Annotated in this window: 42 protein-coding genes, 14 tRNA genes, 3 rRNA genes, 1 pseudogene and 1 riboswitch (2 of these 61 only partly in view); of the genes and pseudogenes, 15 read left to right on the plus strand and 45 right to left on the minus strand. The window is 37.6% G+C overall.

Going from position 1 to position 57,671, the window contains the following annotated elements:
- The 3 genes from ACZ5N5_RS00705 to ACZ5N5_RS00715 all read right to left on the minus strand — a co-directional run.
- A protein-coding gene (locus ACZ5N5_RS00705) for an aminopeptidase (protein ID WP_245902362.1) crosses the window boundary here: on the minus strand, window positions 1–728 show its 5' portion. It extends 523 nt beyond the left edge of the window; 728 of the gene's 1,251 nt are visible here — the first part of the coding sequence; it begins with the start codon at window positions 726–728; the stop codon falls past the left edge of the window.
- Between the two features lie 436 nt (window positions 729–1,164).
- Window positions 1,165–1,512, minus strand: coding sequence for a DUF2178 domain-containing protein (locus ACZ5N5_RS00710; RefSeq protein ID WP_109985189.1), 348 nt, complete (start codon window positions 1,510–1,512; stop codon window positions 1,165–1,167).
- On the minus strand, window positions 1,502–1,741 hold the full coding sequence (locus ACZ5N5_RS00715; RefSeq protein WP_054788350.1) for a helix-turn-helix transcriptional regulator: 240 nt from the start codon (window positions 1,739–1,741) through the stop codon (window positions 1,502–1,504). The genes ACZ5N5_RS00710 and ACZ5N5_RS00715 overlap by 11 nt, the downstream gene beginning before the upstream one ends.
- Before the next feature lie 629 nt (window positions 1,742–2,370).
- Between ACZ5N5_RS00715 and ACZ5N5_RS00720 the strand changes: the two genes are divergently transcribed.
- The 7 genes and pseudogenes from ACZ5N5_RS00720 to ACZ5N5_RS00750 form a co-directional block, all read left to right on the plus strand.
- Window positions 2,371–3,879, plus strand: a complete 1,509-nt coding sequence (locus ACZ5N5_RS00720) for a solute symporter family protein (RefSeq protein ID WP_464373067.1) — start codon at window positions 2,371–2,373, stop codon at window positions 3,877–3,879.
- Window positions 3,872–5,611: a LytS/YhcK type 5TM receptor domain-containing protein gene (locus ACZ5N5_RS00725; protein ID WP_464373068.1), complete on the plus strand. Its 1,740-nt coding sequence runs from the start codon at window positions 3,872–3,874 to the stop codon at window positions 5,609–5,611. The genes ACZ5N5_RS00720 and ACZ5N5_RS00725 overlap by 8 nt, the downstream gene beginning before the upstream one ends.
- Before the next feature lie 25 nt (window positions 5,612–5,636).
- Entirely contained in the window at window positions 5,637–6,374 is a 738-nt protein-coding gene (locus ACZ5N5_RS00730) for a LytR/AlgR family response regulator transcription factor (protein WP_464373069.1), read from the plus strand.
- A gap of 235 nt (window positions 6,375–6,609) precedes the next feature.
- Entirely contained in the window at window positions 6,610–6,906 is a 297-nt protein-coding gene (locus tag ACZ5N5_RS00735) for a DUF4212 domain-containing protein (protein ID WP_425454589.1), read from the plus strand.
- A gap of 3 nt (window positions 6,907–6,909) precedes the next feature.
- Complete coding sequence (locus ACZ5N5_RS00740) at window positions 6,910–8,592, plus strand: sodium:solute symporter family protein (RefSeq protein ID WP_054788353.1); 1,683 nt, start codon at window positions 6,910–6,912, stop codon at window positions 8,590–8,592.
- A 30-nt stretch (window positions 8,593–8,622) separates the two neighbouring features.
- Entirely contained in the window at window positions 8,623–9,087 is a 465-nt protein-coding gene (locus tag ACZ5N5_RS00745; protein ID WP_054788354.1) for a hypothetical protein, read from the plus strand.
- Between the two features lie 845 nt (window positions 9,088–9,932).
- Window positions 9,933–10,151, plus strand: a pseudogene (locus ACZ5N5_RS00750) (IS3 family transposase); the annotation flags it as partial.
- Between the two features lie 153 nt (window positions 10,152–10,304).
- Here ACZ5N5_RS00750 and ACZ5N5_RS00755 read toward each other — a convergent pair.
- The 6 genes from ACZ5N5_RS00755 to ACZ5N5_RS00780 all read right to left on the minus strand — a co-directional run bounded on the left by ACZ5N5_RS00755 (window position 10,305) and on the right by ACZ5N5_RS00780 (window position 23,772).
- A complete protein-coding gene (locus tag ACZ5N5_RS00755; protein WP_464373070.1) occupies window positions 10,305–13,391 on the minus strand; it encodes a type I restriction endonuclease subunit R in 3,087 nt (1,028 codons plus the stop codon).
- A 15-nt stretch (window positions 13,392–13,406) separates the two neighbouring features.
- Window positions 13,407–14,594, minus strand: coding sequence for a restriction endonuclease subunit S (locus ACZ5N5_RS00760; protein ID WP_464373071.1), 1,188 nt, complete (start codon window positions 14,592–14,594; stop codon window positions 13,407–13,409).
- On the minus strand, window positions 14,591–17,152 hold the full coding sequence (locus ACZ5N5_RS00765; RefSeq protein ID WP_464373072.1) for a type I restriction-modification system subunit M: 2,562 nt from the start codon (window positions 17,150–17,152) through the stop codon (window positions 14,591–14,593). The genes ACZ5N5_RS00760 and ACZ5N5_RS00765 overlap by 4 nt, the downstream gene beginning before the upstream one ends.
- A gap of 627 nt (window positions 17,153–17,779) precedes the next feature.
- Window positions 17,780–18,466 (minus strand): nucleotidyltransferase family protein, encoded by a 687-nt coding sequence (locus ACZ5N5_RS00770; RefSeq protein ID WP_061801278.1) that lies wholly within the window; start codon window positions 18,464–18,466, stop codon window positions 17,780–17,782.
- Between the two features lie 13 nt (window positions 18,467–18,479).
- On the minus strand, window positions 18,480–19,883 hold the full coding sequence (locus ACZ5N5_RS00775) for a deoxyguanosinetriphosphate triphosphohydrolase (protein ID WP_061801279.1): 1,404 nt from the start codon (window positions 19,881–19,883) through the stop codon (window positions 18,480–18,482).
- Between the two features lie 82 nt (window positions 19,884–19,965).
- Window positions 19,966–23,772, minus strand: a complete 3,807-nt coding sequence (locus ACZ5N5_RS00780; protein ID WP_464373073.1) for a hypothetical protein — start codon at window positions 23,770–23,772, stop codon at window positions 19,966–19,968.
- Window positions 23,773–24,492: 720 nt separating this feature from the next.
- Between ACZ5N5_RS00780 and ACZ5N5_RS00785 the strand changes: the two genes are divergently transcribed.
- Complete coding sequence (locus ACZ5N5_RS00785) at window positions 24,493–24,696, plus strand: hypothetical protein (RefSeq protein ID WP_054788363.1); 204 nt, start codon at window positions 24,493–24,495, stop codon at window positions 24,694–24,696.
- A 113-nt stretch (window positions 24,697–24,809) separates the two neighbouring features.
- Here the strand turns inward: ACZ5N5_RS00785 and ACZ5N5_RS00790 are convergent, their stop codons facing one another.
- The 6 genes from ACZ5N5_RS00790 to ACZ5N5_RS00815 form a co-directional block, all read right to left on the minus strand.
- Window positions 24,810–25,409: a hypothetical protein gene (locus ACZ5N5_RS00790; RefSeq protein ID WP_464373074.1), complete on the minus strand. Its 600-nt coding sequence runs from the start codon at window positions 25,407–25,409 to the stop codon at window positions 24,810–24,812.
- Window positions 25,410–25,432: 23 nt separating this feature from the next.
- The gene (locus ACZ5N5_RS00795) at window positions 25,433–26,503 is read right to left on the minus strand and encodes a hypothetical protein (protein ID WP_464373075.1); all 1,071 of its coding nucleotides are present in this window, start codon (window positions 26,501–26,503) and stop codon (window positions 25,433–25,435) included.
- Window positions 26,504–26,680: 177 nt separating this feature from the next.
- On the minus strand, window positions 26,681–27,031 hold the full coding sequence (locus tag ACZ5N5_RS00800) for a helix-turn-helix domain-containing protein (protein ID WP_061801284.1): 351 nt from the start codon (window positions 27,029–27,031) through the stop codon (window positions 26,681–26,683).
- A gap of 423 nt (window positions 27,032–27,454) precedes the next feature.
- The gene (locus ACZ5N5_RS00805) at window positions 27,455–27,763 is read right to left on the minus strand and encodes a helix-turn-helix domain-containing protein (protein WP_054788369.1); all 309 of its coding nucleotides are present in this window, start codon (window positions 27,761–27,763) and stop codon (window positions 27,455–27,457) included.
- A 257-nt stretch (window positions 27,764–28,020) separates the two neighbouring features.
- Complete coding sequence (locus ACZ5N5_RS00810) at window positions 28,021–28,794, minus strand: DUF1385 domain-containing protein (protein ID WP_464373076.1); 774 nt, start codon at window positions 28,792–28,794, stop codon at window positions 28,021–28,023.
- A gap of 37 nt (window positions 28,795–28,831) precedes the next feature.
- Window positions 28,832–29,650 carry a MerR family transcriptional regulator gene (locus ACZ5N5_RS00815; RefSeq protein WP_464373077.1) on the minus strand — a complete coding sequence of 273 codons (819 nt, stop codon included), beginning with the start codon at window positions 29,648–29,650 and terminating at the stop codon, window positions 28,832–28,834.
- Window positions 29,651–30,126: 476 nt separating this feature from the next.
- Here ACZ5N5_RS00815 and ACZ5N5_RS00820 point away from each other — a divergent pair, with 476 nt between their 5' ends.
- The gene (locus ACZ5N5_RS00820) at window positions 30,127–30,447 is read left to right on the plus strand and encodes a DUF771 domain-containing protein (protein WP_341182069.1); all 321 of its coding nucleotides are present in this window, start codon (window positions 30,127–30,129) and stop codon (window positions 30,445–30,447) included.
- 99 nt (window positions 30,448–30,546) lie between these two features.
- Window positions 30,547–31,656, plus strand: coding sequence for a tyrosine-type recombinase/integrase (locus ACZ5N5_RS00825; protein ID WP_464373078.1), 1,110 nt, complete (start codon window positions 30,547–30,549; stop codon window positions 31,654–31,656).
- 137 nt (window positions 31,657–31,793) lie between these two features.
- Here the strand turns inward: ACZ5N5_RS00825 and ACZ5N5_RS00830 are convergent.
- The 24 genes from ACZ5N5_RS00830 to ACZ5N5_RS00945 all read right to left on the minus strand — a co-directional run bounded on the left by ACZ5N5_RS00830 (window position 31,794) and on the right by ACZ5N5_RS00945 (window position 45,271).
- Window positions 31,794–31,877, minus strand: a tRNA-Leu gene (locus ACZ5N5_RS00830).
- Between the two features lie 10 nt (window positions 31,878–31,887).
- Window positions 31,888–31,961, minus strand: a tRNA-Cys gene (locus tag ACZ5N5_RS00835).
- Between the two features lie 47 nt (window positions 31,962–32,008).
- Window positions 32,009–32,083, minus strand: a tRNA-Gly gene (locus ACZ5N5_RS00840).
- 4 nt (window positions 32,084–32,087) lie between these two features.
- Window positions 32,088–32,162, minus strand: a tRNA-Gln gene (locus ACZ5N5_RS00845).
- A gap of 15 nt (window positions 32,163–32,177) precedes the next feature.
- A tRNA-His gene (locus ACZ5N5_RS00850) sits at window positions 32,178–32,253 on the minus strand.
- 14 nt (window positions 32,254–32,267) lie between these two features.
- A tRNA-Trp gene (locus ACZ5N5_RS00855) sits at window positions 32,268–32,338 on the minus strand.
- 28 nt (window positions 32,339–32,366) lie between these two features.
- A tRNA-Tyr gene (locus ACZ5N5_RS00860) sits at window positions 32,367–32,452 on the minus strand.
- A 34-nt stretch (window positions 32,453–32,486) separates the two neighbouring features.
- A tRNA-Phe gene (locus tag ACZ5N5_RS00865) sits at window positions 32,487–32,562 on the minus strand.
- Between the two features lie 39 nt (window positions 32,563–32,601).
- A tRNA-Asp gene (locus tag ACZ5N5_RS00870) sits at window positions 32,602–32,678 on the minus strand.
- A gap of 26 nt (window positions 32,679–32,704) precedes the next feature.
- Window positions 32,705–32,781 (minus strand) — tRNA-Met (locus tag ACZ5N5_RS00875).
- Window positions 32,782–32,956: 175 nt separating this feature from the next.
- Window positions 32,957–33,032, minus strand: a tRNA-Val gene (locus ACZ5N5_RS00880).
- 102 nt (window positions 33,033–33,134) lie between these two features.
- Window positions 33,135–33,209, minus strand: a tRNA-Glu gene (locus ACZ5N5_RS00885).
- A gap of 11 nt (window positions 33,210–33,220) precedes the next feature.
- Window positions 33,221–33,312 (minus strand) — tRNA-Ser (locus ACZ5N5_RS00890).
- Between the two features lie 2 nt (window positions 33,313–33,314).
- A tRNA-Asn gene (locus tag ACZ5N5_RS00895) sits at window positions 33,315–33,389 on the minus strand.
- 13 nt (window positions 33,390–33,402) lie between these two features.
- Window positions 33,403–33,519: ribosomal RNA gene (rrf, locus tag ACZ5N5_RS00900) — 5S ribosomal RNA — on the minus strand.
- Between the two features lie 151 nt (window positions 33,520–33,670).
- Window positions 33,671–36,584 (minus strand): 23S ribosomal RNA (locus ACZ5N5_RS00905).
- Window positions 36,585–36,859: 275 nt separating this feature from the next.
- A 16S ribosomal RNA gene (locus ACZ5N5_RS00910) occupies window positions 36,860–38,421 on the minus strand.
- Together the 16S, 23S and 5S rRNA genes with 14 tRNA genes alongside form the textbook arrangement of a ribosomal RNA operon.
- Window positions 38,422–38,920: 499 nt before the next feature.
- Window positions 38,921–39,400, minus strand: coding sequence for a spore coat protein (locus ACZ5N5_RS00915; protein ID WP_109983031.1), 480 nt, complete (start codon window positions 39,398–39,400; stop codon window positions 38,921–38,923).
- A 93-nt stretch (window positions 39,401–39,493) separates the two neighbouring features.
- On the minus strand, window positions 39,494–39,691 hold the full coding sequence (locus ACZ5N5_RS00920; protein WP_054861032.1) for a hypothetical protein: 198 nt from the start codon (window positions 39,689–39,691) through the stop codon (window positions 39,494–39,496).
- Window positions 39,692–40,038: 347 nt separating this feature from the next.
- The gene (locus ACZ5N5_RS00925; protein ID WP_109983032.1) at window positions 40,039–40,908 is read right to left on the minus strand and encodes a nucleotidyltransferase-like protein; all 870 of its coding nucleotides are present in this window, start codon (window positions 40,906–40,908) and stop codon (window positions 40,039–40,041) included.
- 214 nt (window positions 40,909–41,122) lie between these two features.
- On the minus strand, window positions 41,123–41,893 hold the full coding sequence (locus ACZ5N5_RS00930) for a PHP-associated domain-containing protein (RefSeq protein WP_464373079.1): 771 nt from the start codon (window positions 41,891–41,893) through the stop codon (window positions 41,123–41,125).
- Window positions 41,894–41,917: 24 nt separating this feature from the next.
- A complete protein-coding gene (locus ACZ5N5_RS00935) occupies window positions 41,918–42,727 on the minus strand; it encodes an energy-coupling factor transporter transmembrane component T family protein (protein WP_277678940.1) in 810 nt (269 codons plus the stop codon).
- Window positions 42,711–44,399 (minus strand): ABC transporter ATP-binding protein, encoded by a 1,689-nt coding sequence (locus ACZ5N5_RS00940; protein WP_464373080.1) that lies wholly within the window; start codon window positions 44,397–44,399, stop codon window positions 42,711–42,713. Before ACZ5N5_RS00940 ends, ACZ5N5_RS00935 begins: the two co-directional genes overlap by 17 nt.
- Window positions 44,399–45,271: a cell division protein FtsQ gene (locus tag ACZ5N5_RS00945; protein ID WP_109983036.1), complete on the minus strand. Its 873-nt coding sequence runs from the start codon at window positions 45,269–45,271 to the stop codon at window positions 44,399–44,401. Before ACZ5N5_RS00945 ends, ACZ5N5_RS00940 begins: the two co-directional genes overlap by 1 nt.
- A gap of 189 nt (window positions 45,272–45,460) precedes the next feature.
- On the opposite strand from ACZ5N5_RS00945, the gene ACZ5N5_RS00950 reads away from it, so the two are divergent.
- A complete protein-coding gene (locus ACZ5N5_RS00950) occupies window positions 45,461–46,291 on the plus strand; it encodes a MurR/RpiR family transcriptional regulator (protein ID WP_054788564.1) in 831 nt (276 codons plus the stop codon).
- 117 nt (window positions 46,292–46,408) lie between these two features.
- Window positions 46,409–47,893, plus strand: coding sequence for a methyl-accepting chemotaxis protein (locus ACZ5N5_RS00955; RefSeq protein WP_464373081.1), 1,485 nt, complete (start codon window positions 46,409–46,411; stop codon window positions 47,891–47,893).
- A 187-nt stretch (window positions 47,894–48,080) separates the two neighbouring features.
- On the opposite strand, the gene ACZ5N5_RS00960 is transcribed toward ACZ5N5_RS00955, so the two are convergent.
- The gene (locus ACZ5N5_RS00960) at window positions 48,081–49,184 is read right to left on the minus strand and encodes a 5-methyltetrahydropteroyltriglutamate--homocysteine S-methyltransferase (RefSeq protein ID WP_054788560.1); all 1,104 of its coding nucleotides are present in this window, start codon (window positions 49,182–49,184) and stop codon (window positions 48,081–48,083) included.
- 109 nt (window positions 49,185–49,293) lie between these two features.
- Window positions 49,294–49,394: riboswitch (SAM riboswitch) on the minus strand.
- A 166-nt stretch (window positions 49,395–49,560) separates the two neighbouring features.
- Between ACZ5N5_RS00960 and ACZ5N5_RS00965 the strand changes: the two genes are divergently transcribed.
- The 3 genes from ACZ5N5_RS00965 to ACZ5N5_RS00975 all read left to right on the plus strand — a co-directional run bounded on the left by ACZ5N5_RS00965 (window position 49,561) and on the right by ACZ5N5_RS00975 (window position 52,279).
- Entirely contained in the window at window positions 49,561–50,241 is a 681-nt protein-coding gene (locus ACZ5N5_RS00965) for a response regulator transcription factor (RefSeq protein ID WP_277678937.1), read from the plus strand.
- The gene (locus ACZ5N5_RS00970; protein WP_054788559.1) at window positions 50,238–51,593 is read left to right on the plus strand and encodes a HAMP domain-containing sensor histidine kinase; all 1,356 of its coding nucleotides are present in this window, start codon (window positions 50,238–50,240) and stop codon (window positions 51,591–51,593) included. The genes ACZ5N5_RS00965 and ACZ5N5_RS00970 overlap by 4 nt, the downstream gene beginning before the upstream one ends.
- Window positions 51,594–51,694: 101 nt before the next feature.
- Window positions 51,695–52,279, plus strand: a complete 585-nt coding sequence (locus tag ACZ5N5_RS00975; RefSeq protein ID WP_054788558.1) for a PepSY domain-containing protein — start codon at window positions 51,695–51,697, stop codon at window positions 52,277–52,279.
- 54 nt (window positions 52,280–52,333) lie between these two features.
- On the opposite strand, the gene ACZ5N5_RS00980 is transcribed toward ACZ5N5_RS00975, so the two are convergent.
- The 5 genes from ACZ5N5_RS00980 to ACZ5N5_RS01000 all read right to left on the minus strand — a co-directional run.
- Window positions 52,334–54,865, minus strand: a complete 2,532-nt coding sequence (locus ACZ5N5_RS00980; protein WP_464373082.1) for a heavy metal translocating P-type ATPase — start codon at window positions 54,863–54,865, stop codon at window positions 52,334–52,336.
- Window positions 54,865–55,197: an ArsR/SmtB family transcription factor gene (locus ACZ5N5_RS00985; protein WP_054861039.1), complete on the minus strand. Its 333-nt coding sequence runs from the start codon at window positions 55,195–55,197 to the stop codon at window positions 54,865–54,867. Before ACZ5N5_RS00985 ends, ACZ5N5_RS00980 begins: the two co-directional genes overlap by 1 nt.
- Window positions 55,198–55,603: 406 nt before the next feature.
- Window positions 55,604–56,470: a heme o synthase gene (gene cyoE / locus ACZ5N5_RS00990; protein WP_464373083.1), complete on the minus strand. Its 867-nt coding sequence runs from the start codon at window positions 56,468–56,470 to the stop codon at window positions 55,604–55,606.
- A 40-nt stretch (window positions 56,471–56,510) separates the two neighbouring features.
- Entirely contained in the window at window positions 56,511–57,356 is an 846-nt protein-coding gene (locus ACZ5N5_RS00995) for an SAM hydrolase/SAM-dependent halogenase family protein (RefSeq protein ID WP_464373732.1), read from the minus strand.
- A 137-nt stretch (window positions 57,357–57,493) separates the two neighbouring features.
- Window positions 57,494–57,671: the final stretch of a carbohydrate ABC transporter permease gene (locus ACZ5N5_RS01000; RefSeq protein ID WP_109983040.1), read on the minus strand. The gene runs 671 nt beyond the window's last position; only the last 178 of its 849 coding nucleotides appear in the window; the start codon falls outside the window, past its right edge — the gene reads right to left on this strand; the stop codon is at window positions 57,494–57,496.

Genomic DNA, 57,671 nt, shown 5'->3' on the forward strand with positions numbered 1-57,671 from the left:
TTATCTATGACACCTCCACCGAGATAAAGGTGATTTTTCGGTAGACCGATTAATAAATTCGTTCCACGGCTATTTGTAAAATGTAGTGCTTCCAATCGGCTCTCGTTTAAGAATTTTTTTCGGGACTCAAAGGCCCTATTGTGACTCTCCCAATCATTTATAGGATTTCCCCCATCTGCTCGAGATCCTTTTAAAATTAACTTCCATAATGATTGGACAGCTTCTTCTTTACTTAAGTCGGGAAACACTTTAGTTGCCCATGCAGCGTACGGGACAGCTAGAAGGCACCAACGTATCTCGTGGGATCTAATTTTCGCATAATAATCACTCAATTTGGTACGAGAAGCTTTTTGGAAACGACTTATCCTTTCTGCGGGAACCTCCTTAAAGACATCTAAGTTTTCAGAAATAATATGGATGTAAGCAGCACCTGCATCGTCCCATTCCTTAAAACGGGCAGCCTTCCAATCAGGAAAGTGATCGATGGCACTATCAGCTGCATGTAAGTAGAATTCTTTGGTTGATTGTTCATCTGTCCAATCGATAAACACATCGGAAGCTCCTGACTCATAGGCAACAGTTTGGATTAGACGTGCAAACGTAGCATTTTGTATATCACTATGAATAATCAATAATTGATTTTTTTGCAGATTTACACCAGCTCGTACAGCAAGTTCTGCATATTTTTTTAACTGTACTTCACTTATAAATTCATATATTTCTTTCATTATTTAGTATCTCCTCTGTGATGTTTTTGTATAATTTTAAACAGAACTCTAGCCTACTTAAACTTCACCTATACTATCCCTTAGCATTATTTTTTTACCATTTTAACATAATATCCCAATACGCTTTTAATTTTAGACAAAAAAAAGACGATCATTAAAAGATCGTCATGGGTGTAGAGCAAGGTTTGTATCTTAGACGTATCACTATTTCTTACTTAGATAGTACTGAAATAAACGTATTTAAAGCTAAACGGTTATTTAACATACTTGAACAAAGTATTCTTCTCTCCCAAAACCCTTCTAATGTTGAGACTTCTGTGATTCCCCATTTTATTTTCAATCAGAATTTTGAGTGTACCTGAGTTATTCATTTGCGCTATGGAGCCATGTCTCGTCTGTCTTTGTTTCACTTCATCTCCTCGTAGAAGAGCTACAATTAGAAAAAATCCTTTTTGTACCGAACAGCTAAGTAGATTGCTGAGGCAAGGAATGCAAAAGAATATTTATATAAGAAGAAAATTTGCCACATATATTCTTTTGGGAAAATCACATCACACAAAACAATTACACATAAGATTAGGAGGGCACTTTTTAATTTTATTTGATCTGTTCTCTCATCAGCTTTACCCATTTTTTTCTGTAATACGTAGGATAGAATTCCCGCAACAAATAACAACACAAAACCGCTAACAATGAGAATATTCCAATTTCCTTGCGATTGTTCCGCCCAAGACTTTAATGGGTTAAACATTGTGTTAGAGATATCCGAGATATTAATTATCATTTTGATCATTTCCTTTCACATAAGTAAAAATATCGTTTATATCGACTTTAAAATATTCAGCAATTCGATAAGCTAACAGCAGAGTCGGAACATAATTTCCTTTCTCCATGACGAAGATGGTTTGTTTGGAAACCCCGACTTTCTCTGCCAACTCTTGCTGAGACATTCTGGCAAGTACACGATATTCATAAACCCTATTTGATATCGAATCGCCAAAATCTTTCTTCATGAACATCACCTCTTGTCTCAAATTATAAAATATTTCATTATAAAAGTAAAGTATACTTATACAAAAGATTATTCTACTTTACCTTTAAAAAGAAAAAAGCAGATCAGACGCATATTTCGGAAGGGGAATTTTAATTTTCTATAATTATAAAAATGTACAAAATGGTGATCCTTGCAGGTATGTTCCTAAATGTTTAGACAGATAAATCAAATACTTTATTCTACAGAAAGAGGCCTCTTTTCTCTATGAACATCCTTTCATGCATGTCTTTTTACACAAAATATTTTTCACTCTCATTTTTCCAATATTGACCCAATTATAAAAACTCCTATATAATAACCTTACATTTAGTCTCATTAGGAGTGATCGCCATTCAACAGTTAATCAAACAGAAAGTGTTGATCTTACTTATAATCTCCATTCTATTAATTAGTTTCTATATTTTTTTCCCACTTCTATTATCAAGCATGTTGTCCAAGCAGCATTCGATGTACCTGCCCCTTGCCTGGGGGTATGTTTTTTCCATATTTGTTTTGACGTGGAGCATTGGGCTGTTTTATACGTATTACATGAAAGCAGTTGACCGCAAATCCTTAAGTGAACAAGCTAAGGATTAGGAGCGTCTAATTATGAATGTTACCTACCTTGTATTCTTTGCGATTATCTTAATTGGAACATTAGTTATTACACATTGGGCGGCGGCGCGTAGCCGGACTACCCACCAATTCTATGTGGTCTCCGGTAGTTTAACAGGTTTTCAAAATGGTCTAGCAATTGCAGGGGATTACATTAGTTCAGCATCTTTTCTTGGAATTACAGGATTAATTGCCTTTTATGGATATGATGGTTTTTTATATGCAACGGGTTTTCTCATTTCGTATGTGGTGTTGCTTCTTTGGGTGGCAGAGCCTGTTCAGCGTCTTGGAACCTACTCAGTTGCAGATGTAGTGTATGAACGGTTTCCGAAGCGGGGGATTCGGGTAATGGTCGCGATTAGCAGTATTCTCATTTCCATTTTATATATGATTCCACAGCTTGTCGCATCAGGTCTTCTCGTTCGATTATTGTTAGGTGTTGATTATACAGCCTCTGTCTGGATCATCGGTATATTAATGACTTTATACGTCGTTTCAGGCGGGATGGTTGCGACTTCTTGGGTACAGATCATTAAAACAGTGCTGCTTATGGGTGGCACATTACTTGTCGTACTGATCTTACTCTCATGGGTGAATTGGGATATTCCACAGTTGATTCATGATGCCAAAACTCAAAGCCCTCACGGTGAGCCGTTCTTTTATCCTGGGCATTTATTTGATCATTCGATGGAAAAAGCATCCCTTACCTTGTCATTAATTCTAGGCACTTCAGGCTTACCTCATATTTTGCTTCGATTTTTAACCGTAAAAAATGCGAAGGAAGCTCGTATGTCCGCCATGTCAGCCACTTGGGGGATTGGGCTATTCTATTTAATGGCCCTTGTGTTAGGAGTTGGAACCATTGCGATTGTAGGATGGGATTCCTTAGTCAGTTCTGATCCTAGTGGAAATCTAGCGGCACTTTTACTTGCAGAAGTGGTGGGTGGTGACTTTTTAGTAGCATTTGTGATGGCTGTTGCTTTTGCCACGATTATTGCAGTAGTGACGGGACTTATTTTTGCTGCGACATCAGCTTTTTCTTATGATCTTTATCATCACATTTGGAAACGAGAACAGACAGGTGAGAAAGAATTATTACTAGTTGCTCGTAGTGGCGCTGTCGCCATTGGGCTCATTTCTATTATTCTATCGATTGGGATGGAGGGTGTGAATGTTGCTTTTTTAGTCTCTATGACGTTTGCAATTGCGGCATCTAGTATGTTCCCACTACTTATTCTAACGTTTTATTGGAAGCGCTTCAATATAATAGGGGCATATTCAACATTATTAACAGGTTTTGTTGCTGCTATCCTGTTTATTTTCCTCGGTACTGAAGGTGCGGGTATTTTGCCATTAAGTAACCCTGCGATTTTTTCCGTTCCCTTAGGCTTTTTAGGAGGACTTATAGGAACATTATGGGCGAAACAAAAGCCAAGCTACAATGATGAATCCTTTATGTTACGTGTGCATATTGACAAGCAGGAGGTTTCACCACATGATTGAGTTGATGGTGATATTACTTGAACGTATTGGACTTCTATTATTAGTTGCGTTTATGTTAACCCAAATTCCAGGATTCCGGTCATTGTTGGATCGGGACATAGCTTGGGACACCGTATTTTATCATGCACTCATTTTTGGTCTTATGGGCATCTTAGGTGCACACACAGGAGTCATTATGGATCAGGAATCATTAGTCATCGAATCATGGAAGCTAACGGTGGATCATCATGAAATTTTAATAAGTTCTGGAATGGTTATCGTGATGATTGCAGGGCTTCTTGGTGGTCCTTATGTGGGTCTTGGGTCTGGATTAATAGTCAGTTTATATATGGTTTATATTGGCGGAGGTGCGTGGTTTGCTAATAGTCTGATCCATCCATTTGCCGGGTTGATTACGGGATGGACGGGTCAGTTTTTTTCAGATGAAAGGGTCATAGCTCCTGTAAAGGCGTTATTTATTGGGATGTTCCCGCCTGTATTGTACATGGGCTTGATCTTAATGTTTATCCCAGATCAAGAGGCAGGAATTAGAATTGTCAATCATATTGGAATTCCGCTCGTCCTTACAAATGCAATTGCCCTTGCGATTATTACGATGATGATTCGTTCTGCTTTAAAAGAAATGGAACGTGAAGCGGCGCTCGAGACAAACCGGGCGCTATCCATTGCGGAGAAAACTCTTCCACATTTAAAGGATGCGACACTAGACAGTAATGCCAAAGCGATGGCTGATTTACTGTATGAAGAGTTAAATGCTGCGGCAATTGCTATTGCGGATCAACATAAGGTGCTAAGTTTTGTTGGGGAAGGACAGGATCATCACCAAGTTGGAGATCCAATCAAGATGCGGTTGTCACAAGTAGCGTTAAATACAGGAGAAATTCAGGTAGCGTATAATCAAAGTGAACTTCAGTGTTTGCATGAATCATGTCCACTTCAGACGGCCATTATGATACCCCTTTATCGCTCAAGAGAAGTGATTGGCTTAATTAATTTGTATTTTAAACACTCCCAACAAATCCGCGCTGTTGAAGTGGAATTGGCAAAAGGACTTGGAACCATCATTTCTAATCAGCTGAGTGGGTTTGAAGCAGAGAGAATGAAAGAACTATTAAAAGAGACTGAAATTAGAAATCTCCAGGCGCAAATTAATCCACATTTTTTATTTAACACATTTAACTTAATCCATTCACTAATGAGGGTTGATTATGAGGAAGCTCGTCGCATTCTTGTTCGGTTTAGTCAATATATGAGAGCTAATCTAAATACCGCAAGTAAATCACTTATTCCGTTAACAGAGGAAATGGATCATGTCGATGCCTATTTGGATATTGTGAAGGCTCGCTTTCCTGATCGTCTAAAAATCTATCGAAAAATTGATGATAGAATTATGGATGTTCTCATACCTTCAGCAACCTTGCAGCCACTAGTCGAAAACTGTATAGAGCATGGGTTAAAAAATGTGACATATACAGGTGTTATCAACATTCATATTGGACAAAGCTTGGAAGGAATAACGATGGAGGTTTCCGATAATGGGGTTGGCTTTCCTGAATCATTACTCACAACAATCGGGAAGAAGCCTTATTCAAATCGAACTGGAAATGGTACTGCTTTATATAACGTGAACGAACGACTTAAAGGCTTACTTGGAGACGAGGCACAGCTAATGTTCCGTAATTTAAAACAAGGTAGTTCGGTGTCATTTACCATTCCGATTGAGGAATACTAAACGATAGAAAGGAGCGTGAGGTCACTTGAGTATACATGTGTTAATTGCAGAAGATGAACGTTTAGCAAGGGAAGAATTAATCTATCTTTTAGAAAATGAACAGGATGTCGTCCTTTGTCCAAGTGCGAGAAATGGAGATGAGTTAATGAAGCATTACCAAGATCATGTACCTGACGTGTTATTTTTAGATATACACATGCCTGGTATGAACGGTATTGAAATAGCGGAAACTATCCGACGAGCAAATCCGCTCAAGCAGCCCCTGATTGTTTTTACTACGGCATATGACCATTACGCCGTTCAAGCTTTTGAACTTCAAGCCATTGATTATTTACTAAAACCTTTTGATCAAGAGCGATTCAGTGTCACCATGCAAAGAGTGAGGCATGCTCTGAAGGCACGGTCCCCTAAGACTAAAGCAAAAGTGGATAAATTAATTATACAAACTGATGAAAAGATGGTCGTATTAAATCCGAGTGATATTGGCTATGCGGAGCGTATTGATCGTATGATTAAAATTTACACATTAAAAAATGAAGTCATTATAACGAAAATGAGCTTGAAAGAATTAGAAGAGAAGTTAAGTGCATTTCCTTTTTATCGCCCTCATCGTAGTTATCTTGTGAATTTGGATGCCATTGAGGAAATCACTCCTTGGTTTAACGGAGCTTATAATGTCGTCATTCGGGAACCACTCCACTCAAAAATCCCAGTAAGCCGAACCGCTGCGAAAGAGTTTTTTGAAGTACTTGAAAATATATAAAGGTGAGAGAAAAAGGTAATAACGAAAGCTATTTGTAGTAATATTAATATTTTTAATACCAACATTTTAAACCAGCTATTCTACATTTCAAACAAGAATTTCTACAATTTAAGCATGTCTACAATTGAATAAAGGACTCTGTTAATATACTGAATACAAAAGTTAGAGTATTCCGTATTTTTTTCTAATTGATTGAAAGCGTTTTCCATATCGGATACTCTATCAAAGCGAAAGGGTGAGGAAATTGAATCAAAAGAAGCAGCTCAATGAGAGACAAAAGTGGTATTGGAAAAAAAATATTCGATTCATTATAAGTTTATTGGTTGTTTGGGCAGCCGTTGCTTATGGCGGTGGTATTCTATTCGCAAAACCGTTATCTAATATTCAGTTATTCGGTGTCTCCTTTTCCTTTTGGATTGCACACCAAGGTGCGATCATCGTCTTTTTCTTGCTTATTTTAACTTATGCAATCAGAATGGACCGGCTGGACCGAGAATATGCCAAGTTACTTAAAGAGGATAGGGAGGGATAAGGATTGAGTGTTGAAGCGATTACGATTACTTTGGTTGTTATTACGTTCATTATTTATACAGGGATTGGCTGGTGGTCACGGGTTAAGGATACATCAAGCTTCTATGTGGCAGGTCAAAATGTTCCGACCGTCGCAAACGGGGCAGCGATTGCGGCTGACTGGATGTCGGCAGCATCCTTTATTTCGATGGCTGGCCTTGTTGCCTTTTTAGGCTATGATGGAACGATCTACTTAATGGGATGGACAGGTGGTTATGTTTTATTAGCATTACTGCTTGCTCCTTATTTACGTAAGTTTGGGAAGTTTACGGTTCCAGATTTTATTGGTGATCGTTTCTACTCAAGTAGTGCTCGCGCTGTTGCCGCGATTGCGACAATTTTCATTTCATTAACCTATATATCAGGACAGATGCGTGGTGTAGGGATTGTCTTTAGTCGGTACTTACAAGTCGACATCATTGTCGGTGTTCTAATCGGGATGGCGGTTGTTGGTTTCTTCGCACTACTTGGCGGAATGAAAGGTGTTACTTGGACTCAGGCAGTTCAATATTTCGTTATTATTATCGCATTCCTAATCCCGGCTTGTGCGATTTCAGCTCAGTTAACAGGTAATCCTGTACCGCAATTAAGCTTTATTACAAGCGATATTGTAGAGCGACTTAGCCAAATTCAAATTGATCTTGGGATGACGGAATATATGGCACCATTTACGAATTTGTCGATGTTAAATGTATTCATGATGACGTTAGCTCTTATGGCTGGTACAGCAGGTTTACCTCACGTCATCGTCCGTTTTTACACAGTTAAAAGTGTACGTGCTGCTAGATGGTCTGCTGTTTGGGCGATTATCTTTATTGGACTATTATACTTAACAGCTCCTGCAGTTGGGGCATTCGCAAAGTATAATTTAATTGATACGATTGCGGATAAACCAATTGAAGAAGTTCAAGACATCGAATGGGTGAATAAATGGGAGACAACGGGCTTACTTCAGTTTGATGATAAAAACGGCGATGGCAACGTCAATTATACAGCTGGTGATGATAATGAAGTGATGATTGATGGAGATATCATTGTATTATCGACACCAGAAATTGCGAACCTAGCGCCATTTATTATCGCCCTGGTTGCTGCAGGTGGGCTTGCAGCCGCCTTATCAACCGCCTCAGGATTACTGATCACGATGACCAGTGCCGTCTCGCATGATATTTACTATAGGATTTTTAATAAATCAGCAAGCGAGGCGCAGAGATTGCGTGTCGGAAGGATCACGTTATTAATTGCTTTACTCGTTGCGGCCTATGTTGGTATTAACCCACCAGGATTCGCAGGTGAAGTGGTTGCCCTTGCCTTTGGGCTTGGGGCTGCAAGTTTATTCCCAGTCATCTTACTTGGGATTTTTGATAAACGAATGAATAAGGAAGGCGCGATCGCAGGTATTCTAACCGGTTTGGTCTTTACATTGTTTATGATCGGAACTATTCTATCCGAATCCATTTTTGGTACAGAAGGGGCACTCATTGATAGTTTCTTTGGCATTAATGCTCAAGGTGTCGGAGTTGTCGGAATGTTATTAAACTTCATTGTGAGCTTTATTGTGTCAAGAATGACAACAGAGCCACCTCAAGAAATTCAAGAGCTTATTGAAGATGTAAGAGCACCAGAGATTGATGAGGATGTAAGCTAAAAACTTTAGATAAACGAAAGGGGTAGCGTGATGAATTGGACACTCATATTTGGTTGTTTAGCGATACTTGTGTATTTATTAAGTCCTTGGATGAATATAAAAACAGTGCAACGGGTGATTGGCATAACATTATTTCTTGAGATCTTCTATCTCTCCGGCCACTACATTATGGAATGGCCGTTTCCAACACCGATAATATTATTGCAGTTATTAGTCGTGTCTGGCCTAGGTGTGGCGTTAGGAGTCTGTTTTTCAAAAATTTGGCCTTTACCGCTTCATAAAGGGTTTGAGCGGATCTTTCGAACATTTTTAATCATCATTCCATCTTTAGGGCTAGGGATGGGACTGCAAATTCTGCTTCAAGGTGCTTACGCAACACAGGCAATTTATCTACTCTTTGCGTTAGCAGCATGGATTGGATCAGGTCAATTTATTAAGGTAGAAGATAGTGAAGAATCTGTTTCTAATAGTAAAATAGCTAGTGGAGTGTCTTAATAACTATCGCTACCTATTCTATAAAAACAGTCTTAAAGTTAAATGTTTCACTTTAAGGCTGTTTTATTTAGCAATGATTATAATCCAATTTGTATTCTAGTTATCCAAAATCAAAAGTTTATTTTCTAATTTTTCATCTCATTCCCCGTCATAACTAAGTTGCTACATTCTGGCATGTCTTATAACTGTCAATATTCTCTTCTCTAATAGATCCTTAAAGTAAACTGATCGGCCCATTAACCTTTAGCATAATCCCTCTTTCAACTTTGATTTTTCTAAGTACGATTGTCGAAGTTTAGCATTTTTCTTAATTAATTTGATTTCTCGTAAATTAGAAGGACATGTTACCTCTATGAAAATATCGGCCCAGAGTTAAGGCAGTATTTATGTGATAGTAATATGTGAGAATTCCTTGATTATCAAATTTACCAATGGAATCGAATCTTTACAGATTCTAGATGAAAAGTGACATTAAAGGACAAGTTGACCAAGCTGCTCATATAATAGCGTTTCAGTGAAATTTGGTTCTACAATCGCGTGATAAAAATCGATCAGTGAAAAAAAAGAACACAAAAAAGGCGATACGCTCCGTAGAGAATACCGCCATATCGATGTTTCAAATACCGGTGGTCGGGGTCGAAATAGGTCTCTAATCCTTGATAATACTGATTTTCTAAAAGTAATGTGTAAAATTTGTGTAAAAATTTGAAACCTTAAGCGTCCGAATTTGGAACTAGTGAAGAAACCTCTAGATAAAACTCTAGAAGTGGTCAAAGGCTCAAAATCAGAACAACCATTCATTCTTACCAAGGTTGCACTATCAGGAAAGAAAATGGGTAGAAACACTGAAAGTGAATAAGATATTTCAAAGTATGTCTAGAAAAGGAAATTGTTTAGATAATTCACCAATGGAGAATTTCTTTGGTTTACTTTAACAAGAGATGTATCATGGGGAAGTATTGTGTTCTTATGAGAAACTAAAACACAAGATTGAGAAATATATAGTTTACTATAATAATATATGTATCAAGCAAAAATTAGCTGGTATAAGTCCAGTTCAATAGCGCAATCACACCAGCTAACTAGCTGCTTAATATAAAAATCTAACTTTTTGGGGTCATATCAGAAACTTGTCCCACATTGTTATATACAAATTTGTCGAAAAATTCACCTGTCACTGCGTCCCCTTTATGAATTGTGAACAAGAATAGCTCTTTCTATTTATACTTCCTTTTAATTTTCGGTACAATCTCCGGTAGTACTTTCATGAGTTCCATATTATGTTCCAATAAGTTACTAGTTTTTGGGTTATCAATCGAGTTATAATCAACATTACTTGTTAATTCATCGATATAAGGAATTTCCTTTGGGTTGGCTGATGTATAGGTTACTACCGATTTTTCAAAAATTATTTCATCAAGTCCCCACTCTCGGGACACTTTATAAATTTCAGCTTTTAATTTGTTTCGCTTCCATTCTTCATATGCTTCATCAAAGTTCACATCACTTGCTACATTCCCAGGTTCTAATTCCTCTTCAACAAATCGCTTCAATAACTCTGCTTGATCAAAATCACCCATATTACTTAATTCTTCAATATGTTGATAAATAATACGTAATGTTTCTGCATCCACTGTTTGTTTTCCATTTGTTGAAGTGGCTTTATCCCCGATTAATTGAATAATATAATACGCATCAATTTTTTGTGTACCAGCTAGCTTTGCTTCACCTAAAGGTAATACTGGTAAATCTTCAGGAGCATCCTGATTATCATCTCTCGTTACGTTACGATAGGCACCGACATAACGCATCCATTCATGCTCTGATATACCGAATGCTTCATCTACCCAAGCAAATTCATAATATTGTTGAATCGTATTTAATTGACTGTTTGCCTTTTTAAAAGCTTTTATGAAGATGTCCTTTGCCTCTTCATCTCTTTCTAATGCTTGCCATGCCGTTGGATCTTGTAGAATCTCCATCACTTCTTGTGAGTATTTTACAAATTCATCTACTGCTACAGGATAGGGCTCTACAATTGCTTTACTACTCTTTCCGCCACTTCCATATAAAATTAATGCATCATTTACTGTTTCTTCTGTTATTCTTGGGTACTGGAAGTTGACAATTGTGCCAAATTCCTTTTCTTTCCCATAAATTCGGTTTGTGCGTGAATAGGCTTGGATTAATCCTTGTAGTGCCAGTGAACGATCCACATATAACGTGTTAATGAATTTTGAATCATAACCCGTTAGTAACTGATCCGCAACAATAACAAGGTCAATATTTTTCGGATTCCGCCCACTTCCACCGCGTGTTGCTCGTTCAACGACATCTTCATAATATGCATCTTCCCCTCGCCGTTTATCTCCGTGAGCATATTCAATTCCAGTGAATGCCGCATAATCTTTGAACATCGTTTTAATTAAGTCTGGGTCAGTAGGTTCTTTATCTGCATCTGTTCCAAAACTAAATGTCATTGCTACGTTAATAGCAATATCATCTCGTTCAGCTAATTGCTTTTTAAACTCTTCATAATATGCTATTACTCGATGTTTAAATGCCACCGTTAAAATGGCATTGAAAACCTTATGTTGTGACTGTTCTTCCCAATTGTTTAATATTTCCTCTACCACTCTTGGAATATGTGTCTCATCATGATAGAACAATATTTTCCGTTTTTTTGCTTCCTTTTCTACTTCTAACTCAGAAAGTTCATATACTTCTCGTTCGATTTTTCTTTTTGGTGTGTCAGGTTGTTCCGCCAGTTTATATGCCACAATTTGCTCGCGTAATGTATCGTAACTTTCAAATTCTCCGGTATTTATGTAGTCAACATGAAATCCTAATACGTTTTTATCTGCAATTGCTTCATCTATCGTATATTGATGCAATAGTGGTCCGAACAGCTTTTCTGTTGTATCGATGAGTTCACTCTTCTCATTGATCATTCCTTTAATCTTATTCTCATCAAATAAGGGTGTACCAGTAAAACCATAGAACAGACCATTTTTTCGGAAGTAATTTTTAATGGTTACCATCATGTCACCCATTGTCGTTCGGTGAGCTTCATCAATAATAAAGACGATTTTCTTATTTGCTAAACTTTCATCCTTCGCCTCAACTAAATCTTTTACAAGATTATTTAACTTAAACGTGGTCGTTACAACGATACCAGTACTAGCAGATGATAAAAGTTTACGTAGTTGAAAAGTGTGCGCTGTATCATCAACGGTTACTGACTCATATTGTGCATACGCTTTGAAATTATCACTCGTACGACTGTCGAGTTCCCTCCGGTCTACTAAGAATACAACGTTATCAAATCCTGCTCTAGTTGATAAAAATAAAGCTGTTTTAAAACTCGTAATCGTTTTACCAGAACCTGTTGTATGCCAAACAAATCCCCCATGAGGAATTTTATCATCATTATCCCACCCTAGGGCAGCACCTTCGACAGCTTGCAAGGCATGTACTTGATAAGACCGTAATAACATATGTTTACGATTTTCCTCTTCTCTTGCTTCATCAATGACTAAATAATCGCCAACCATTTGGTGTGCCATCGGAATCATTAAGAAATGACCAATGACATCTTCCCAATGATTAATCGGTTTATTATATTTGTCTGCCCAATGAAAAACAAAACTTGAATTAAAGGCTTTAATGGACTTTGGTGTTGCAAAGTAACGTGTAGCTACTTCCGAAGTCATCACCATCATTTGAGAAAACGCCATGAAATTGTTCACATATTCACCATCAGCATAATACCGTTTAAACTGATTAAATGCTTCGTCTAACGATTTATCTGTACGCTTTTGTTCAATGTTAATGAGTGGTAGACCATTAATGAGTAAAACAATATCAAAACGATTTCCATTCGGTGTTTCTACTTCTCTTGCAATAGTATAGCTTGAATCTCCACCACGCACTTGTGCCTTTTTAAAGATAGTCAATGTAATTTGTTCGCGTGTAATGTCTGGATGAGAATCTCGATAAATGCCATCAATTTTCCCAGTCGATTGTTCCATTGCTAATAACTTTGCTGCTTCATAACTGTTTTCAATTTGCGATACTTTTGCCATCACTTGTGCAAATTCATTATCCGTTAAAGGAACACTTTCCAAGACATCCGCATTCATTCGGTTTAGTTCCTTGCGCCAATGATTGACTAAATCTTGTACAGTAACCTTTTGTTTATTTCCATTAAGAAAATCTGGTGCTTTCCATTTATATTGTTGTAGTTTTGCAACGAACTTATCTTGAAAAGCTTTCTCTGCCGCGTTTTTTCGCCCATTACTCATTGAATAGCTTCCTCTCTACACAAACATTTCTTCTAAATAAGCCTCTTTCATTTTCTTTAGTTTTTCTAGCCTTTTTTCTTCTGTTTTAATTTGATCATCTAAGTTTGTAAAGAACAACGATAACATTTCTAGCTCTTTTATATTGTTTGAAATAAGTATTTCTATGTTTGACATTACATTATTCATAAGCTTTGGATTTCCAACCTTAGAAACATGTTTCCATGCCTCTAAATCAAGTATTTCAGCGACAGCTTTACAAGCATATCCTTCTTTAGAAATAAGGACACCATTAACATTTGTACTATAGAATTTACCTTCTCTGTAATTAACTGTACCCGCATTAGCTCCATCAGTAGTCCAGGTAATAGCTGTGTCAAATAAATAATCAGAATAATAACCTAATAGACCATTATTTTGGGTTTGTGAGGAATATACCGGATAATGTGAAATCTTACTTTGTTTTTTTTCGATTTTTGTTGTTGAAAGTACATTACCTCTTGTCACTTGAAATATATCCCCTACTCTTCGTCTTACCCATTTCTCTTCAAATCCCTCAAATCTTCTTTTCGGTAGGGTTTCGCCTTCTTGTGGGAACATTTCGGTTAAATAAGCAGACTTTAATGCTTTTACTTTCTCAAGCTTCCGTTCTTGTTTTGAAATTCTTTCATCTAAAACCTTAAAAAACTCACCGATTTTTTGTTGTTCTTCAACTTCCGGAAAATTAAACTCCATTTTTTTAAACATACCAGTAGTGATTTGGTTAATTGTAGCACCCAAGTTTTCAGCCACTTGCCTTTTAAATAACTTAGTATTTAATAAGGTGTTATTAAAATCATAATATTTAGATCTTATACCAGTCATAAAAGCACCAATTACAGTATCTGGCATATTTTTTCTCACAACTGCATTTTTCCCTATTAAGTCTCTTGATCCATTCCTTACAACAACAATTATATCTCCAAATTTAACTTGTTCAGAGTTAACAATTTTTTTATCTACAAAAACATTGTCAGCATCTATTATTTGATTGTTTTTTATGTTCGAAGACCTTATAACAAGCGTTCCACCCTTTGAAACAACATTGTTTGGTGAATATGTTAATCCAGAAAAAAACTCTACCTTTTCACCAAGATTATATGTTCTCCATTCTCCTTCAAACCCCTTAAACCTTCTCTTCGGCACTAACTTCTTTTCTTTCATCATTCCATCACCACCAGTTCTGAAAGCATTGCTTCAAATTGCGCTTCTAGTGAATTACTTTCTGCTTCAATAGTTTTTAACGTATCAGCATATCTTTCCTTTAATTCTTTTAATATATCCAGTTCATTTTTCAAAGGTACTTCTACAAGTTTTGTGATGTCTCCTGTTAATTGACCAAACCACTTTTGATACATGAGTTGATCGATTTCTTCATTCGTTAAATTTACAATTCTTTCTTCAACTTGTTCAGTTAATGCTTTTTCTTTTTCTCTAATCGCTTTGTTTAAAGATGATCTTTCATCCAATAGTTTTCTAACCTTATCTAATAAAACATATTCTTCTGTATCTTTTGCAACCTTCTTTAATTCTGCTTTTACCGCTGATAAAGTAAAGTCGTCTTCTCTAGCATTTAAAGCATCTCCTAAGATTTGCGCTTCTTCACTTTCTTCTACTTTTGCCGCTTCAACGAGTTCATTTATTTCTTCATTAATAGCTGCTAAAGCTTCTTTTTGTGTTTCCACATCACGTAGTTCTTCTGTATAGAGTTCCTTTAATATAAGTTCATTCGGTACAATTGCTCCAACCCAACCATCTTGTTCTGTTCGCTTTGTTTTACCAGAACCTTTTGTAACCATATTCGCTTCGCGTGTTTTTCCGACTGTGTAAAAGTCACTAATAGCAATTTTCTCTGTATCTTGGGATAGTATATTTTCCCATAACTCCGCAATAATTTGATAACCATCATACGTATTAACGTGATTAAATTGTTTTAATAGCTCTTTAATTTCCGATAACATTTCTTCTTTTAACGGTTCAATATCGTTCACATCAGCCACTGTTTTTAACTTTTCCCAATATGTATCTATATAGGACTCTGTTACTTCTTTTATTGCCTTAATTTTATTTTGTACGTTTACATGTGTTAGCACTTCTTCTCTTAAATCTTTTACTGATTGTGTTAATTCCACATAGCCTGGACGTACTTCAGTAAGCGCATTATATAAAACATCTTTCGTCATCTCGTTTAGCACAGTTAGTTTTTTAATCTGGCTTAACGGAATACCGCCATACAAATGTGCATCTACATCATGGGCAATATCTTCTTCGACCACTTCAATATAACGTGGGATATTTAAGTTATATTCATTTTCTATGATGTCTTTTTTTGTTGCAAGATAACTATACCCTGGTTCACTCGTCCGTTCGATATAAGTATCAACAATTTTAGCGATATCCTTCTCTTGTAAGACGTGTTGCTTTCCTTCTTTTACAAACGATTTAGAAGCATCAATCATAAGAACAGGGTCATCTAACTTTCGGTTCTTTTTCAAAATCAACACCGTTACAGGAATGCCTGTATTGGTAAACAGTTTATCTGGCAAGCCAATGACTGTATCAATATAGTTTTTCTCTAATAGTCGTTTACGAATTTCCCCTTCTGCCCCTCCACGGAATAATACACCATGTGGAAGTACAATTGCCATCGTACCTTCTTGACCTAAATGGAATAAACCGTGTAATAAAAAGGCATAATCACCTTTAGAATCTGGTGGTAACACTCCTGCAACTTCAAATCGCGGGTCTGTTACTTTTAAGTCTTCTTGATTCCAATTTTTAACTGAGTATGGTGGGTTCATCACGACCGCATCAAACTGAACACCTTCATTTGGGCGTTCTGGATCTTCAGGCCAATCTTGCCCTAGTGTATCGCCATTTTTCACCGTCATTTTTTCTGGTCGAACTCCATGTAATAATAGATTCATTCGTGTTAAGTTATATGTAGCCGTATTTTTTTCTTGCCCATAATAATGGAGATCTTTTCGGTTATCTTCTGTTAAATATCGACTAACCGTTAAAAGTAATGAACCCGAACCAACAGTAGGATCATAAATCGATTTTACTTCCGTCGTTTTGGCAACAATTTGTGCCATGACTTCACTTACTTGACGTGGCGTATAGAACTCTCCAGCTTTTTTTCCCGATTCCATCGCAAACTGACCGATTAAATATTCGTAAGCATCTCCTAACACATCACCTTTTTGAAGTGCAACCATATCTAAATCGGCGAATAACTCAATTAATTTTCGAATGTTTTTACTTCGAGCGTTCAAGTTACTTCCTAAAGCAGTGTCTGTTAAATCAATCGTAGAACTAGAAAAAAGTCCTTTAAAATCATCGATATCTCCAGTTGTAGCAACTGTTCGTTCGAAACTTTGTAAGCTCTCTGTTACCTTCTCTAATTCAAATGTGCCTTCACGAATATCTTTTAACCATGTCTGGTATAAGTGTTTAGGTAAAACATAATATCCAAGGACGTTTTGTATCATATTGATAAGATTGTCGCCATAACTTTCATAAGCCTCTTCATAAGCTTGGACGATTTCTTCTTCATTCCCTTTAGCACCACTTGTTTTTACAAATGTTTCAAGTGTTTTATCACTAAGGAACTTATAGAACATTAATCCCAACATATAATCTTTATATCGACTGGCATCCATTGAACCTCTAAGATCATTAGCACCATCCCATAATCTTCTTTTAATATCATCTGATGTAATCATTTCTTTTCCTCCCTGTTTGTACATACATCCTTATTCAAGTGTCTAAAATATCATTAATGAGAATCTACCATGTAAAATAAAGTCCTTCTCCCCATTTTAATCGTTACTTCAAGAAATAGTAAATACCTTGTTCCTAGAATCTGCTTCGAAAATACAAACGATTTATCGAAGTAGCTAATGTCCCATATATCCCATTTTACAAATTACACCATACACATGCAAAAATACTTATGCGTCTGGATGAAAATCCAAAAGTCGTCAGTGGGACATGCACAAGTAGGTATCATTTTAGATATCTAATCACATACCAAAGAGGAAAGTGCAAAGGAATCGGAGGGCATAATTGAAAAAAATTCTGAATTAAGTATTGCGGACAGTTTGAGCCTACTGTGCATTATTAACTGCCTATAACAATATATAATGGCAAACGGGAACCGTCCCTGTTGGTATTCATGATAACTTTTACTTGTTATTTTTCAAAACAAGCACAAGTTTATTAAATATAATAAATTAATAAGTTCTTATACTGTAGAAAATTATTGTACATGTTTGATTATATTTCCTGCTAAAATGTTAAAAAAAAGGCAGATCCTGAGGATTGCCTTTGTTAAAGATACTAATAATTTTTTATATAAACTGTAATTCTTTCTTAATTTCCGACTCAGAAATTTTCTCAGTTTTATAATGTGTGATTTGCACTTCTAACAAATTACTAATTAAATTTTCTTCCTTTAATGAATCTAAATAAAACCTAAAAACTCTCTTTAATTTATTTGACATATTCATGTTATATTTCTTTTTAAAAACTAAAGCTCGTAACAAATTAAGCTCTACATGCGGATTTTTTTCTAAGCTAATATCTAATTCTGCCTTTATTAGAGAATCCCGTAACAAATCTGCATACAAGCTATTAGAATTAAAGTTATATACTACACCATCTATATTTAGATAAACAGATTTTGCTAAGTTTTCTTCACTTGGTTTTAATTCAGTATTTTTAAATGCCCAAGTATTATTTAAGTCCCAAATATCAAAATCTATTCCAGAAACTTTAATTTTATATCCACCAAATCTATTTCTTTTATATTCATAATTTTTTATGAGTTTGTTAAATTCTAATTCATCTTTAAACTTTACAGCAATATCAAAATCTCTGGGATACTGTTCATTTTTGATAAAAATATCACGAATAGCTCCTCCAAAAAATAATAGTTCTCCTGTTTCAGATAACCTTTCAACGAATTCTAGAGTTTCTGAGTATTTTCCAAGCAAACTTAATAAATCATTTTTTATATTGTTTTCAAGTTTACTCATCTCCAACTCTCCTTTACGGTAGCTTTATTCCTAATAGTTCTTGGTGTAAATTAACAGCATAACCATCAGTCATACCAGAAATAAAGTCAGTAACTAATAAAAGTCTATTGTATAATGTTAATTCTGAAAAGTCCACTTCAAGTTTTCCTTCATTAGAAAACCGCTGAATGTGTCTGAAATTTTCTGATATAATATGAATTAATTTTTCATGCTTGCTTTTTGATCTTTCTAATTTGTTAACATTAGTAACCGCTTCTACAAATAACGATAATAGATCAGATAATACTCTATCCCCAACTAATTCTAATGTTAAAACTTCCTTATTTGGATATACATATTTAAAAGCTAAATTTCTTAATTCATCAGCTAACTCTTTTGCAGATGAATTAGTTAATAAATCTCCTTTAAAACTACCACTCATTATTTGATCATAATTGGATTTAAAACACTCTACTACTGCAAAAATCATAATTCCTTGAATAGAAACTTTAAAATTTTGAACATCTATAAGGCTTTTATTAGGAACTTTATTGTTAATTGCTTCTTGCCTGTACTCCTCTAGATTTTTAAATGCAGACTCATATGTATCGCTAAATTTTTCCTTTATTTTTAAATATTCTTCCTCCCAATTAAAAACACCTTTTTTTACTGCATCTTCTATATCTGCAGTTAAATAAGCTATATCATCTGCAGCCTCTAATATGAAGGTAGCAGGATGTCTACATTCTCCAATTCCCACCTTCTCAGATATTTTTTCAAATAAATCATTCTCAGCATAGAAATAGCCGAATTTTTTCTTTCCTTTTTTAATTACATTTTCATCATTTGATGCCCATGGATATTTCATTAATGTTGCTAAAGTTCCGTATGTAAAATTAGCACCAAATGGGTCATTTAAAAATTGTAACTTAGATAAAATCCTTATTGCCTGTGAATTTCCCTCAAAATACATAAAGTCATTTTTTTGTTGCTCATTAAGTTCTCCAAAACTTTCTTGTGCAATTTTGAAAGAATCTTTATCAAACCAATCTTCAAACCACTTTCTAATAATATCTTCACCATAATGGCCAAAAGGTGGGTTTCCTAAGTCATGTACCAAGCATGATACCTCAACTAGAGAAGCTAATTCTTTTGCTCTATAAAAGTTTTCGAATATTCCTTCTTCTATTAGCCAACTACCTATATTCCAAGCTAAAGATCGTCCTAAAGAGGCTACTTCAAGTGAATGAGTGAGTCTAGTACGAATAAAATCATTATTTTGTAATGGAAATACTTGAGCTTTATCCTGAAGTCTTCTTAGTGAAGAGGAATATATAATTCTTTCATAATCTTTATCAAACTCATTTCTATGTGGTAAGCTTTTTCCTAACGATTCCCTTTGTCTATCTGTGTTTAAAAGTTGATCCCACTCTAGCAAATTAATCGCTCCTTCCTTTTTAACTTTATTTTATATTAATTCCCTTATATTTGAAACCTCATATTATATGAACCACTGGACACTATTCAAACCGCTCATTTCTCCTTCTTTCTTCGGCTAACTCTTTCTCACGCTCTTGTATAATTGCACCCTCTAATATTACTTGTTGTCTGGTTGCCCAATTTGCCACAGACATATCCTGATGTTCCTTTAACTCATAAATTAAAGGTAAACGCCTTTCCATTTCTGCTGCTAGAGACCCACTCCAGGAGCTTGGTAAAAAAGAATACCTAAAAATATCCAATATTTTGATAGGTTCATTGGACCTATCAATGATCTTCAGTGCTAAAGGCGTCCATTGTAAATTATTATCACTTTTACAAGTGCAGTAAGGCATAATTATTCTCGCCAATGATAAGTATCTTGTTTTAGGATTAGCTTCACACCATTCAATAATAACTTGCTCATTAATCTTAGAAATTGGATTCGACCTGGTACGTATCTCATCAAGAAATGGAATATCTATTTCTCTATTATTTTCATTACTTTCTAGAAATGTCTCAAGAAAAGCTTGCGGTTGGGTGGAAGCCAATGCTTCTAATACTCTACTATAATCCCAAGGGTAAATATCATAACTCATAAAACCCTGTAATAACTTATCACCTAGGATTTTTGCATTCTCTTTAGCAGAATTAGTAACATAACTAGTTTTAATAATCTCTGAAAGTTCATAATCACTTCTGTCGTTTCTTGAAGTCTTTCTTTGAAATTGAAACATAGTAAGCAACTCTTGACCTAATCCAATTATTGTTTTATTATGTTGTTCATTCTTTTTTTGTCCATGAAGTCTCATATGAAGTATTTTAATTGCTACTTCTAAGCCATTGGGTTGGGAAGAGATTAATTTTATCAATTTATAAAAGTCGCCATCATTAATAGTTTCGTGCACTCTTCCATATGCTAAATTACTATATTGCCAGATTGGTGAGGAACCACTTTCAAGAGATTCAATTAACCTTTTCACACCTCTTTCATCAATTTCAATACTTGTCTGTAACAAAGGAAATACTCTCGCTGTAGTTTTGTTCTTCAAAGCATCATCTAAAATTTTATTACAAAAACTTGGATTATTCTTTGAAAGCGTATTTAAAAAACCACGAATTACTTGATAATTTACGTTTGATTTTTCTGTATCATTTAATTTGCTTACAAATTCCTCCCAGATTATTTCAGAGTTTAATGTCCCCTCTGCCAATCCTTGTCCAAAATTAAACATCAACCAATTATTACAACTTAAGATATCAGGCAATAATTCATTTAAAATTTCATTATTGGAACCAACTTCATTACCTAAAGATTTAGCAGTATCCTCAATTTGGATAAATTCATCACTGTTAGTTTCGTCAAAGGTATCGACTAAAGAAAAAGAGTCTTCGTATAAAACATAAAGTCTTACATGTTCAACTAAACTTGTTGGTTTTAGAAGCTTATCTAATTCGTCTAAGCGAGATAAAATACCAGTTTCCAAATCTTCTTTGTTATGTTTCTTAATAGACTTAACAGCTACCCATGCTTCACCCCAAAATCCTTTCGCGGAAATTGTTTTTGCACAATGTTCGAGTTCATCATACAAACCTGTTTTAAGCCATAAGCCACTAAATTTTTCCCCGAGAATAACTTTTACTTTATTTGCAACTGGTCCATCATTCATAATATGTTTTAGAGAAAATTGAATAAAAATCTTATACCAATGCTGAATTTCCCTAATATTTTTAGGATAAAATCCATAATCTCTAGAGTGAGCTCCAAACTCAAAATAATGATCGGATATAAAACTATCAGTTTTAAGTGCAACTTCTAACAATAAAAGACCTAGTTCCCTCTCGTTGTGAATATTTGATACCACTAATTTATCAATTATATTTAGTCTTTGTTCGGGAGTAGCTTTTGTACCAGATAAATATAACTGGAACAGTGTCTTCAACATTTTTCTAATTGAATTATAATTTTCGTCTGGCCTTTCAGACAGTGCAAATAGGCAAAGTAAATTTGAAGACCGCTCAAAGTAATCTTGTTCATAAGCAATAGAGCAAAGAAGCCTAGTAAATTCATTGTAATTAGGGTTATCACGAGAAAAAAAGGTATTTGCTTCTTCTAAAAGTAAAACCTTTTCAATAGAAGCAAGAACTAATTCTTGATTTACAGGAGCAATGTTTTTGAGAAGACTAATACCAAACTCATTTAAATTACTAACACTACCTAAAAGTCCTCCTTCATTCAGCCATCTATTTGAAATTTCTTTTGCTTCCTCTGAATCGTGTAGAAAACTTAACCTTCTTGAGAAAGATTTTAATAATCTATCATTTTCTCCTTTTTCAAACGTGTTACAGATAATATTAATAGGTATATTTTCCAGAGCCCTTTGTGCAAGCTTATTTGCTATTGCATGAGGTAAAACTGCTCTCCATATACTTCTTTTTTGCACAAGATCTCGTCGTATAAGTTCACTGACATTTTCATATATTTCCCGTGTTGACATTTCAACTAATGACCCTAATATACTTAGCTCATTATTACCTGTATCATCTATTGAACTATCAAATGAATAAACCAATGAACAAACTTCTGCAGCTTGTAATAAACGGTGATTGGGTTCATTTCTTTGTTCAAACAACCTATTGAAAAGAACATTATCTCTTAACCCTGTTAGATTTTCTCCTCTTTTAACAGTATTGGCTAAAGCTATAGCAATACGTGCATTTCCTCCTGAGAATTCTGCTATAGTCCGGGCATTTACTTCACTTATATGAGAAAAGCGCAACATCAAGATATGGCCAATTAACTCTTTAGATGCTGGCTCTAAGCGAAAGACTTCGGTTTCCTCAGGTTGATCCTCCCGAACATCATATTCAACGGTAATTATACTTAATAAACTATTTGGTTTTCCACCAACTGCTACTAAACGATTATGTAATTCTGGTGGACAATTATCGACAATAAGTGTAGCGCGGCTATTTTGATTTACTAAACGTTCAGCAAGAGTACATGGATCAGGATTAGGACCATCACTTATATCAGTATAGAAAACAGTAGAAGGATTTAACGGGCTATTTCCAATTCTATCATCAAATAAGGCTTGTACTAATCTAGTTTTTCCAACACCCGAGAGGCCGACTAAACGAATATTCGACTTTGGCCGTTCTAGTATTGCTCTTAGTTTATTTAACCCTTCTAAAGCAGATACCCCATCGAAGTTGGAATTACCACTACTATATAGCCGTATTTGTTCATCTAAAAGGTATTCTTCTTTAAGTCCCCCAGGAGACCGAGCCCAATTCCCAAAAGTCCTCCATCCCTGGATAGGCCTTCCGACTTTTTCCCTTACCCAGATACCTAGAGCTGGAAAGCTTCGTACCCACCCGGCTATTCGTTCACGATCATAAAAATCAACTTTTAAATTAGACGTATTTGAAAAATCTTCAACCACTTCCTGCATTGCATCTTTTCTATCTTTTAGAGCAGAGTCAGCAGTTGATCCTTGACTACTAACAATAATATATGCACCATTTAAAGCTATTAAATCCTTAATAACTTGTTTCAGCTCACCATTTACCGTCATCTCTTTATAAATAGCACTACGAGGCATATCTGGCTTTTTGACCTGATAACCTGTATTAGACCTAGGAATAAACCCGTCACTATGAACTGAGGATGTTAATTCAACGCGTACATCAATCCCTCCGTCTTTCGCATTTTGGTGACCACCCCATGTAACGCCTGCTGTTGGTAAATTCATAGAACGAAGTTCGGCCTCACAAAGAAGTCCTATAAGTGACCTTAAATCACTGTCACTCAATTCACTAATATCTCTGCCCTCAATTTCAAACATTTGTATTTGCCCCCCTTTTCTAAATGTGTATATTCTATTCTCTTATACTTTATTATCTTTTATTTAGAGCCCTCTTACATTTATTCTACTAAACTACACATTTTCTTCCAACAAGTAACAAATTTGTAGTACGTATCTTCTATCAGTATACCCTTAAGTAGTCTATCCATATGTTTAATACATTTTTAAAAACCCCATATAGAAAGGCAAAATAATAAAAATTTTTCTGCCCCTACTAGGTATTAGTTATTATTCTGTCTGTAAAAATTCGTGCCCCGGGTATGTCAATCTTGAAAGGTTTACATTGTAGCTATGTGAGACTAAATCCCTTCGGGGTAAACGAAGACGTCCTCCGAACACCAATTCCAGAAAGATCTCTTTACCTTTGATTAGAAAAGGCTTTTTAAAACCTCAAAACCTTCCCCTCATACTTTCTATTGAGATGAGTTAAATTTACTTATTACATTTTTCTAACTTTGTTCTACCTCATTACGAAAGGAGACAGGAGCTATTCCATACTCATTTCAATATCTATAACATTATTGCAACTAAAACCATTGAAAGGATGAATGATTCATGCACACTTGTCACTTCTGTCACTCTAGCATTATTGAAGCCTTTGTAGGTTCAAACAACGAAGGAAAGGTCTACTCTTGCTTTAAATGCTTCATACAAACTCTGAAGCCTTTTAAGTTTGATGAGGAGCTTGTTTACTACCCTATGTTTGGCATACGTGAGATTCAACCTGACGACTCTGTCGTCTTTTATGACAAAGAAGGGAACGAACTTGCTACGGTCTATTTAAAGTCATATGACGAAGGGTTTTTAAGCTATTTGAAAGAAGAACTAGCTCAAGATACAGAGATAGCAACTGAGGATTTTATATTACTTATTGAACCTTTTGATATTCGATTAACAGAATAAAGACAAAACGGGCACTAAATGCCCGTTCTAAGTCCATTTATTTACTGATACATTATAAAATTGTGGGAATATTATTCCCAATTTAATTTTAGGTTCTTTTCACAATGAGCAAGTTACTCCAATAATCCTTGAAGCTCTTCTTGATCATAAGTTTGTTTCTCCAATAGATAAGGGATCAGAATAGCAGCTTGGTACTTATTAATTTCCTCGATATTTATACTAAGTACTTGCTTTTTATTTTTTAGCTTATTCTCAATAAGTTTTATCTGTTTAACAGAAGGCATCTCACTAATCCATTTTGTCTTATGGTTAAGTACCATGCCCTTTTGAGCCTCTTGTATTAATGATATAGCTTTACGATTATTCGATTTAAAGTGAAATGGCATCTCTTCAAGTAATTGCTTATCAATTTGATAGTCAAGTGTTCCAAATTGTTTATGACTATATATAAATGGCGTACGAAGATCGATATACATGGCGATATCTTTAACCAGTTTCGTCTTATCAACTTGCAAAATAGAATCGTTCAGTTCTTTAGTAAGTACCATATACTCGTAACAACTCTCGGCTGCTTTTTTGCGATCAAATCCTTTTAAATATGCTTCTGGTAGTGTACGTTGCAGTAGAGTTGGTTCTACTATGTATGCCTTCAACCATCGGCTCACAATCCTTTTCGTATTCGCCTGATGCTTCTCAATTAAATATTCAAACATTGTATTAATCCTTTCTTCGCTCATTATTTAACCTCAGTCATCTCACTAATATCTATTGATTTTATTGGATTAGGGATATAGTCGATCCCCCAGTCTTTTGGAATTGTTACAGGATTCATTCTTATTTCTTTACAAGCATTTTCATAGTTTCTAAAGGTATTCCTATTTCCTTGGACAACTGTTTGTGTGCTAGTAAGTATTGCTCCTTCTACAAACTGCTTCTTCGCATTTGTCATACCCTTAACCTGAGCTATCAGCTTAAGCCAACTTTTAATATTTTCCTTTTTCCTCCGAATCCACTGAGTCTCCTCCACTTTCTTTAAAGCCTCGGCTAATGAATAGTAATCCCCTCTGCCAATAACTCTGTCGTAGTAAGAGAAAAAAGCCCATTCTGCAATATCTGGTCTTAGATAATCATATAAATTACTCTTGTCAGGCAAATAAAACTTTTTTCGTATATGCTTTAATTTGTTATGATTTAAGCACTGTACTTCGATACGATAAATGTTCAGAGCTTCTTCTAACAGATGTTTATCAAAAAAGTAGTTATCTATCTTTTTTGTAATATGATCTAACTTGTCATAATAATTTAATACAACAGTCTTAGACTCCCTGTAAGAGCTGCCGGGCTTGTTAATAGTGTCTTTATAGCGATATGGATCTTTTCCTTTCTTAGCTAGCGACACACACTCTTTTACATACTCAGAAGTTAGGTTCTTGGTAAAGTCTATACGTGATACAAACCATCTGTCAGATTGAGGAAGTGTACTTGATAAACCTTCTATAGCATCATCCAATACATTTCTCAACTTTTCAACCGAACCAAATGAACAATCAAACACATCTATTGTTCTTCTGCCAATTATAAGAGCCTGTGGCTCAACTCTAAGGTAGAATCTGAAGTATTCATTCCCAATATAAGAAATGGATGCAATGATCAGTCCAGGTATGCTCAAAGGTATTTCTAGTGTATCCTTTTTCATTTTTGACTTAACAAGCAATTCTGGTATTTCATGCAGCTCATAGTGGTCTGTAAGCACCTTAATGACCTTTTTTTCATTGGTTATGTGGGTCAATTCAAATGTATGGACCATATAATCACTCCTATTAGTATATATATCCAGATAAGAGTATTATCGCTGTAACACTTGATACAATAGCAATAATACCCTATAAAGTAGTCGTTAATTTGTGCAACCTACTGTGATTCTTTTTTCTTTACCTCATTTTCTTTGCTTTATTCAGTGCTTAATAATAATTTTTTTCATTTTTTAAAAGCTTATGGAATGTAACTCTTGTTCCATTTTCAGTACACTTTGCTCCCAATCCTTGATGATTCCTGGATGAGCTATTAGGAAATCATACATTATCTGCAGTCTATCAGGTATGCACTCCACCTCTACCTTAATGGAACGAATAGAATTGTTTGATTCAAAGAAATAAGCATATGGTCGATCAAAGATCTCCATGAACATGACTAATTGCTCTGCTTTCACCTTGGTTTTTCCTGTTTCTAACCGCCAGTAAGCTGAAAGATCCATATCCATAGATTTAGCCATTTCTTCAAGCGTTAGTTTCTTTTGTCCTCTTGCTTCTCTTAGCTTGTTGTGATTAAATTTCATAGCATCAAATCCTTTCATTAACTTCTAATAGTTTCATTACTTGGATTTTGAGCTATATATAATATTTTGTTGAAAAATGGTAGTTGAATCGCAAATTAATAGTATTACCGTTGATTTTTGCTTATCTCAACATCTTCAACAAATCACTTACTTTTGAATTTACTAGATATAGAGAAATCAACAGATTCTAATCCCTTTATTGCCAAGGCTTTAACGTTTGAATTCTCCCTTTATAAAAACGTTGATTTTATTACGTTCTCTTCGTTTTTATAAAAAGATATAAATTGCTTCGCTTACACCTAGTTTGAATATGATTAGAACTAATATCTGTTTCATTTTGTAAAAGACTTTTATTATTGTCGTTCAGTGATTAATCTCCTGACTTTGCTAAGAGAAAATAGAAATGATAAAACAGCTTTGCCTTTACTTTCTGATACCTATACTTTCTAGTAATCTATCAAGCGCTCTATATGTTTCTATCTTTTCTAGCGTCAATTTATAGACTTGACTTATTAACTTCGCTTCTTTGACCGGCTCCCCATGCTCTAACCTGGTTAATCTACCATAGTCCACTCCTGTTTCTCGAGCAACAAATGCTCTTGATAAACCTAACTTTTCTCGCCACTTTAGTAGCTGATCACCTTCTTTGAACCACTTTTGTCTCGTTCTTTGAACTGATTCCGACCCTTCTTTCGATTCCTCGTCAGAAAATTGTAGATAAGCTTTCTTCATTTCAATATTCCTCCTTTTGATTTTTAATTACTAAAAACAAAAAACGCCCAGTACGTCAAAATATAATCGATAGCACAACAAAACAGTTGAACTACCTATACTTGACGCCTGAGCGTTTTATCTGAAAGTGTTTTATATTTTTCATTTTTCTATTCGTGTAAATATAGCATACAAAGTTTATATTAAAAGGTCAATATTTTTTATTTATTACTAAAAGCCTCTAAGAGCCTTTGGTATTTACTGTTTTTAATTTAAAGCTATGACATATTATAATTTTTTTCAGCTTCTAACAGCGCTTTATATGATGCTATAGCAACTTCTAAATGTTCTATAGACGGCTTAGAAGTAAAGAATAGATACTGTAAAAGTCCTCCAACCCAATAAAAAGGTGTCATAAATTTTGATTGAATAAGAAAGATTTCAAATCCCAAACAGAAACTTAAAATAATTAATACAAAAATATCTGAGATAAAAAATGAAGATATAAAATAAGTAATTAATATAAAAACAGCAAGATGCGTTCCACAACGTTTATGTATTCTTGACTGTTTAACTACATCAGTCAAAGCAAGGCTAGAAAATCTGTTGTACGATGTATCCGTCATATGTTCAGCTCCATGATACTTCCCAAGGTTACTCAATTTGATAACAATTGTAAAAATAACCAATATGATAGCTATTAGAAATAATGAGTGATTTTGAATCCATTCAACAATAATCGATACCGGAAGAATCGATGAACCCTCTGAATTTTTTTCACTATCATAACTTACCGATTTAAGGAAAATAAAAAGTGGAAGAAATACCATTAAATAAATTTTCCACATAACGATTATAGGCCTTGCAAATAAGTATAATCCACGAAGGAACGGTACAACACTAACTAATTCCTCGAACTTAGAAGCAATCTTTCGTTTAGAAATATCTATAATAATTGTTCCATCTTTATTTCTTATAGCTTTTGAACTAAAATTCTCGGAATAAAAAGCCACACTTTTAAACCCTGCTGCACCACCTTTAATTATTGACATATTAACTTAACCTCCAATACTAATGATCATTATGATCTCAGTCTTTCCAAAGGGTAATTAATTTCTGATTGTCAAAGATATTAAAACTTAATAACATGATTGCATGTAAAAATATATGTTGACAAGTATCATAGTCATTATTTGTTTCATCATGGAATTTATTAACCTTCTTTAACAACAGAGTCAACTTTTTTATGAGAGGGTTGTTTTTTGATTCAGAATTATATTGAACCTTCATCAAGATACACATGAGGTGTTCATCTATTCTTTCAGTAATTAAAGGCTTATCTAAAACAATATTGAAGATATAGTCATCAAAACCCTTCACTACATCTAAACTCCAAAATTCCGACTCAAATTCATGTTCAATATTATAAAGATCCCTATATACATCAATTACATTCGCTTTGTATAGATAATAATTATACATAGATTTTAGAGTTTCATTCTCAGGATATACGATTTTTTCACTAATTATTTCTTCTAGTAACTCTTCAAATTCGTCATCCAACTCTAGCACACTGCTACAATAAATATAGAAGTATTTCTTGGAAGCTATGTTATTTTCTGTACAATCATAGTTTTGAAAGACCCTATAAATTTCTTGAATTCTCTCAGTAAATGAAGGTGATTCCACAAGAAATTTATTAAGTGTTTTAATTGTAGAGTATGGCATCTTAATATCATCTTTTAAACCACTATACATAGAGAGCAGACCTATTAGTTCATCAGTATATCCATACCCCCAACTCTCTCTCTCCGGATTTATAACTTTTCGTTCTCTCATTTCAGTTATTCGATGTCTTTTTAATCCAGTAATCCTCATAGCATCAGATATTCTTAATTTCTTAGACATAAATTCACCCTCTAATTTGTTCTAGAATTCTATAAATTAATTTTAACTGTAATAGTAGTCTTACAGTCAAGAGCTTAAAGCAGCAAAACAAGTTTCATAAGTCTCGTCATCTTGTAATGCTAATATTCTAGAACAATTGAAATATAAGTGTTAATTATCCCTCTGAGCAAACCGTATTGACAAAAAATAATAAATCCTATAAATTATATTTACAAACTGAATAATACTTAGACACTAAAACTAATACACACTATGATAAAGCGCATTCGCGATAAGACACTGTTAGACTTCCTACTTGGAGTCTGCACTTATCAGCGGATGCGCTATTTGTTTATAAAAACACATAAGTAATTTTATGGTTATGTGACAAGGATAGGATACTCTGATTGCTTCTCTAATGAACATTCAAGGAACCTAAAACACTTCAGATAAAAACGTTTTGAAAAAAATTCATATTAAATCTGGAGGAGAACCATATGCAACAACTATCAGTTAACTTAACAATCCCAATCCCATCTGATTCAGTCCTTATTACAAAAATTGAACTAGAGGAACTAAAACAACAACAATTAACCGGAGTTTATTGGTCAATGAAAGATCTTGAAGCAAGAATCAATCGAAAACATGAATGGATTAAAGAGAATATTCTCTATTCACCTAAGTTCCGAAAATTGCTCGATGTAGAATATGGCGGATTTGTATTTTATCCCCCCAAAAAAGGTCAAACATGGTCTTTTCAGGCAACAAAAATGGCTGATTTTTTGGAGAAAAATTTTCACCGAATATTTTCTAATTAATTGCAATCATTCATAACTACAAAAATTGAGTAAAACTTGTTAAGATAAGGGTGACCTATTATCGGCCAGACACCCTTATCAATTAAGTGAGGGGATAATATGGCTAGCATTCAAAAGAGAGGTAAAACATATCAGTTTACCGTCAGTCGTACTGTAAATGGAAAATCAAAACCTATTCGTAAAGGAGGATTTCGCACAAAGAAAGAAGCTCAAATAGCAGCTGCAGAAATAGAATCACAACTAAGCAAAGGTTTGCTTCCGCACCTAACTCCAGTTCCAATAGATGAGTATTTTGACAAATGGGTGAATCTATATAAGACAAATATAAGTGTTACTACTCGTATGCATTATGAATACACATCTAGGGCAATAAGAACATTTTTCGGCAGTAAACCATTGCAGAAAATCACTAGACATGATTATCAGATGTTTATCAATGAGTTCGGTTCCAATAAAGCAAAGGAAACCGTAGAAAAAGTCAATACTCATATCCGGGCTTGTGTGAAGGATGCAGTGGATGAACAAATCATACATCGTGACTTTACGAGAAATGCTAAAATAACCTTTACAACGCCTGCTAAAAAATCTGATGAAAAGCACTTACACTACAAAGAAAGTGAATTGCTGTTAAAAGAGATCTGGAATCGCCTTGGTCAAGGATTAGGCTACTCCTTATTACTCCTAGGATTAACTTCTGGAATGCGCTTTGGAGAGCTTGTGGGACTGACGAGAAGCGATTTTGATTTTGTTAATAATACAATCAGAATCAATAAAACATGGGGCTATTTGAAAAGACATCCTGAAGGATTCGGGCCAACAAAAAATGAGCAATCGAATCGAACAATAAAAATGGATTCCAAGACCATGGGGCACTTTAAAAAACTATTTAGAAGTATCCCTACAAATATACACCAACTAGTTTTTTATAGCTCCTCGTCTAAATACAAAGTAATCAGCAATACGAATGCAAATAAGCTGCTAAGGAAGATATTAACTGAGCTTAAGATAGATCCAATTACCATGCATGGATTACGACATACTCATGCCAGTGTTCTGTTGTATAAAAAGGTTTCACTTTATTATGTAAGTGAACGACTTGGACATAGTGACATTGATACAACGTTAAGGGCATACACGCACGTCATTAAAGAGTTACGAGAAAAAGATGAGCTTGGAACTATCAATACTTTCGAGAAAATGATTGTGTAAAAAATGTGTAAAATAATTTGAAATTCTATCGATTTCTATCGTAAAGTACAATAAAATAAAAAGCTCACAAACCCTTTCATATCAAGGATTCATGAGCTTTTTCGAATGATTAATCTTAGCATAAATTAATCTAATGATACCGGTGGTCGGGGTCGAACCGACACGTCCGTGAGGACACGGGATTTTGAGTCCCGCGCGTCTGCCAATTCCGCCACACCGGCATAAATAAAATGGAGGCGGCAACCGGATTTGAACCGGTGATAAAGGTTTTGCAGACCTCTGCCTTACCACTTGGCTATGCCGCCTCGATAAAATCATTATATGGTTATTAGGTGAAAATGTTAATTAATAATGGAGCGGAAGACGGGATTCGAACCCGCGACCCCCACCTTGGCAAGGTGATGTTCTACCACTGAACTACTTCCGCAAAATGGCTGGGCTAGCTGGATTCGAACCAGCGCATGACGGTACCAAAAACCGTTGCCTTACCGCTTGGCTATAGCCCAACATTTGAAAGTAAATGGGGCGGCCAGTGGGGATCGAACCCACGCATGCCGGAACCACAATCCGGTGCGTTAACCACTTCGCCATGACCGCCATCATACAAAAAACAGGGGTAGTAGGAATCGAACCCACACTGGAGGTTTTGGAGACCTCTGTTCTACCGTTAAACTATACCCCTACGAAAAATAATACATATATTAATAAAATGGTGGAGGGAGTAGGACTCGAACCTACGAACCCGATGGGAGCGGATTTACAGTCCGCCGCGTTTGGCCAACTTCGCTATCCCTCCAAATAAAATAAATTAATTGAGAAAAAATAAAAGGTGGTGGCTCGGGACGGAATCGAACCGCCGACACACGGATTTTCAGTCCGTTGCTCTACCGACTGAGCTACCGAGCCATTTTCAATGAATGATTTAATTTTGATAAGTAAATTTAGTGGCGGTCCGGACGGGACTCGAACCCGCGACCTCCTGCGTGACAGGCAGGCATTCTAACCAACTGAACTACCGGACCATTGTAGAAAATACTTGAAAGTATTTTGGTTGCGGGGGCAGGATTTGAACCTACGACCTTCGGGTTATGAGCCCGACGAGCTACCAGACTGCTCCACCCCGCGATGATAAGAAATATTAAATTGAAATCCATAATGTTACAAATAGTGTAGTCTACGGTGACCTCTGCATCTACTAGCTTACTCTTAGATGTAGGGTGCTTCGAGGTTACTCGAAGTTTATTCGGTGGATGTTTTACTCGTTGCTCCACCCCGCGATGATATGAAATATTTAATTAAATGGTGGAGGATGCAGGGCTCGAACCTGCGACCCCTTGCTTGTAAGGCAAGTGCTCTCCCAGCTGAGCTAATCCTCCGCCGCACAGGATGTGCAAGTGCATGCATTGCGACAGGACGTCGCGATCTTAGCATGCCATCCTTAATAAAGTAGCAATAACTAATGATTACTGTGGTTATTATGGTGACCCGTACGGGATTCGAACCCGTGTTACCGCCGTGAAAGGGCGGTGTCTTAACCACTTGACCAACGGGCCTATATTTAAAGTGGCGGAGAGCGAGGGATTCGAACCCTCGGTACGGCGTTGACCGCACACACGATTTCCAATCGTGCTCCTTCGACCACTCGGACAGCTCTCCATTGGCTCCACAGGTAGGATTCGAACCTACGACCGATCGGTTAACAGCCGATTGCTCTACCACTGAGCTACTGTGGAATGGAAATAAATTGCTTGGCAACGTCCTACTCTTGCAGGGGCGTGAGCCCCAACTACCATGGGCGCTGGAGAGCTTAACTACTGTGTTCGGTATGGGAACAGGTGTGACCTCTCCGCTATTGCTACCAAGCTTGTACTGCTTATGGTTAATAAGTATTTAAATATTTTTAGTGACAAAGAATATTATACTATGTATTTCAAAAAAATCAAGCTAAATTATAATATACTTTCAAAACTAGATAAGAAGTAGACAAACCATCGGTTTTTCATCCAAAGAACGTATAGATAAGTCCTCGATCGATTAGTATTCGTCAGCTCCACATGTCACCATGCTTCCACCTCGAACCTATCTACCTCATCGTCTCTGAGGGATCTTACTCACTTAAAGTGTGGGGAAGTCTCATCTTGAGGGGGGCTTCATGCTTAGATGCTTTCAGCACTTATCCCTTCCACACGTAGCTACCCAGCGATGCTCCTGGCGGAACAACTGGTGCACCAGCGGTGTGTCCATCCCGGTCCTCTCGTACTAAGGACAGCTCCTCTCAAACTTCCAACGCCCACGACGGATAGGGACCGAACTGTCTCACGACGTTCTGAACCCAGCTCGCGTACCGCTTTAATGGGCGAACAGCCCAACCCTTGGGACCGACTACAGCCCCAGGATGCGATGAGCCGACATCGAGGTGCCAAACCTCCCCGTCGATGTGGACTCTTGGGGGAGATAAGCCTGTTATCCCCGGGGTAGCTTTTATCCGTTGAGCGACGGCCCTTCCATTCGGTACCGCCGGATCACTAAGCCCGACTTTCGTCCCTGCTCGACTTGTAGGTCTCGCAGTCAAGCTCCCTTCTGCCTTTACACTCTTCGAATGATTTCCAACCATTCTGAGGGAACCTTTGGGCGCCTCCGTTACTCTTTAGGAGGCGACCGCCCCAGTCAAACTGCCCACCTGACACTGTCTCCGAACCGGATCACGGTTCTGGGTTAGAAGGTTCATACAGCCAGGGTGGTATCCCACCGGCGCCTCCACGTAAGCTAGCGCTCACGTTTCCAAGGCTCCCACCTATCCTGTACAAGCTGTACAAACATTCCATATCAGGCTACAGTAAAGCTCCACGGGGTCTTTCCGTCCTGTCGCGGGTAATGCGCATCTTCACGCATAGTATAATTTCACCGGGTCTCTCGTTGAGACAGTGCCCAAGTCGTTGCACCTTTCGTGCGGGTCGGAACTTACCCGACAAGGAATTTCGCTACCTTAGGACCGTTATAGTTACGGCCGCCGTTTACTGGGGCTTCAGTTCAACGCTTCGCTTACGCTAACGCATCCCCTTAACCTTCCAGCACCGGGCAGGTGTCAGCCCCTATACTTCGCCTTTCGGCTTCGCAGAGACCTGTGTTTTTGCTAAACAGTCGCTTGGGCCTTTTCACTGCGGCTTACTCGTAAGTAAGCACCCCTTCTCCCGAAGTTACGGGGTCATTTTGCCGAGTTCCTTAACGAGAGTTCTCCCGATCACCTTAGGATTCTCTCCTCGCCTACCTGTGTCGGTTTGCGGTACGGGCACCCTTTTCCTTGCTAGAGGCTTTTCTTGGCAGTGTGAAATCCGGAACTTCGGTACTCTTTTTCCCTCCCGATCACAGCTTGTGATTGCCAGACGGATTTGCCTATCTGACTCACTCACTGCTTCGACGCACACGTCCAGTCGTGCGCTTTCCTTATCCTACTGCGTCCCCCCATCACTCAAACGGAATTGGGTGGTACAGGAATATCCACCTGTTGTCCATCGCCTACGCCTTTCGGCCTCGGCTTAGGCCCCGACTAACCCTGAGCGGACGAGCCTTCCTCAGGAAACCTTAGGCATTCGGTGTAGAAGATTCTCACTTCTATTTCGCTACTCATACCGGCATTCTCACTTCTAAGCGCTCCACCAGTCCTCACGGTCTGACTTCACTGCACTTAGAACGCTCTCCTACCATTGTTCGTAGAACAATCCGTAGCTTCGGTGATACGTTTAGCCCCGGTACATTTTCGGCGCAGCGTCACTCGACCAGTGAGCTATTACGCACTCTTTAAATGATGGCTGCTTCTAAGCCAACATCCTGGTTGTCTAAGCAACGCCACATCCTTTTCCACTTAACGTATACTTGGGGACCTTAGCTGACGGTCTGGGCTGTTTCCCTTTCGACTATGAACCTTATCACCCATAGTCTGACTCCCAAGGTAATATGATTGGCATTCGGAGTTTGACTGAATTCGGTAACCCGGTGAGGGCCCCTAGTCCAATCAGTGCTCTACCTCCAACATACATCCCTTGAGGCTAGCCCTAAAGCTATTTCGGAGAGAACCAGCTATCTCCGTGTTCGATTGGCATTTCACCCCTACCCACACCTCATCCCCGCACTTTTCAACGTACGTGGGTTCGGGCCTCCAGTCAGTGTTACCTGACCTTCACCCTGGACATGGGTAGATCACACGGTTTCGGGTCTACGACCCCCTACTATCTCGCCCTATTCAGACTCGCTTTCGCTGCGGCTCCGTGTCTTCCACTTAACCTTGCAGGAGATCGTAACTCGCCGGTCCATTCTACAAAAGGTACGCCGTCACCCATAAAAGGGCTTCGACTACTTGTAGGCACACGGTTTCAGGTTCTCTTTCACTCCCCTCCCGGGGTGCTTTTCACCTTTCCCTCACGGTACTGGTTCACTATCGGTCACTAGGGAGTATTTAGCCTTGGGAGATGGTCCTCCCGGATTCCGACGGAATTTCACGTGTTCCGCCGTACTCAGGATCCACTCTGGAGGAAACACGCTTTCGACTACAGGGCTGTTACCCGCTGTGGCTGACCTTTCCAGATCGATTCGTCTAACGTATTTCTTGGTAACTCCGTATAGAGTGTCCTACAACCCCAAAAAGCAAGCTTTTTGGTTTGGGCTAATTCCGTTTCGCTCGCCGCTACTCGGGAAATCGCGTTTGCTTTCTCTTCCTCCGGGTAATGAGATGTTTCAGTTCCCCGGGTCTGCCTCCTCTATCCTATGGATTCAGATAGAGGTTCTACTCCATGACGAGTAGAGGGTTTCCCCATTCGGAAATTCTCGGATCAATGCTTACGTACAGCTCCCCGAGACATATCGGTGTTTGTCCCGTCCTTCTTCGGCTCCTAGTGCCAAGGCATCCACCGTGCGCCCTTTTTCACTTAACTATACTCATGCTTCAGATGAAAAAGTCGTTGGTTTTTATTTGATGTCTTGTCATCAGTTTCGTGTTGGCGCCTGTTGGTGCCTTCACGTCCTGATTTCTTCTTATCTAGTTTTCAAGGTACAGCTTCCACACGAGGTGGTGACTTCTGTGTTCGTCACAGGACGTGACGGGTTTTGACAGAAGATCCTCTGAGCATCAATCGCTCAAAACTGAACCAAACAACCAAGTACAATCTATGATGATCTACACTAGTAGACCATTTCCTTATATCCTTAGAAAGGAGGTGATCCAGCCGCACCTTCCGATACGGCTACCTTGTTACGACTTCACCCCAATCATTGGCCCCACCTTCGGCGGCTGGCTCCAAAGGTTACCCCACCGACTTCGGGTGTTGCCAACTCTCGTGGTGTGACGGGCGGTGTGTACAAGGCCCGGGAACGTATTCACCGCGGCATGCTGATCCGCGATTACTAGCGATTCCGGCTTCATGTAGGCGAGTTGCAGCCTACAATCCGAACTGAGAATGGTTTTATGGGATTGGCTTCACCTTACGGCTTCGCTGCCCTTTGTACCATCCATTGTAGCACGTGTGTAGCCCAGGTCATAAGGGGCATGATGATTTGACGTCATCCCCACCTTCCTCCGGTTTGTCACCGGCAGTCACCTTAGAGTGCCCAACTCAATGCTGGCAACTAAGATCAAGGGTTGCGCTCGTTGCGGGACTTAACCCAACATCTCACGACACGAGCTGACGACAACCATGCACCACCTGTCATTCGGTCCCCGAAGGGAACTCCCTATCTCTAGGGACATCCGAAGATGTCAAGACCTGGTAAGGTTCTTCGCGTTGCTTCGAATTAAACCACATGCTCCACCGCTTGTGCGGGCCCCCGTCAATTCTTTTGAGTTTCAGCCTTGCGGCCGTACTCCCCAGGCGGAGTGCTTAATGCGTTAACTGCAGCACTAAGGGGCGGAAACCCCCTAACACCTAGCACTCATCGTTTACGGCGTGGACTACCAGGGTATCTAATCCTGTTCGCTCCCCACGCTTTCGCACCTCAGCGTCAGTTACAGACCAGAGAGCCGCCTTCGCCACTGGTGTTCCTCCACATCTCTACGCATTTCACCGCTACACGTGGAATTCCGCTCTCCTCTTCTATACTCAAGTTCCCCAGTTTCCAATGACCGCTTGCGGTTGAGCCGCAAGATTTCACATCAGACTTAAGAAACCGCCTACGCGCGCTTTACGCCCAATAATTCCGGACAACGCTTGCCCCCTACGTATTACCGCGGCTGCTGGCACGTAGTTAGCCGGGGCTTCCTCGATAGGTACCGTCAAGGTACCGCCCTATTCGAACGGTACTTGTTCTTCCCTAACAACAGAACTTTACGATCCGAAAACCTTCTTCGTTCACGCGGCGTTGCTCCGTCAGACTTTCGTCCATTGCGGAAGATTCCCTACTGCTGCCTCCCGTAGGAGTCTGGGCCGTGTCTCAGTCCCAGTGTGGCCGATCACCCTCTCAGGTCGGCTATGCATCGTTGCCTTGGTGAGCCGTTACCTCACCAACTAGCTAATGCACCGCGGGCCCATCTGTAAGTGGTAGCTTGCGCCACCTTTCCACTTCGGTTCCTATGAACCAAAGTACTATCCGGTATTAGCCCCGGTTTCCCGGAGTTATCCCAGTCTTACAGGCAGGTTGCCCACGTGTTACTCACCCGTCCGCCGCTCGTTCCACTCACGTCCTCCCGAAGGATTCAGTCAGCTTCCCGCGCTCGACTTGCATGTATTAGGCACGCCGCCAGCGTTCGTCCTGAGCCAAGATCAAACTCTCCATAAAATAGATGCACCGAAGTGCTTGTGTTGATCAAGCTCGCTTAAAGCTAGCATGTTCTTACTTTTTTGTACTGGTTGTTTTGTTCAGTTTTCAATGATCAATGTTCGCCGTCTTTTTGCGACAGCTTTTACATAATATCATCATCACATAATATTGTCAATACATTTTCTGAATGTTTTTTTATGTGATTTCCCAATAAAATGGTGACGCCGTTTAAGCGACAGATATAAATGTAACATGGTTCAAAATCCATGTCAACATTAAATTTAAAATTATACAAGAAAGAGGACACTTCCACATCATATGCAGCTTTAGGCAATATGTTCATTCTTTTCCCTAATAATTTTAAATTGCTTGTACATCCAAAAAAAAGAACAGAAGAAAGATATCTTCTGCCCTTCCTAAACCCCTCTATTCAATGCCCTACAATTAATGATTGGTTGATCCCCTTATTTTTCTACATAATAGAAATAGACATGATAGAAAATAGACTGCTCTCCTACTATAGAATGTCTAAACGAGCAATCAATGCAATTAATACTTGTAATAGAACTTGAGCATTAACCGCAATATCCGTGTCATTTGTAGAAACTTTTACACCTCGAGAATTCTCAATATAAGTGTGTTGTTTATTTACTTGACTAGACTTAATTTTTTCAAATAAGTCCTGAGAAACTTTGTCAGCCTTATCCCCATCCAAGATAGAGATACTAAGAATCAAAGCAATCGCTGCTTGCAAACCAACCTGAACATTAATTGCAGCTTGCGTGTCGGTTGTTTTAACTTCTACATCACAAGAATCCTTTACCACAATGGTTTCAAAGGAATGTTGAACAGATTTAATTTCTTGGTTTCCATCTTGCGTATCAGAATCATCAAACGGGTGACAAGACTTAGGGTCTAGTGCATTCCATTTTTTTGCAGCAGGTTTTCTACCTGTATTATAAACAGGTCTACTATTCAAATATTGTACATCTCTCATATGATCAATCCCTTCCTTGATATACTACTAACATATGACGCAGTTCAACAATTGGAGAAGGCGAATCTATTGATACATCTTCATCAAAAATGGTTACTCTTCATCTTTTTTTGCATTTTTTTGAAGTGTTTGAACATTGTGTTTTAATTCTTCTACAAGCTCTTTTAGCTGTACTTTCTCTTCTTCTGATAGGCTACTACCATCTAGTTGAACTTTATGACGTTTAAGCGTTGCGCCTACTAACATATCGATGATTTGAGAAGAAACATTTTTAAAATCATCGTTACTCACACTATCACCTCCTCTAATGAACCCGTGGTAGTTTTTCTAGGATTATAAGTGAGTATGATGCCTGCAGATAGCCTATTTCATTTGCTATTGCTTCCTACATTGCTTTCATTTCTTCCATAGTACAGTATGTACACCTTCGCTTTTTAGTAAGGGCGAGTAACAGAGATTTCAAAGCAATGGGTCATTATTTCTCTATGGTTCTTTTCCCAAATTAGAAAAACTCGGATACATTAGCTTTTCTTATTATTTGGACTTCATTTCGTCGCTTTACTTCCTGCAAAAATTTAATGCTTTCCTAACGTACAAAAAAGGCTTGTAGAGAAAGCAGCTACTCCCTCTACAAGCCTTTATTTCTTCACTTGATATTTACGATGATAAATTTGATTCCCTTTCGTTTTCTCTAATACAACGGAAATCTTATCTTTCCCTACTAAATATTCGATCAAGCTAACTAAGTTATAAGTATATGGCTCCACTTCCGGCAAGGTTTTTATTTCACCAAACCCCCAAGGCTCTTCTCTAGTCGATAACAATTCCATTAAATGCTCCGCACAGCTATCCAGTCTACTGTTTATCGAAAATTCAATGGCAATTAACATAAGGGCCACTCGTTTTTCCGTTTCTTCTGTGCTTCGAATTAATTCTTCATATAACTTATACACTTCCGGATCTATTCTCTTCACCTGACTCCAGACCATTACCTCAGGATAGTAGCCCCTTTCGATAATTGCGATTCTGCCTAAATAGTGTAAAGATCGTAACAATCGGCTATATGCATCTAAATTATCACCAGTACCATGCAAATTTTTGGCCTCACTATAGCTTCTTGTTAGTTTGGAAAATTCTATCGTGAGCCTTAACTTACGTTTGTCTTCAGGAAAAGCATTTAGACTCTCCTTTAAATTTTTTACATATAAGTTTCTATCATATATAACTCGTCCATCAATAATCCACTCTATCGCTCGACGATAGGAGCTCGTATCGATCCATTCCTCCAAAAGCTTGCGATCGATAATATGTAAGGCTGCAGATTTCTGCTCATGTTCATAATGCTTTACTAACCAGTTCTCTGCTAAATCTTCTACAATCACTAACAGAATCGAATCAAAATTATCTGTTTCTGGGCTAACTTCCTCATTCCTTTCCATTATCAGAATGCCTAATGTGTTGTCATTGCTGGCTCTTTCCTGATAAATCGGTCGTAAAATGTCCTCCAAGCATACTCCTCCTTCAGTCTTTTGTACTATTTTATTTCGCTATAAAGACAGCGAATCCCTTTTCCATTTTCAAAATATTTTAAAAATTGCTTTTTATTTACCCTTCTTCTTCTTACCTCAATCATCCTTTTCCAATTAGACAAACTCGGTATTTGCTACATCGCTTTACTTCCTGCAAAAACGTATAAAAAAAGACTTACAACGAGGTAAGCCTTTAAACCGTTAAGGATTCTTTGATTGTTTTCTTCATATATTTTTTCACAAGTGTAGCTGCCTTTACCTTTAAAGGTAATTGCTCAGAAATCGAATAGTGAAAGTTCCCTTCCTGAATCGCTTCTTTTAAATCTGCTGCGGAATGACACTCTTTATCAAAAACATTTGCGATACAGCCATACTGTAAAAACTGATGAGTATCACTTCCACCTACTATAGGTAGATGAATTTGATCTGCAAGTGCCTTTAGCTCAGTGCTACATGCTTCAACTCCTTTTGCAAACAAGTCCTTCCCATTCAAATCAAGGGCATCTAAGCGCGTTAACTCCTCATATCCCACATTTCTAGCAAGTGGTGTACTGTCACGAAAAGGATGTGCACCAATCTTAAGAATTTTTTTAGAATCCGCTAGATCCATTAAGGCTTGAAAGGAAATAAACTTATCCTCTGCTAAATGATTGTTTAACTCCCTTCTTATATAAAGAATTTCTTCTCGATCGCCGATCAGCAAAATATGTCCATTTTCTTTGACGTCGACCTCGATTCCAGGAAAAAGCTTCAACCCTTCTATATCATAATAACCATGCTGATAAGAAAAATGATGATTTAAATAATCATAAATTTCATAGAAGCGACTTGTATTAAAATGCTCTGTCATGGCAAGTGCCGTCAAGCCATTACTCTTTGCCTCACACATCATTTCTTGGAAATATTCTGGCATGAAGCTCGATTTTTTGGATATTTTAACATGACTGTGAAAATCAATGATCATCTAGACAACTCCTGTATGAGATTTTTACAAAAATATAAATAAACAAACGACGTATAGAAATGAACCGATTAAAAAAAGATAGTCCTTCCGAGTCATTTGTAATTCTTCTAGCTTTAATCGTTTTACCTCGGGGTGATTAAAGCCATACATACTTCCTTTCGTTTCTAAGGCTTCTACCGTCGTTCTCGCCCTTTTCGCTGTGGATAGGAGCAATGGATAAAAAGAAAGAACAGCGAGCTTAACAAAATAGGCGATGGACCGAATAAAGAGAAAGCCTTTTTTATCTGGTGCTTTCCCGCGTAATCGGAAGGATTGAAATACGTGGTGGTATTCCTCCAATAACGATGGAAGCATTCGATAGCCATAAGCAATACTAAATGATACCTGGCCAGGCACACCAATCTTTAATAAACCATTGCTCAGCTTATCGGGATTCATGGAGCAAAATACGGTCACACTTGCTAATGTAATGACAGAAAGTTTTGTCGTTAAAATCAAGAGTGGTAGCATCGTGGTTAAGTTCCCGCCAAAAAATAAAGCAATAATTAACAAATAACCACCTTGCCCAAGTAGCCCGAGACATAATATCACGATAATCAATGGACTAACTTTTGCTATATATGTTGTAATGACCATAAAGACAAGCATGCCTATCAAAATATATTCCTGATGAATAAACCATGGAGCAATGCCAAAATAACAATACCATAGGAATAACGTACGGGGATCCAATCTCGCAAAAAAAGTGTCGCCATTCCCATAAGCAATGTTTAATAATTCAATTTTGGCTTGCTCTACCGACAGCTTTTCTGTAAATTTACGCGTATAGTCCATCTTTTACATCCTTCTTTTGATAATGTTGTACAAAATCATCTACTGTATAGACTGGCTGTTCCCATCCTAATCCACGGGAGAGCTCATAAATTTGTGGGGCAGATAATCCCGCCTTTTCTAACAATCTATAATTCTCAAAAACAGATTCCCGATCACCATCATGAATAATCCGTCCTTCATGCATGACGACGATTCGATTAGCAAACTCACAAGCAAGCTGCATATCGTGTGTGGCAATGACAACGGCCTTTAATTGATGCTTTAATTGATCAAGAAACCTCGAAATATGCTTTCTTGTTGCAATATCAAGATTGGTAGTCGGCTCATCCAATAGCATGATTTCTGGATTCATCCCAACACCAATGGCGAGTGAGGCTCTTCGCTGTTGTCCACCACTTAACAACCTGCTATCTCTCTGTCGTAGTTCAACTAATTCGAACTGCTCCATTAATTCCTGTACTCTTGCTTCATAGTGAGGTATTTTTCTTGCCTTCATATAAAATCCGATATCCTTCTGTACAGAATCATCAATGAACATTTGCTCAGGGTTTTGATGGATATAAGTAACGAGCTCTGCCAAGAACTCTGGTGATGTACGCTTAGTATCATTCCCAGCAACTAGCACCTCTCCAGATTCTTGTTTGACAAGCCCTGTCATTAAACGCATCAGGGAGGATTTGCCTGCCCCATTATTTCCGACTAAAGCGACATAATCTCCTTCGTTTATCGTAAAATCAATCTCATGTAACACACGCTTTTTCTCCCGCTTAATCGTTTTATAAGAAAAACACACCTCATTAAAAGTGACTAATGGCTGAGGATCCCACGGTTTTGTGGGGAGAGAGCTTTCCTCCTTGTTCACTTTATCAAACAATGGATAGGCCTCCTCTAGTGTAATTGGTAGCGGCTGACGAACATCCAGTGTATGTGCCGCTTGTGTTACTTGTGGAGGATAAATATGATGCTGTAGTAATAAATCCACCTCATTTAATGCGTTCTTTACTGGTTTCTTAAAATGAATCGAGCCTTGATTCATTAACACCACTTCCTTCGCATAGGTGGCTACAAATTCGGTATGGTGTTCAATCACAATAATCGTTTTGCCTAATTCTTCATTTAAATACTTTAAAATTTCATAGATCTCTTTTGCATGCTGGGGATCGAGCTGGGCAATGGGCTCATCGATAATAATTATTTCTGGGTTTAGTGATAAAACACTAGCTAATGCTAACAAATGCTTTTGCCCACCACTTAACTGCCAAATAAAGTCATTCTCATTTTCTAATAAACCTACTAATTCGAGCGCCTTGTATGCTCGTTCTTTATAATCGGCAAACCCATAATGCAATGGCGCAAAGCAGGTATCCTCTATCACCCTTGGGCTGACGATTTGATTTTCAAAATCTTGATAAACATAGCCAACATGCTGAGATAGGGCTGCTACCTTGTGCTCTGACGTTTTTAATCCATGGACAACTACCTCACCAGAATAATCTCCAACATAATAATGTGGAATCAACCCATTGATCAATTTACATAGGGTAGACTTTCCACTCCCATTTCCACCTAGAATGGCAACAAACTCCCCCTTATCAATCTGTAAAGACACATTACGAAGTACAGGCTTGTCCGCACCTGGATACTGAAAGGTTACATCATTTATTTCGATCATTAAGATACCTTCTTTTCTTTATCATTCCAATTTGTTTTCTTACGTAGCATTACGACGATAGTGATGATTGCAACCATTGCCGCTACTGCCATACTCACCCATATATACCATTCACCAAACATTTCTAAAAAGTCTGCTTCCCATTCCATATTGAAGTCAGATTCAGATAAATATTCGAAGAAGAAGGCAGATATCGCTAAGAAAACGGCAAGGACGACAAGTCGTAGACCGATAATTTCCTTTAAGGAATACTTGTCATTCCGATCACGAGGCTTCATTCCTAGTAATGGTTCTATTTTCCCATACAATCTTGGTACTAAATAAACGGTAGGGATAAGGGCAAATAAAATACCCGAGAATAATAGGTCATTGAAGAAAGCAAAGCCCTCTACGATAACCACACTCTCTGCTAAGCCTGGCACTGCCTCTAATTCCTCGACACCAATCCAGACCTTTAATATATCTACTGTTACACTTATGGCCTGATGAATGGCAACACCTAGCATTGCTGCGATACCAACCTGAACCTTGTTCTTAGGATCACGGACAAAGGTACCTGCGATATACATCGCCAACGAGAAAGCAATAAACTTCTCCAGTTCACCAAATCCTCCGAATTGACCGAGCATAATTTCCCCAAAAATCACTTCCCCTAACGATGCACCAATCGCCGCATATAAAGGATGGAACAAAATACATAATGTTAATGGAATAAAAGCGAAATATTCAATCGAAAACTCGATCGGTCCTAAATAGGCACTTGGTACTAGCTCTGTAATCATATTGGATAGCCCGTACAAGGACATCGACAAAATAAACACCATCATTTTTTGGGATTGCGTTAAAGTGTAACGCTCTTCTATAGTACTCATTTTTCTAACCTCCTCTTAATGGATACCTTCATTGTAAAGAAACATTGTTAATCTAATCTTTCGCCAAGGTTAATTACGTGTAAATTTGTTAACTTTTTTTATCATTATGTAAATTTTCTTTCACATAAGCAGAAAGTCATTCTTTATTTGATACGATGAGAAAAAAGGATAGAGAGCGGGGAGCATTTAATGATAAATTTTGATTGGAATGAGCACACATTCACCGAAAGCCAAGTAAAAATAGCGAATTATATTCAAAAGCATATCCAGCATGTTCTAATTTCAACAGAGCAAGAAATTGCAAGGGAGGTAGGTGTCAGTATTGCCACCGTTTCAAGATTCTGGCGTGTGATCGGCTTCCAAAATCTAAAAAGCTTTAAAACAGCGATAAGACATGAATTAGAAGTCTCGCCAGCAGGAAAAATCAAAAAGGTAAAAATAACCGACAGTGCATCGAATCTATATTTAACGATGGAAAAAAGTATCGGGCTATTGCAGGAAACCATCGACCACCTAGAATCCGATCAATTTAAGCAAGCTATTTCTCTACTAAGACGTGCGAGAAGAATTAGAGTGCTCGCTCTAGGTCCTTCAAAGGGATTAGGAGAATTACTAGTCTATCGAATGACGAGGTTCGGCATGGACATTCAACTCATTCGAAATCAAGGCAATGAGCTTTTTGAAGATATGATCCATTTAAAAAGAGAGGATCTCCTTATTATTTTTGCCTTTACGAGACTCTTACCAGAGGCAAAGGTCTTACTATCCTATCAAAGAGAAATCCATTATCACAGTCTATTAATCACAGATCAGCTGATCGCGGATTTCACCTCTCTTGCCACCATGACATTGTTTGCAAGCAGAGGCGATGTTAATGAATTTCATTCCATGATTGCCCCGACACTACTAGTCGAAAACCTTGTCCTTGCACTCGGAATGGAAAATAAACAGGATAATATCAAAAAGCTAGAGCATTTGTCTGATTTGAGGAAAAAGTATGAGAAGGAATTACCACGATAGACCATATTTTTAAAAAATAAGACAATTTTCACAAAAATATATTGATACTTTTAACCTATGAACTTATACTATAGATAGACAATTAGTAACATAATAGCAAAGGAAGGAATCACAATCATGGAAATCATACAATCGATGAAACAAAATGACCTCAAGCACAAGAACACGCTAATGTTCCTTACGATGGGGATCTCGTTGATAGCTGGGCTGATACTATCCATCCTACAAAACGTCACGTTATCAGTTATTTTTTATGGGGTGCAATTAGCTCTTATTATCCTAATCTATTTCAGCTTTAAAAAATTCGATCAGAAGGCATTTCTTTTGCCTTATATTTTTATCGTAATTTTCTATCTTTCAGACCTAGTTTATATTGCATTAAATGGTGCTACCTCTGCCCTATTTCTGATTGTTATCTTTTTAAATATCTTCTCTGCGATCCATATGAACAAGAAGATTTTTTATACTGGATACTCGTTAGGGATCGTTGTGATTGCTTACAACTTTATTAGAATGGACCCTTCTAATACAGAAATGATGCAGATTTTTCAATATACGGTCCTTATCCAATTGTTAATTCTTCTTATTTTTCATTTTGTGATCAAGATGGCTAATGGACAAATGGAGCAGCTTACCGAGTTATTGCAAACTTCTCAGCAACACAACAACTCCAAGCAAGAGCAGAATCAACTCATTGAAAGCTCCATTTCGACTATCTTAGAAAAAATTACCACCATTAACACACAATTACAAGAAAATGTGTACGCACAAAATGAACTAAATACGACCATTCAAGAAATATCGCAAGGCAGTCAAACACAGGCGGAACAGATTTCGAACATATCAGACGCTACCAATGACACACGTCAAAATATTGATATCGTACATCAAACATCCCAGAGCTTATATGAGGATTCGAACAAAGCAAGTAGTTTAGCCGCTACCGGAAAAGAAAAGATGGATACATTAAATCACCATAACGAAACATTAGAGAAAACGATTGGTCAGCTAAGTCGCACCTTTGCCGAACTAACCGAAAAGATTAAAGAAACGAATCAATTTGCAGACAACATTAAAGAAATTACCGAACAAACGAACCTACTAGCATTAAATGCCTCTATTGAAGCAGCACGTGCTGGAGAAGCTGGAAAAGGCTTTGCTGTCGTAGCGGATGAGATTCGTAAGCTTGCTGATTTAACGGGAGAAACAACGGAGAAAATTACCGGGAACCTCGCTTCCTTGAACCAGTCGAATAATTCAGCCGTAAACCAAATGGATGAAAGCATGCTTAATTTTGTTAATGGAATGGAAATATCGAACGAGGTTACTGGTTATTTCGAGGATCTCACATCAACGATTGAAACATTAAACAGTGCCTTACAAAACTTCACCATGCTTGCCGAGGATGTTCAGCAGCAATCTAATGGCGTAGAATCATCCACCAATGATCTAGCAGCGATTATTCAACAATCATCTGCTAGCTTAGAAGAAATGAGTGCAACGATTACGATCCTGACAGAAAGTAATCAAGAAATTGCCAAACTATTAAGCGAAACCGTAGAGGACACTAACTCATTACGTACAAATATCGGAACCTTGTAATAAACCATAAAATTACTTCCTACCTAGTTTAAATATTAGTAAAACTCGCATTCGCTCGTCTTTTAGCGAATGCGTTAGCTTTTCTTATACGTTGGACTTCAAAATTTTCGCTTCGTTGCTATAAATTTTAAGCTTTCCTAACGTATTTAAAAAACATCGCCCCTTTGGCTGGAGCGATGTTTTTTCTTTATCCCCAGATTTCTTTGGAGATATCTACAATATATTTTAATTTATTCCATTGTTGTTCTTCAGACAGCTCATTTCCATGGTGAGTGGAGGCAAAGCCACATTGTGGGCTAAGGCAAATTTGGTCAAGTGGTACAAATTCGGATGCCTCTTGAATTCTTCTTTTAATCTCTTCTTTATCCTCAAGCTCTCCATTTTTAGAAGTAAATACCCCTATAACAACCTTTGCCCCATTTCTCGGAATATGCTTTAATGCTTGGAAATCTCCGGAACGCTCATCATCATATTCAAGGAAAAATCCATCAACCTTTTCCTTGGCAAATAAAGTAGGAGCGATCAAATCATAGCTTCCCGAAAATGCCCAATCAGATCGGTAATTCCCACGACATAGATGTGTCGTAATTTGCATATCTTCAGGCTTCACCTCAAGCACACCATTTACTACCTTTAATGCAAGATCAATCAGGGATTGTCTATCTTGATCTGATTCAGCAAATGGTAGATTCGGAGACGATAAACCAGCAATATAAACATCGTCAAATTGTAAATATCTGATACCTACATCATAAAATGCTTTCACAGCATCCTGATATACCTTAATAATATCTTCTGCAAACTCGTCCCAGCTTGCATAGTACTCTTCTCCAATAATTCCAGTATTGAAGAACTGGTTAGGACTTGGAATGGTGAACTTCGGTACGGCTCTTCCGTCGATTTGTTTGATTAGGAATTTAGCATCCTCAATAAATGGGTGGTTTTCATTCCAAGAAACCTTGCCTGTTAAACGCACATTATACGCATCGGTTACTTGGTTAGCAAATTGATAGCCTTGCTCTGGCACATAGCCCTCTACCCCATTGATGTATTCCATAAAATCCGTATGCCACCATAGTCTCTGGAATTCCCCATCAGTTACAGCTGTTAAACCTACTTCAATCTGCTTATCGACGATTCTTTTCACTTCAGATCTTTGAATCTCTTTTAACTCGTCATAGGGAAGATTTCCTTTTCGGTATTTGGCGATTGCCTCATGTAAGGATGCTGGTCTTAATAAACTACCAACATGGTCGGCGCGAAATGGTGCTGTTTTTGTAATAGTTGTCATTTTTCTACCTCTCTCCATATGTATTTTAGAATCCCGAATCTTATCCTTCCAACGCGCAAAAAACCTCTTCTTAAAAATAAGAAGAGGTTTATACTTTTACTCACTGCTCTTCTTATCTTCTAGCGATCGCTACTGGAATTAGCACAGTACTTGGAATAGTCTGTTGCTGAGGCTTCAAAGGGCCAGTCCCTCCACCTCTCTGGATAAGAATCGTTATTTAATTGATATTATCAATGCTAACTTACCCTTTGGAAAAAGTCAACATTTTTTATGGAAATTTCTATTTTTGATTAAACCGATGAAAATACTAAGGTTATGAAAAAGGATGGGCAGATATTTTTCCATATGCTATATTAAAGAATAAGGTGGTGAACACATGACGGAGATCTTAATTGTAGAAGATGAAGAAAAATTAGCACGAGTGTTAGAGCTCGAATTACAATATGAGGATTATCAAACAACGATTGCTCCTGACGGAAGAATAGCATTAGAACTATTGCAACAAAATAAATATGCACTAGTACTACTAGACATTATGCTTCCAAGTATGAGTGGATTGGAAGTACTTCGACGATTCCGAAAAATAGACCCATCTACCCCTGTTATTCTTTTAACCGCAAAGGATGAAGTGCATGACAAGGTATCAGGACTTGACCTTGGAGCAAATGATTATATTACCAAACCATTTCAATTAGAGGAACTTTTAGCAAGAATCCGTGCACAATTACGAAATCAAAAGCCTCGATCCACTTCCTTCGTCAGTATCGATGATTTAACAGTTGATAAAAATTCGAGAGATGTAAAACGCGGGGATTCCTTTATCGAGTTAACTCGAAGAGAATTCGACCTTCTCTGTTTTTTAGTCGAAAATAAAAACCAAGTATTTAGCCGTGATCAGTTGTTAGACAAGGTATGGGGATTTGATTATGTTGGCGACACGAATGTCGTAGATGTTTATATTCGATATTTACGAAATAAAATCGATAAGCCTTTCGATAAAAACACGATTCATACAGTCCGAGGCGTAGGCTATACGGTAAAGGATTCTGCGCTATGACATTACGAACGAAAATACAAATTTTCTTATCTGCTTTAATGATTGTATTTATTTTGCTGTTAAATGGATCTGTCTATTTTCTTTACCAGAATAGGATGAGTGAGAATGAAATCGATCGTGTCAAAAGCGATGCCATTCAAATTATGGAGGCACTTGCCAAGCAGGATAAGATTGCAGCCGACACGAATACAAAGGAACTACTGCAGGCGTTTCTTCCAGCCAATGGATTGATTCGGATTTTTAGAGAAGATGGGGAATTTCTCAACCGAACAACAGCAGACGGTAAATTCTTTGACTGGCCCTATCACTATACAACCAAAGAAGAGATCACGTTAAGTAAAGATAAAAATGGCAACAGTTATGTGCAAGTCGCCACACCGATTATTTGGAATGATGGCTCTGTCGTAACACTTCAAGTAAGTGAAGCATTGTATTCGATGGATGATACCTTAAGCACACTTCAATTCGTTTTATTTGTTGCATCCTTTTTCATGCTGATTCCTGCGATTATTGCAGGCATTGTGCTCGCTCGATATATCACGATTCCTATTAAAAAGTTAACGAATGAAATGAAAAACAATCCGAAAAACGGAAGATGGGAAAAGCTTACGAATCTCCATTCCACAAAGGATGAACTCGGAGAAATGCAACTCTCCTATAATAAGATGATTGATCGCATTTACGAAAATATCGAAAAACAAGAGCGATTTGTTTCAGATGCTTCTCATGAATTAAAAACACCACTCTCTGTGATCACAAGCTATACCGAGTTATTACAAAGACGAGGAAAGGATCGCCCAGAACTTTGGGAGGAGGCAACAAATGCTATTCTTTCAGAGGCAGAGCGAATGAAGCAATTAACCGAGCAAATGCTTCTTCTAGCTAAAAATCAAGAGCAGGAAAACATTCGTTTTGAGCTTGTGGATATATCATCCATTATCCGAAGCATTATTCGCTCCTTGTCTGTCGCTTACGATCGAGAGATTATTTTATATACGGATCAAGTGAATACAGAAATTAGTGCGGATAAACAGAAGATTTATCAGGCAATCTATATTTTAGTGGACAATGCGTGTAAGTATAGTGATAGCGATATCCACCTTCAAGTAAAGGAAGGGCCAACTGAGCTTACGATTTCCGTCAAGGATTTCGGGGAAGGTCTAAGTAAAGAGGACCAACAACATATCTTTGACAGGTTTTATCGGGTTGACAAAGCAAGAAGCAGAAAGTCAGGTGGAACAGGGCTTGGACTTGCCATTTGTCATTCGATTATTCAAGCACATGGTGGTACGATTACGATTGAAAGTGAACTAAACGAAGGCTCCACCTTTACGATTCATTTGCCTAAATGAGATAACACACTGCATTTTCTCATCAAATTCTCATTTTTCTCTCATTAGCTACTCAGTTTGAACGAATATAATCGAAGTATATCAACTAGAGGAGTGGTTATATGAAAAACAAAACATTTTATCTTATTCTATCTGGGGTCATTTTAATAGGCGGTATCTTTGCTATTCTACAATTCACGTCAAGCCCTGCCAGTGCCTACTTATCAGAAGAAGAAGCAAAAGCAAAGGTCCAAGAACAATACGCGGGTGAGATTAAGGAATTAGAGTTAGAGGAAGATGGAAACAAAAAGGTCTATGAAATTGAAATAGAAGGTCAGGATAAGTACTATGAGTTACATTTAGATGCAGAGACTGGCGAAATTTTAAAGCTAGAAGAAAAGAAACTTGCTAACTCATCAAATACTAATTCATCAAAATCAAAGGAGGAGCAACAAAATAATACCTCCTCCGATAACAAAGAGGAGACTAATTCCACTAAGCAAACCACTCTCATCTCTTATGATGAGGCGAAAAAGATAGCACTCGAAGAATACAATGGCACGATTACCGATTTTGAACTAGATGAAGATGATGGCAAAAGTGTATACGAAATTGAGGTACAAACAAAATCCGAAGAGGTCGATCTAGAAATCGATGCCTATACTGGTGATATAATCTCTATTTCAAAAGACGAGCTGGATGATTAAATACTAAGTTAGATGAAAAAGAAGGCTTTCCCTATAATGGGAAGCCTTCTTCTATTATTCTTCCACTCTTAATAGTCGTAAAGCATTCAAGATGACAAGGACCGCTGCGCCTGTATCACTTAGTACTGCCATCCACAGTGTAAGCCATCCTGGAAAGATAAAAACTAATGCGATGAATTTTACTATTAAGGAAAACCAAATATTTTGTTTAATAATGGCTAAAGCTTTTCTACTTAGTTTAATCGTGTGTGGTAATTTTTCTAAATTATCCGCCATTAACACGATATCTGCTGTTTCCATAGCGGTATCTGTTCCTGCACCACCCATAGCAATTCCTAAATCGGATGTGGCTAATGCAGGGGCATCATTAATACCATCGCCTACCATTGCTACCTTGTAGCCTTCTTCTTGCAATTGTTTGATAGCATCCACCTTATCCTCTGGCATTAATTCCGCAAAATAACGACTTACATTGGCTTCTTTCGAGATCCTTTTTGCTGTACCTTCATTATCTCCTGTCAGCATAACGACATGGTTTATGCCTACATTTTTTAAACCATTCAAGGCATTAATCGTTGCTTTTCGAATAGTATCAGCAACAGAGATTACCCCTACTATTTCTGTTTCTGTGCCGATAATGACACCCGTTTTCCCTTGAATCTGTATCTCTTCCAATTCATTTTTGACCGAATCCAGAGATATATTCCGCTCTTCAAATAGCTTCGTATTTCCAGCGTAATACACTTTGCCATCTATTGTTGCTTGGACACCTTTTCCTACAATATTTTTAAATTGTTCTCCTTTTTTAGTTTGAATTCCGTTCTCCTTAGCATAATGCACAATCGCTCTTCCAATTGGATGTGTAGAGTAATCTTCTAAGGTATAGGCAATAGATAATAGTTCTTCTCTTGTAGCCGTGTAAGCCGATATCCCTCCAACTTGTGGTTTACCTTCCGTTAATGTCCCAGTTTTGTCAAAGGCAATTGCTTTTAAAGCCCCTGCTTTTTCTAAAAACGTTCCTCCCTTAATTAATACACCGTGCTTCGCCGCATTACCGATAGCCGAAACGATCGCGACCGGTGTAGAGATAACTAACGCACATGGACATGCCACCACTAATAAAGCAAGACCTTTATACACCCACTCACTCCAGCTACCCATGCCAGCTAATGGTGGTAGAACAATAACAGCTAGTGCAACAGCAAATACGACCGGAGTGTAGATGCTTGCAAATTTATCGATAAATGCCTGGGTAGGTGCTCGTTGTTCCTGTGCTTCTTCTACTAAATGAATAATTTTAGATATCGTCGTATCCTCTATCACCTTCGTCACTTTTACTTCAATGGAACCACTCTCATTAATCGTACCAGCATAAACCGTATCACCAACTGTTTTATCAATAGGGATAGACTCCCCTGTAATAGGTGCTTCGTTGACGCTTGTTTCACCTTGGAGCATTTCCCCATCTAATGGAATTCTATCACCAGGCTTGACGACGATAATATCCCCAATAGACACTTGATCGACAGGTTTTTTAACAAGCTCTGAACCAATCTTGATCCAAGCTTCTGATGGAGAAAGATCCATCAAGCCTCGAATTGATTTTCTCGTGCGTTCCATAGATAGATTCTGTAAGGCAGTCCCTAATGCGAATAACCAGACAACCGTGGCCCCTTCAAACCATTCCCCAATCATTGCTGCTCCTATCACAGCAGTGGACATCAATACATTCATATCTAGTGAACGACTTTTCACAGCAAAATAAGCACTTTTTACAGGTTTATATCCACTGATTACGATTGCCAAAGCATAAAAAATCGTTGTTAGAAATGGAGGTAATACAGTATGAGTGCCAATAAATCCCATTACAATGAATATACCAGAAATGGTAATAGAGCCAAATTCCCCTTTTGATTTCATTGCTTGTTTGGAATCGGTATTGTTTTCTAGTAATGATGCATGGTAACCAATCTTTGAAATCTCTGAAACGATATCCGCTACACTGTTTTCATGCTCGACTTTCATTTTTCCTGTAGAAAAACTGACACTTGCACTATTCACTGCAGGAATGTTATTTAAGTGATTTTCTATACTTTGAGCACAGCTTCCACAATCCATGCCTTCCACAAGATATGTTCTTAATTTTTCGTTTTGATGTAATGGCTCAACCGTAAAACCTAGCTTTTGGACGGTTTCTTCAACTTGATTAAAAGAACCAAGCACTTGTAATTTTGCTGTACTGTAATTTACCTTTGCCTCTTGGACTTCTTTTAGACCACTCAGTCCTTTTTCTATCGTTAACGCACAAGACGGGCAGTCCATGCCGTAAATACGAAATTCCTTCCTTTCAGCATGGACGTTTGTTAACATGCTTGGAGCTTCTTCAATTTCACTGCTGTAGCATGCAGTCGTTTCTTGATCTTTTGTGTGACCACAACATTCATCTTCTTCATTTATAGCTTTCTCTTCACTACTACAACATGAATCTATTTCACTCACTTGTGTCGTCATTTCTTCAAACTGTGTATGACAACAAGGCTTTGCTAAATTCTTTGTTTGTGAACTGCTACAACATTTTTCGGCCATTAGCAATGGCCTCCTTTTATATGATTTTCACAAGAAGCAACTTCATTTTGAACATCCAACAAGACTTCATCAAACATCGACAGCAAGTCACGGACCTGCTGGTTACGCAAGCTGTAATAGATATATTTTCCTTGCTGTCTTCCAACAATTATGCCGCAACCTTTTAAACATGCAAGGTGTTGTGAAATATTCGATTGACTTGTGGCAATATCATCTACAATTTGTGATACCGTTTTTTCTTTATTTTTTATGCAATCAAGTATTTGAATTCGTGTTTTATGAGAAAATCCATGTAAAAATTTCACTTTCGTATCCACATCAATCGTTCTCATATGCTCCCTCCTTATATATTAGTTTTGACTAATATGTGATATCATATTAGCATTTTCTAATATGTGTGTCAAAAAATAGATCACTAAAATAAATTAAGAGATAATCAAATAGCTGACTCTGTTATTGTTTAAATGCTGAAAATCGGGTATATGATTAAGAATAGAACATCAAACCGTCTGGTGCGGGAACAACAACGGTAAGTGCACAGCCTAAGGGAGCGACTAGAAAATAACCATCCTAAATGCTACTCAGCAAGAGTGGTTGTTTGAATGAAATGACAGTGTAGCTACAATTAGTGTCGCGAAAGAGACCGAATACCCCCAGAATTAGACGAACAATCTAATCTGGGGGTCATTTAGTGATAAGAATATATCAAAGAGCTGAATGTATATGGATGGCTTCTTATCAGACAAAAATTAAATAAATAATAAAAACACTAAGTAAATAAATTAGTGAGCTGACGAACAACACTCTAGCCCATTTTTTCTTATCACTTGCCTTAAATCCTATTAATGCGACAATAAACCAGCCGATATTCAAAACAGAAATAACAAGATAAAAGGACATGCTAAAGGAATCTAGCATAAATGGTAAGATCACTAATAACCCGATATAAATAGCCGTTCGGCGAATCGTGGTCTGATAGCCCTTTATGACAGGAAGCATCTGCAATCCTGACCGTGCATAATCTTCCGACTTTCTAATGGCAATCGCATAAGTATGTGGCATTTGCCAGAGGAACATAATCAAAAACAACGAAAAAGGGATCACATGCAGTGTACTTGTTTCAACCACTGCCCATCCCATCACTGGTGTTACCGCACCAGAAAAGCTTCCAACATGCGTATTCCATGTAAAACGCCTTTTGGTCCAAACGGTATAAACGACCACATACGTATACCAACCAATAAAGCCTAACAACCCTACCTCTATATTAATTGTGAAAAGTAATATTTCCCCAATAATACTAAGAACAATCCCTATTGTTAGAATCGATCGTAGTGACATCGATCCTGTTACAGTCGGTCGGTCCTTTGTCCTTTCCATTAATCGATCGACATCTGCTTCAAGCCAATTATTTAATGCTAGCGAACCGGCTACTAACAAATTACTGCCAATCGTTAATAAGACAAAATCCCCGATATACTCCATAAAAGAGAGCTCATAATATTTTAATGCAATAAAGAAACCAAACAATGCTGGCATCACATTTGCAATCAATACAAAACGCTTAAAAAGATGCTTTAAATCTAACAAGTAACGCAAAATCATTTTCTCTACCCCTTGATATTTACCAAACCATTAATTTTTCTTATTCCACTTTTCGAATCATAATTTGCCAGCTTGTGCCTGTCCCAATATTATAAGCTTTCGCAAAGGATCCTTGGTTAATTGCAATTGCCATATTATCTAAAGAATTCACATATAACAGCGGTTCTCCTACATGAATAGCAGCAAATGACCTTTCAAAAGCGATAATATTACTATATACCTTACGACTCTCGTGGAGAATCTTCACTTCTATTTTATCACCATATTGAATATCTAGGCTCAAAAAAAGCTCACGGCTTATATTTGTCCAGAGATTACCAAATCGTACGTCTAGAATATCGATCGTACCATGAATCGATTGCTCGATAACCTTTGGTGAAAAATAAGGTAAGTGAACGATATTGTCTACAGCGAGTTCCTGTCCTACCTCGGTGAACGTGATGACTCCAGCAGCAAGCCTTGCCCCTGTATAGGCATAAATATCTCTTCCATGAAAGGTATGTGATGCACCAGACGTTGGTAGGCGATTGACCTTTTCATCAATTTCACGAATCGCCTCGATCCCGATATTTTCAGCGATATGTGTCAATGTTCCGTTATCAGGTGTCACAATATATTGGTTAGCCTTTGTTTTAACGACAACACTTTTACGGTCAGATCCGACCCCAGGGTCCACTACGGATACGAATACCGTCCCAGCTGGCCAATAGTTCACCGTTTGCCAAAGGCGATAGGATCCAGCCCAAATATCAAATGGTGGAATATCATGGGTATTGTCAAAAATCGGGATTACTTTACTGACATTGTGTGCAACACCCTTCATTGCACTCACTGCCCCATCCTCTAATCCGAAGTCAGATTGTAACACTAATGCATTCATCATGATGATTACCCCTTCCATTATTTTAAACTAATTATACTATTTTCATGAAGGGAATACTATTCATACAATTATTCAAACAAAACAAACCCCCCAGTCACCTCAAAAAGCTTTTTTGAAGTCACTAGGGGTTAGCAAAAAGGTTATCCTTTGACACCACCTGCTGTAATTCCTTCTACTAGATATTTTTGAAAGAATAAAAACACTAATAATTGCGGAATAATCGATGCGACAGACATGGCAAACATTGGCCCCCAAGCAGATACAGAGGAAGGATCGGAAAACATCTGTAAGCCTAACGCAACCGTATAAAGCTTCGTA

This window comes from Gracilibacillus sp. JCM 18966, assembly GCF_055392695.1.

Excerpts from the sequence above, each read along its gene's own strand:
- ACZ5N5_RS00710 (WP_109985189.1), bottom strand. The coding sequence starts at position 1,512 with ATGATAATTAATATCTCGGATATCTCTAACACAATGTTTAACCCATTA.
- ACZ5N5_RS00715 (WP_054788350.1), bottom strand. The coding sequence starts at position 1,741 with ATGAAGAAAGATTTTGGCGATTCGATATCAAATAGGGTTTATGAATAT.
- ACZ5N5_RS00720 (WP_464373067.1), top strand. The coding sequence starts at position 2,371 with ATGAATGTTACCTACCTTGTATTCTTTGCGATTATCTTAATTGGAACA.
- ACZ5N5_RS00725 (WP_464373068.1), top strand. The coding sequence starts at position 3,872 with ATGATTGAGTTGATGGTGATATTACTTGAACGTATTGGACTTCTATTA.
- ACZ5N5_RS00745 (WP_054788354.1), top strand. The coding sequence starts at position 8,623 with ATGAATTGGACACTCATATTTGGTTGTTTAGCGATACTTGTGTATTTA.
- ACZ5N5_RS00755 (WP_464373070.1), bottom strand. The coding sequence starts at position 13,391 with ATGAGTAATGGGCGAAAAAACGCGGCAGAGAAAGCTTTTCAAGATAAG.
- ACZ5N5_RS00760 (WP_464373071.1), bottom strand. The coding sequence starts at position 14,594 with ATGATGAAAGAAAAGAAGTTAGTGCCGAAGAGAAGGTTTAAGGGGTTT.
- ACZ5N5_RS00765 (WP_464373072.1), bottom strand. The coding sequence starts at position 17,152 with ATGATTACATCAGATGATATTAAAAGAAGATTATGGGATGGTGCTAAT.
- ACZ5N5_RS00770 (WP_061801278.1), bottom strand. The coding sequence starts at position 18,466 with ATGAGTAAACTTGAAAACAATATAAAAAATGATTTATTAAGTTTGCTT.
- ACZ5N5_RS00780 (WP_464373073.1), bottom strand. The coding sequence starts at position 23,772 with ATGTTTGAAATTGAGGGCAGAGATATTAGTGAATTGAGTGACAGTGAT.
- ACZ5N5_RS00785 (WP_054788363.1), top strand. The coding sequence starts at position 24,493 with ATGTTTGGCATACGTGAGATTCAACCTGACGACTCTGTCGTCTTTTAT.
- ACZ5N5_RS00790 (WP_464373074.1), bottom strand. The coding sequence starts at position 25,409 with ATGTTTGAATATTTAATTGAGAAGCATCAGGCGAATACGAAAAGGATT.
- ACZ5N5_RS00795 (WP_464373075.1), bottom strand. The coding sequence starts at position 26,503 with ATGGTCCATACATTTGAATTGACCCACATAACCAATGAAAAAAAGGTC.
- ACZ5N5_RS00800 (WP_061801284.1), bottom strand. The coding sequence starts at position 27,031 with ATGAAATTTAATCACAACAAGCTAAGAGAAGCAAGAGGACAAAAGAAA.
- ACZ5N5_RS00805 (WP_054788369.1), bottom strand. The coding sequence starts at position 27,763 with ATGAAGAAAGCTTATCTACAATTTTCTGACGAGGAATCGAAAGAAGGG.
- ACZ5N5_RS00810 (WP_464373076.1), bottom strand. The coding sequence starts at position 28,794 with ATGTCAATAATTAAAGGTGGTGCAGCAGGGTTTAAAAGTGTGGCTTTT.
- ACZ5N5_RS00815 (WP_464373077.1), bottom strand. The coding sequence starts at position 29,650 with ATGTCTAAGAAATTAAGAATATCTGATGCTATGAGGATTACTGGATTA.
- ACZ5N5_RS00820 (WP_341182069.1), top strand. The coding sequence starts at position 30,127 with ATGCAACAACTATCAGTTAACTTAACAATCCCAATCCCATCTGATTCA.
- ACZ5N5_RS00825 (WP_464373078.1), top strand. The coding sequence starts at position 30,547 with ATGGCTAGCATTCAAAAGAGAGGTAAAACATATCAGTTTACCGTCAGT.
- ACZ5N5_RS00915 (WP_109983031.1), bottom strand. The coding sequence starts at position 39,400 with ATGAGAGATGTACAATATTTGAATAGTAGACCTGTTTATAATACAGGT.
- ACZ5N5_RS00930 (WP_464373079.1), bottom strand. The coding sequence starts at position 41,893 with ATGATCATTGATTTTCACAGTCATGTTAAAATATCCAAAAAATCGAGC.
- ACZ5N5_RS00935 (WP_277678940.1), bottom strand. The coding sequence starts at position 42,727 with ATGGACTATACGCGTAAATTTACAGAAAAGCTGTCGGTAGAGCAAGCC.
- ACZ5N5_RS00940 (WP_464373080.1), bottom strand. The coding sequence starts at position 44,399 with ATGATCGAAATAAATGATGTAACCTTTCAGTATCCAGGTGCGGACAAG.
- ACZ5N5_RS00945 (WP_109983036.1), bottom strand. The coding sequence starts at position 45,271 with ATGAGTACTATAGAAGAGCGTTACACTTTAACGCAATCCCAAAAAATG.
- ACZ5N5_RS00950 (WP_054788564.1), top strand. The coding sequence starts at position 45,461 with ATGATAAATTTTGATTGGAATGAGCACACATTCACCGAAAGCCAAGTA.
- ACZ5N5_RS00955 (WP_464373081.1), top strand. The coding sequence starts at position 46,409 with ATGGAAATCATACAATCGATGAAACAAAATGACCTCAAGCACAAGAAC.
- ACZ5N5_RS00960 (WP_054788560.1), bottom strand. The coding sequence starts at position 49,184 with ATGACAACTATTACAAAAACAGCACCATTTCGCGCCGACCATGTTGGT.
- ACZ5N5_RS00965 (WP_277678937.1), top strand. The coding sequence starts at position 49,561 with ATGACGGAGATCTTAATTGTAGAAGATGAAGAAAAATTAGCACGAGTG.
- ACZ5N5_RS00970 (WP_054788559.1), top strand. The coding sequence starts at position 50,238 with ATGACATTACGAACGAAAATACAAATTTTCTTATCTGCTTTAATGATT.
- ACZ5N5_RS00975 (WP_054788558.1), top strand. The coding sequence starts at position 51,695 with ATGAAAAACAAAACATTTTATCTTATTCTATCTGGGGTCATTTTAATA.
- ACZ5N5_RS00980 (WP_464373082.1), bottom strand. The coding sequence starts at position 54,865 with ATGGCCGAAAAATGTTGTAGCAGTTCACAAACAAAGAATTTAGCAAAG.
- ACZ5N5_RS00985 (WP_054861039.1), bottom strand. The coding sequence starts at position 55,197 with ATGAGAACGATTGATGTGGATACGAAAGTGAAATTTTTACATGGATTT.
- cyoE (WP_464373083.1), bottom strand. The coding sequence starts at position 56,470 with ATGATTTTGCGTTACTTGTTAGATTTAAAGCATCTTTTTAAGCGTTTT.